Annotated in this window: 63 protein-coding genes (1 of these 63 cut by a window edge); 27 read left to right on the top strand and 36 right to left on the bottom strand. The window is 47.9% G+C overall.

What is annotated here, in order from left to right; translation table 11 throughout:
• Together XMA152_RS08520 and rlmB are read left to right on the top strand one after the other, a co-directional pair.
• Positions 1 to 321, top strand: partial view of a SurA N-terminal domain-containing protein gene (locus XMA152_RS08520; protein WP_173483342.1) — the 3' portion only. 1536 nt of this gene lie to the left of the window's left edge; only the last 321 of its 1857 coding nucleotides appear in the window; its start codon lies off the left edge, out of view; it ends in the stop codon at positions 319 to 321.
• A gap of 85 nt (positions 322 to 406) precedes the next feature.
• Positions 407 to 1144, top strand: coding sequence for a 23S rRNA (guanosine(2251)-2'-O)-methyltransferase RlmB (gene rlmB / locus XMA152_RS08515; RefSeq protein WP_173483341.1), 738 nt, complete (start codon positions 407 to 409; stop codon positions 1142 to 1144).
• Here the strand turns inward: rlmB and XMA152_RS08510 are convergent.
• The 13 genes from XMA152_RS08510 to accB form a co-directional block, all read right to left on the bottom strand.
• A complete protein-coding gene (locus tag XMA152_RS08510; protein ID WP_173483340.1) occupies positions 1136 to 2284 on the bottom strand; it encodes an acetate/propionate family kinase in 1149 nt (382 codons plus the stop codon). The genes rlmB and XMA152_RS08510 overlap by 9 nt on opposite strands.
• Positions 2285 to 2286: 2 nt before the next feature.
• Positions 2287 to 3225, bottom strand: a complete 939-nt coding sequence (locus tag XMA152_RS08505; protein ID WP_173483339.1) for a bifunctional enoyl-CoA hydratase/phosphate acetyltransferase — start codon at positions 3223 to 3225, stop codon at positions 2287 to 2289.
• A gap of 8 nt (positions 3226 to 3233) precedes the next feature.
• On the bottom strand, positions 3234 to 3599 hold the full coding sequence (locus XMA152_RS08500) for a histidine triad nucleotide-binding protein (protein WP_173483338.1): 366 nt from the start codon (positions 3597 to 3599) through the stop codon (positions 3234 to 3236).
• Positions 3600 to 3612: 13 nt separating this feature from the next.
• Positions 3613 to 4227, bottom strand: a complete 615-nt coding sequence (locus XMA152_RS08495) for a LysE family transporter (protein ID WP_173483337.1) — start codon at positions 4225 to 4227, stop codon at positions 3613 to 3615.
• A 30-nt stretch (positions 4228 to 4257) separates the two neighbouring features.
• The gene (locus tag XMA152_RS08490) at positions 4258 to 5301 is read right to left on the bottom strand and encodes a YeeE/YedE family protein (protein ID WP_173483336.1); all 1044 of its coding nucleotides are present in this window, start codon (positions 5299 to 5301) and stop codon (positions 4258 to 4260) included.
• A gap of 149 nt (positions 5302 to 5450) precedes the next feature.
• Positions 5451 to 6734, bottom strand: coding sequence for a phosphoribosylamine--glycine ligase (purD, locus tag XMA152_RS08485; RefSeq protein ID WP_173483335.1), 1284 nt, complete (start codon positions 6732 to 6734; stop codon positions 5451 to 5453).
• Positions 6735 to 6755: 21 nt separating this feature from the next.
• Positions 6756 to 8333, bottom strand: coding sequence for a bifunctional phosphoribosylaminoimidazolecarboxamide formyltransferase/IMP cyclohydrolase (purH, locus tag XMA152_RS08480; RefSeq protein WP_173483334.1), 1578 nt, complete (start codon positions 8331 to 8333; stop codon positions 6756 to 6758).
• A gap of 23 nt (positions 8334 to 8356) precedes the next feature.
• Complete coding sequence (gene fis / locus XMA152_RS08475; protein ID WP_173480755.1) at positions 8357 to 8626, bottom strand: DNA-binding transcriptional regulator Fis; 270 nt, start codon at positions 8624 to 8626, stop codon at positions 8357 to 8359.
• Between the two features lie 37 nt (positions 8627 to 8663).
• On the bottom strand, positions 8664 to 9638 hold the full coding sequence (gene dusB / locus XMA152_RS08470; protein WP_173480482.1) for a tRNA dihydrouridine synthase DusB: 975 nt from the start codon (positions 9636 to 9638) through the stop codon (positions 8664 to 8666).
• Positions 9639 to 10053: 415 nt separating this feature from the next.
• A complete protein-coding gene (locus tag XMA152_RS08465) occupies positions 10054 to 10788 on the bottom strand; it encodes a DUF3426 domain-containing protein (RefSeq protein ID WP_173483333.1) in 735 nt (244 codons plus the stop codon).
• A gap of 16 nt (positions 10789 to 10804) precedes the next feature.
• Positions 10805 to 11695, bottom strand: a complete 891-nt coding sequence (gene prmA, locus XMA152_RS08460; protein ID WP_173483332.1) for a 50S ribosomal protein L11 methyltransferase — start codon at positions 11693 to 11695, stop codon at positions 10805 to 10807.
• A 71-nt stretch (positions 11696 to 11766) separates the two neighbouring features.
• Positions 11767 to 13110 carry an acetyl-CoA carboxylase biotin carboxylase subunit gene (accC, locus tag XMA152_RS08455; protein ID WP_173483331.1) on the bottom strand — a complete coding sequence of 448 codons (1344 nt, stop codon included), beginning with the start codon at positions 13108 to 13110 and terminating at the stop codon, positions 11767 to 11769.
• Positions 13111 to 13138: 28 nt separating this feature from the next.
• A complete protein-coding gene (gene accB, locus XMA152_RS08450) occupies positions 13139 to 13618 on the bottom strand; it encodes an acetyl-CoA carboxylase biotin carboxyl carrier protein (RefSeq protein WP_173483330.1) in 480 nt (159 codons plus the stop codon).
• A 336-nt stretch (positions 13619 to 13954) separates the two neighbouring features.
• Between accB and XMA152_RS08445 the strand changes: the two genes are divergently transcribed.
• Both XMA152_RS08445 and XMA152_RS08440 read left to right on the top strand, forming a co-directional pair.
• Complete coding sequence (locus tag XMA152_RS08445) at positions 13955 to 14998, top strand: DUF2333 family protein (RefSeq protein WP_173483329.1); 1044 nt, start codon at positions 13955 to 13957, stop codon at positions 14996 to 14998.
• A 3-nt stretch (positions 14999 to 15001) separates the two neighbouring features.
• Complete coding sequence (locus XMA152_RS08440) at positions 15002 to 15769, top strand: ParA family protein (protein ID WP_173480487.1); 768 nt, start codon at positions 15002 to 15004, stop codon at positions 15767 to 15769.
• 4 nt (positions 15770 to 15773) lie between these two features.
• Here the strand turns inward: XMA152_RS08440 and XMA152_RS08435 are convergent, their stop codons facing one another.
• From XMA152_RS08435 to XMA152_RS08425, 3 genes are all read right to left on the bottom strand, one after another.
• The gene (locus XMA152_RS08435) at positions 15774 to 16334 is read right to left on the bottom strand and encodes a hypoxanthine-guanine phosphoribosyltransferase (protein ID WP_173480488.1); all 561 of its coding nucleotides are present in this window, start codon (positions 16332 to 16334) and stop codon (positions 15774 to 15776) included.
• A gap of 102 nt (positions 16335 to 16436) precedes the next feature.
• Positions 16437 to 16970 carry an inorganic diphosphatase gene (gene ppa, locus XMA152_RS08430; protein ID WP_173480489.1) on the bottom strand — a complete coding sequence of 178 codons (534 nt, stop codon included), beginning with the start codon at positions 16968 to 16970 and terminating at the stop codon, positions 16437 to 16439.
• A gap of 80 nt (positions 16971 to 17050) precedes the next feature.
• Positions 17051 to 18031, bottom strand: coding sequence for a class 1 fructose-bisphosphatase (locus XMA152_RS08425; RefSeq protein ID WP_173480490.1), 981 nt, complete (start codon positions 18029 to 18031; stop codon positions 17051 to 17053).
• Positions 18032 to 18160: 129 nt separating this feature from the next.
• Here XMA152_RS08425 and mpl point away from each other — a divergent pair, with 129 nt between their 5' ends.
• Genes mpl through XMA152_RS08400 form a run of 5 tightly spaced genes read left to right on the top strand, consistent with a single transcriptional unit; the run spans position 18161 to position 22442 of the window.
• Positions 18161 to 19528: a UDP-N-acetylmuramate:L-alanyl-gamma-D-glutamyl-meso-diaminopimelate ligase gene (mpl, locus tag XMA152_RS08420; protein WP_173483328.1), complete on the top strand. Its 1368-nt coding sequence runs from the start codon at positions 18161 to 18163 to the stop codon at positions 19526 to 19528.
• Between the two features lie 8 nt (positions 19529 to 19536).
• The gene (locus XMA152_RS08415; protein WP_173480492.1) at positions 19537 to 20157 is read left to right on the top strand and encodes a flavin prenyltransferase UbiX; all 621 of its coding nucleotides are present in this window, start codon (positions 19537 to 19539) and stop codon (positions 20155 to 20157) included.
• Positions 20158 to 20167: 10 nt separating this feature from the next.
• Positions 20168 to 20857: a tRNA (adenosine(37)-N6)-threonylcarbamoyltransferase complex dimerization subunit type 1 TsaB gene (gene tsaB / locus XMA152_RS08410; protein WP_173480493.1), complete on the top strand. Its 690-nt coding sequence runs from the start codon at positions 20168 to 20170 to the stop codon at positions 20855 to 20857.
• Positions 20854 to 21666 carry an undecaprenyl-diphosphate phosphatase gene (locus XMA152_RS08405; protein WP_173480494.1) on the top strand — a complete coding sequence of 271 codons (813 nt, stop codon included), beginning with the start codon at positions 20854 to 20856 and terminating at the stop codon, positions 21664 to 21666. The genes tsaB and XMA152_RS08405 overlap by 4 nt, the downstream gene beginning before the upstream one ends.
• Complete coding sequence (locus XMA152_RS08400; protein ID WP_173480495.1) at positions 21666 to 22442, top strand: class I SAM-dependent methyltransferase; 777 nt, start codon at positions 21666 to 21668, stop codon at positions 22440 to 22442. The genes XMA152_RS08405 and XMA152_RS08400 overlap by 1 nt, the downstream gene beginning before the upstream one ends.
• A gap of 24 nt (positions 22443 to 22466) precedes the next feature.
• Here XMA152_RS08400 and XMA152_RS08395 read toward each other — a convergent pair whose 3' ends face one another.
• Positions 22467 to 22676 carry a SlyX family protein gene (locus XMA152_RS08395; protein ID WP_173480496.1) on the bottom strand — a complete coding sequence of 70 codons (210 nt, stop codon included), beginning with the start codon at positions 22674 to 22676 and terminating at the stop codon, positions 22467 to 22469.
• A 176-nt stretch (positions 22677 to 22852) separates the two neighbouring features.
• Between XMA152_RS08395 and XMA152_RS12765 the strand changes: the two genes are divergently transcribed.
• Both XMA152_RS12765 and XMA152_RS08385 read left to right on the top strand, forming a co-directional pair.
• Complete coding sequence (locus XMA152_RS12765) at positions 22853 to 23275, top strand: cold-shock protein (RefSeq protein WP_371731415.1); 423 nt, start codon at positions 22853 to 22855, stop codon at positions 23273 to 23275.
• 149 nt (positions 23276 to 23424) lie between these two features.
• Complete coding sequence (locus tag XMA152_RS08385; protein ID WP_371744229.1) at positions 23425 to 24168, top strand: DUF3108 domain-containing protein; 744 nt, start codon at positions 23425 to 23427, stop codon at positions 24166 to 24168.
• Here XMA152_RS08385 and XMA152_RS08380 read toward each other — a convergent pair.
• Genes XMA152_RS08380 through gatC form a run of 5 tightly spaced genes read right to left on the bottom strand, consistent with a single transcriptional unit; the run spans position 24137 to position 28919 of the window.
• Positions 24137 to 24316, bottom strand: a complete 180-nt coding sequence (locus tag XMA152_RS08380; protein ID WP_173480498.1) for an oxidoreductase-like domain-containing protein — start codon at positions 24314 to 24316, stop codon at positions 24137 to 24139. The two genes, XMA152_RS08385 and XMA152_RS08380, sit on opposite strands and share 32 nt — an antisense overlap.
• The gene (locus XMA152_RS08375) at positions 24316 to 25686 is read right to left on the bottom strand and encodes an FAD-binding oxidoreductase (RefSeq protein ID WP_173480499.1); all 1371 of its coding nucleotides are present in this window, start codon (positions 25684 to 25686) and stop codon (positions 24316 to 24318) included. The genes XMA152_RS08380 and XMA152_RS08375 overlap by 1 nt, the downstream gene beginning before the upstream one ends.
• Before the next feature lie 12 nt (positions 25687 to 25698).
• Positions 25699 to 27150, bottom strand: a complete 1452-nt coding sequence (gatB, locus tag XMA152_RS08370) for an Asp-tRNA(Asn)/Glu-tRNA(Gln) amidotransferase subunit GatB (RefSeq protein ID WP_173483327.1) — start codon at positions 27148 to 27150, stop codon at positions 25699 to 25701.
• 10 nt (positions 27151 to 27160) lie between these two features.
• Positions 27161 to 28612, bottom strand: a complete 1452-nt coding sequence (gene gatA / locus XMA152_RS08365) for an Asp-tRNA(Asn)/Glu-tRNA(Gln) amidotransferase subunit GatA (protein ID WP_173480501.1) — start codon at positions 28610 to 28612, stop codon at positions 27161 to 27163.
• A gap of 19 nt (positions 28613 to 28631) precedes the next feature.
• A complete protein-coding gene (gene gatC / locus XMA152_RS08360) occupies positions 28632 to 28919 on the bottom strand; it encodes an Asp-tRNA(Asn)/Glu-tRNA(Gln) amidotransferase subunit GatC (RefSeq protein WP_173480502.1) in 288 nt (95 codons plus the stop codon).
• Between the two features lie 195 nt (positions 28920 to 29114).
• Between gatC and XMA152_RS08355 the strand changes: the two genes are divergently transcribed.
• From XMA152_RS08355 to XMA152_RS08330, 6 genes are read left to right on the top strand one after another with little or no spacing between them, the layout of a single operon-like run.
• Positions 29115 to 30152, top strand: a complete 1038-nt coding sequence (locus XMA152_RS08355) for a rod shape-determining protein (protein WP_173480503.1) — start codon at positions 29115 to 29117, stop codon at positions 30150 to 30152.
• Positions 30153 to 30186: 34 nt separating this feature from the next.
• Entirely contained in the window at positions 30187 to 31023 is an 837-nt protein-coding gene (gene mreC / locus XMA152_RS08350) for a rod shape-determining protein MreC (protein ID WP_173480504.1), read from the top strand.
• A complete protein-coding gene (gene mreD / locus XMA152_RS08345) occupies positions 31016 to 31507 on the top strand; it encodes a rod shape-determining protein MreD (RefSeq protein WP_173483326.1) in 492 nt (163 codons plus the stop codon). Before mreC ends, mreD begins: the two co-directional genes overlap by 8 nt.
• On the top strand, positions 31507 to 32091 hold the full coding sequence (locus tag XMA152_RS08340) for a nucleoside triphosphate pyrophosphatase (protein ID WP_173483325.1): 585 nt from the start codon (positions 31507 to 31509) through the stop codon (positions 32089 to 32091). The genes mreD and XMA152_RS08340 overlap by 1 nt, the downstream gene beginning before the upstream one ends.
• A gap of 11 nt (positions 32092 to 32102) precedes the next feature.
• Entirely contained in the window at positions 32103 to 33581 is a 1479-nt protein-coding gene (gene rng / locus XMA152_RS08335; RefSeq protein ID WP_173483324.1) for a ribonuclease G, read from the top strand.
• 49 nt (positions 33582 to 33630) lie between these two features.
• Complete coding sequence (locus XMA152_RS08330; RefSeq protein WP_173483323.1) at positions 33631 to 37344, top strand: YhdP family protein; 3714 nt, start codon at positions 33631 to 33633, stop codon at positions 37342 to 37344.
• A gap of 2 nt (positions 37345 to 37346) precedes the next feature.
• On the opposite strand, the gene yjgA is transcribed toward XMA152_RS08330, so the two are convergent.
• Genes yjgA through XMA152_RS08270 form a run of 12 tightly spaced genes read right to left on the bottom strand, consistent with a single transcriptional unit; the run spans position 37347 to position 46062 of the window.
• Positions 37347 to 37868 carry a ribosome biogenesis factor YjgA gene (gene yjgA / locus XMA152_RS08325; protein WP_173483322.1) on the bottom strand — a complete coding sequence of 174 codons (522 nt, stop codon included), beginning with the start codon at positions 37866 to 37868 and terminating at the stop codon, positions 37347 to 37349.
• 2 nt (positions 37869 to 37870) lie between these two features.
• Positions 37871 to 39226 carry a magnesium transporter gene (mgtE, locus tag XMA152_RS08320; protein ID WP_173483321.1) on the bottom strand — a complete coding sequence of 452 codons (1356 nt, stop codon included), beginning with the start codon at positions 39224 to 39226 and terminating at the stop codon, positions 37871 to 37873.
• 29 nt (positions 39227 to 39255) lie between these two features.
• Positions 39256 to 39525, bottom strand: coding sequence for an HPr family phosphocarrier protein (locus XMA152_RS08315; protein WP_173483320.1), 270 nt, complete (start codon positions 39523 to 39525; stop codon positions 39256 to 39258).
• Positions 39526 to 39533: 8 nt separating this feature from the next.
• On the bottom strand, positions 39534 to 40394 hold the full coding sequence (gene rapZ, locus XMA152_RS08310) for an RNase adapter RapZ (protein ID WP_173480512.1): 861 nt from the start codon (positions 40392 to 40394) through the stop codon (positions 39534 to 39536).
• Positions 40395 to 40396: 2 nt separating this feature from the next.
• Positions 40397 to 40855 carry a PTS sugar transporter subunit IIA gene (locus tag XMA152_RS08305; RefSeq protein ID WP_173480513.1) on the bottom strand — a complete coding sequence of 153 codons (459 nt, stop codon included), beginning with the start codon at positions 40853 to 40855 and terminating at the stop codon, positions 40397 to 40399.
• 12 nt (positions 40856 to 40867) lie between these two features.
• A complete protein-coding gene (gene hpf, locus XMA152_RS08300) occupies positions 40868 to 41158 on the bottom strand; it encodes a ribosome hibernation-promoting factor, HPF/YfiA family (RefSeq protein ID WP_173480514.1) in 291 nt (96 codons plus the stop codon).
• A 52-nt stretch (positions 41159 to 41210) separates the two neighbouring features.
• A complete protein-coding gene (locus XMA152_RS08295; protein WP_173483319.1) occupies positions 41211 to 42710 on the bottom strand; it encodes an RNA polymerase factor sigma-54 in 1500 nt (499 codons plus the stop codon).
• A 30-nt stretch (positions 42711 to 42740) separates the two neighbouring features.
• Complete coding sequence (lptB, locus tag XMA152_RS08290; RefSeq protein WP_173480516.1) at positions 42741 to 43466, bottom strand: LPS export ABC transporter ATP-binding protein; 726 nt, start codon at positions 43464 to 43466, stop codon at positions 42741 to 42743.
• A 2-nt stretch (positions 43467 to 43468) separates the two neighbouring features.
• Complete coding sequence (gene lptA / locus XMA152_RS08285; RefSeq protein WP_173483318.1) at positions 43469 to 43978, bottom strand: lipopolysaccharide transport periplasmic protein LptA; 510 nt, start codon at positions 43976 to 43978, stop codon at positions 43469 to 43471.
• Positions 43953 to 44543, bottom strand: a complete 591-nt coding sequence (gene lptC / locus XMA152_RS08280) for an LPS export ABC transporter periplasmic protein LptC (RefSeq protein WP_173480518.1) — start codon at positions 44541 to 44543, stop codon at positions 43953 to 43955. Before lptC ends, lptA begins: the two co-directional genes overlap by 26 nt.
• Entirely contained in the window at positions 44540 to 45076 is a 537-nt protein-coding gene (locus XMA152_RS08275) for an HAD family hydrolase (RefSeq protein WP_173483317.1), read from the bottom strand. Before XMA152_RS08275 ends, lptC begins: the two co-directional genes overlap by 4 nt.
• On the bottom strand, positions 45076 to 46062 hold the full coding sequence (locus tag XMA152_RS08270; protein WP_173480520.1) for a KpsF/GutQ family sugar-phosphate isomerase: 987 nt from the start codon (positions 46060 to 46062) through the stop codon (positions 45076 to 45078). The genes XMA152_RS08275 and XMA152_RS08270 overlap by 1 nt, the downstream gene beginning before the upstream one ends.
• A 181-nt stretch (positions 46063 to 46243) precedes the next feature.
• On the opposite strand from XMA152_RS08270, the gene XMA152_RS08265 reads away from it, so the two are divergent.
• The 9 genes from XMA152_RS08265 (at position 46244) to hisD (ending at position 52761) form a co-directional block, all read left to right on the top strand.
• Positions 46244 to 47056, top strand: coding sequence for an ATP-binding cassette domain-containing protein (locus tag XMA152_RS08265; RefSeq protein ID WP_173483316.1), 813 nt, complete (start codon positions 46244 to 46246; stop codon positions 47054 to 47056).
• On the top strand, positions 47053 to 47835 hold the full coding sequence (gene mlaE, locus XMA152_RS08260; protein WP_173483315.1) for a lipid asymmetry maintenance ABC transporter permease subunit MlaE: 783 nt from the start codon (positions 47053 to 47055) through the stop codon (positions 47833 to 47835). Before XMA152_RS08265 ends, mlaE begins: the two co-directional genes overlap by 4 nt.
• On the top strand, positions 47835 to 48293 hold the full coding sequence (mlaD, locus tag XMA152_RS08255; protein WP_173483314.1) for an outer membrane lipid asymmetry maintenance protein MlaD: 459 nt from the start codon (positions 47835 to 47837) through the stop codon (positions 48291 to 48293). Before mlaE ends, mlaD begins: the two co-directional genes overlap by 1 nt.
• Before the next feature lies 1 nt (position 48294).
• Positions 48295 to 48915, top strand: coding sequence for a phospholipid-binding protein MlaC (locus XMA152_RS08250; RefSeq protein ID WP_173483313.1), 621 nt, complete (start codon positions 48295 to 48297; stop codon positions 48913 to 48915).
• Positions 48915 to 49160 (top strand): lipid asymmetry maintenance protein MlaB, encoded by a 246-nt coding sequence (locus XMA152_RS08245; RefSeq protein WP_173483312.1) that lies wholly within the window; start codon positions 48915 to 48917, stop codon positions 49158 to 49160. Before XMA152_RS08250 ends, XMA152_RS08245 begins: the two co-directional genes overlap by 1 nt.
• 106 nt (positions 49161 to 49266) lie before the next feature.
• Positions 49267 to 49506 carry a BolA family protein gene (locus XMA152_RS08240; protein WP_173480526.1) on the top strand — a complete coding sequence of 80 codons (240 nt, stop codon included), beginning with the start codon at positions 49267 to 49269 and terminating at the stop codon, positions 49504 to 49506.
• Between the two features lie 21 nt (positions 49507 to 49527).
• Positions 49528 to 50790, top strand: coding sequence for a UDP-N-acetylglucosamine 1-carboxyvinyltransferase (murA, locus tag XMA152_RS08235; protein WP_173483311.1), 1263 nt, complete (start codon positions 49528 to 49530; stop codon positions 50788 to 50790).
• Between the two features lie 14 nt (positions 50791 to 50804).
• Positions 50805 to 51449, top strand: coding sequence for an ATP phosphoribosyltransferase (hisG, locus tag XMA152_RS08230; RefSeq protein WP_173480528.1), 645 nt, complete (start codon positions 50805 to 50807; stop codon positions 51447 to 51449).
• A 1-nt stretch (position 51450) separates the two neighbouring features.
• On the top strand, positions 51451 to 52761 hold the full coding sequence (gene hisD, locus XMA152_RS08225; protein ID WP_173483310.1) for a histidinol dehydrogenase: 1311 nt from the start codon (positions 51451 to 51453) through the stop codon (positions 52759 to 52761).
• Positions 52762 to 52781: 20 nt separating this feature from the next.
• Here the strand turns inward: hisD and XMA152_RS08220 are convergent, their stop codons facing one another.
• On the bottom strand, positions 52782 to 53870 hold the full coding sequence (locus XMA152_RS08220; protein ID WP_173483309.1) for a S1C family serine protease: 1089 nt from the start codon (positions 53868 to 53870) through the stop codon (positions 52782 to 52784).
• 95 nt (positions 53871 to 53965) lie between these two features.
• Here XMA152_RS08220 and XMA152_RS08215 point away from each other — a divergent pair, with 95 nt between their 5' ends.
• Positions 53966 to 54727 carry a Nif3-like dinuclear metal center hexameric protein gene (locus XMA152_RS08215; protein ID WP_173483308.1) on the top strand — a complete coding sequence of 254 codons (762 nt, stop codon included), beginning with the start codon at positions 53966 to 53968 and terminating at the stop codon, positions 54725 to 54727.
• A 34-nt stretch (positions 54728 to 54761) separates the two neighbouring features.
• Here XMA152_RS08215 and XMA152_RS08210 read toward each other — a convergent pair whose 3' ends face one another.
• A complete protein-coding gene (locus XMA152_RS08210) occupies positions 54762 to 55262 on the bottom strand; it encodes a ZapG family protein (RefSeq protein WP_173480532.1) in 501 nt (166 codons plus the stop codon).
• Positions 55263 to 55267: the final 5 nt, after the last annotated feature.

Below are 55267 nucleotides of genomic sequence, written 5' to 3'. Positions count from 1 at the left end.
GCACAAGAGGGAAAAGTTGACCTGGAGTGGACTGCAGTGAAATCGATTGCACGCGGTGCAGCCGTTGATCTTGAACCTCAGATTGTAGAAGCAGCTTTTGCTATGGCACGTCCAGAGGGTAGTGCAGACTATAAGGTTGTTCGGCTCTCTGATGGCACAGCGGCATTGATCACTGTCGATGCTGTTGGAACCTCGCAAGAGCAGATTGCTGAAGAGCTTCAGACACAAATTTCAACCATGTTGGCTGCCGGTGAGGGTAGTCAGGCATTTAGAACGCAATTTGAAACACTAAAATCAAACGCTGAAATCGTCATTAATTAAGTCGACTTCAGTGAGATAGCCGCTCTTTAGCGGCTATTTTTTTCAGTTGCACGTCGGTGCGCCTTTAACGTTAAGGTAAAAGAGAATGAAATTGGATCAGGTATTTGGCATTCATGCTGTCACAACGCTGTTAAACCGTGACCCTGAGAGGGTAAAGCGCCTCTTTATTGTTCAGGGACGCGTTGATCCGAAAGTAGAGAAGATTCTAGCCCTAGCTGCCCAGGCCGGTGTTCATGTTGAGACTATCAGCAAACATCGTTTGGATGAGCGTGTCGATGGTGTTCATCAAGGGGTGTTGGCCGAAGCTAAACCTCTACCCATTCTGGGTGATAAAGAGTTGTTTAAGCTGATGGATGAGGTTGACCAAACACCTCTTTTGCTAGTGCTTGATGGTGTTACTGACCCTCACAACCTAGGTGCATGTCTGCGTACCGCTGATGCGGCCGGTGTCGCAGCTGTCATCGCCCCTCGTGATAAATCAGCGCCATTAAATGCGACAGTGATTAAAGTTGCCTGTGGCGCAGCGGATGCAGTGCCCTATTTTCAGGTAACCAATCTAGCGAGAACGCTTAATCAGCTTCAGGAGCGTGGAGTGTGGATCGTCGGAACGGCGGGTGAAGCGAAAGGTTCCATTTACCAAACAGATCTAACCGGTCCATTAGCGCTTGTGATGGGGGCTGAAGGCAAGGGGATGCGCCGCTTGACACGAGAGCAGTGTGATCTGTTGATTAAAATCCCAATGGCGGGGGAAGTCTCCAGTTTGAATGTTTCGGTAGCAACCGGCGTTACCCTGTTTGAGATCGTCAGACAGCGCTCAAACTAACTGCGTCGCGTATTTGGCTAGCATCCACTCCTCATCCGTAGGGACGACCTGCACTCGGACTTTGGATGAATCAGTGGCAATCTCAATTTGGTTGCTCTGATTTAGCTTGTTATCGATCTCTAGGCCTAGCCAAGCCAGTTGAATGCACACCTTTTCTCGAATGAGTGGGGCATGTTCGCCAACGCCAGCAGTGAAAATCACTCGATCTAAACCACCTAATATCGCCGCTAACCGACCAATCTCCTGGGTAATGTGATAGCAGTAGTAATCGACGGTGAACTTCGCTTCCTCTAGATCTGATTCGAGCAGTGTTCGCATATCACTGCATAGACCTGAAAGACCTAGCCAGCCGCTCTGTTTGTAGAGAAGTGTTTCGAGCTGATTTGCATCCATCCCTTCACGCATCAAATGAATCATTACGCCTGGATCTAAGTTTCCGGTACGTGACCCCATGGGTAAGCCGTCGACTGCTGAGAAGCCCATGCTGGAGGCTTTCGACTTGCCGCCCATCATTGCGCAGGCTGAAGAGCCTGCACCCAAGTGCAGCACGATGGTTCTTTCATCCGGATACATGGCTAGCTGCTGTGACTCAGATATATAGGCATATGATAGACCATGAAAACCGTAGCGACGAACACCCATATCGCGAATCGATTTAGGTAGGGCATAGCTGGTTTCAAGCGCTGTTTGGCCTGCGTGAAACATCGTATCGAATGAGACAATATTGAGTGACTCGGGGTGAGCCTCAAGAACCTGTTCAATCAAACGAATATTGAATGGTTGATGCAGCGGAGCGAGGGAGTTGAAACTCTTTAATTGCTCAAGAATTGCATCATCAACCACTTCGGATTTAGAGAATATACCGCCACCATGCACTACGCGGTGTGAAACGACTAATGAGTCATCCTGCAGTTTAAATCGGTTAAAAAGTAGTTCTACAACCTGCGCATGAATCTTTGCGGAGTCTGTGAGATCAACCTTCGAAATATCGATGCTCTCTCCATCTACCTGAAGTGATAGATGTGGAGAGCCAACTCCCGTCAATGATGCACTGGCAAGTTTGCTTAACACGCCATCCTGCGAGTTATAGAGCGCAGCTTTCAAGCTGGATGAGCCTGCGTTGAGGGTGAGGATATTCATGATTAGATCTTACGGCGGTGATGCACCATGTATGATGCCAATGCACAGCTTGCTAAGCGAGCTACTACACCATCGGCACGGCTCGTTAGAATAATGGGAACACGAGCACCTACTGCAATTCCTGCAGACTTAGCACCAGCAAGATAGATGAGCTGTTTAGCGATCATGTTGCCGGCTTCAAGATCAGGTGCTACGAGAATATCTGCCTCCCCGGATACCGGAGAGTTGATATGTTTATCAATGGCCGCTTGGCGAGAAATGGCGTTGTCGAAAGCAAGCGGGCCATCGATAATTCCGCCGGTGATCTGTCCGCGATCTGCCATTTTACAAAGTGCAGCAGCATCCAGCGTGCTCTGCATGTTGGCTTTAACTTTCTCTACTGCAGCAAGCACGGCAACTTTAGGGTTCTCATTACCTAGAGCATGCGCAAAGTCGATTGCGTTTTGTACTATGTCTCGCTTCGTCATTAGATCGGGAGCGATATTAATTGCAGCGTCGGTGATGATCAGTGGCTTGTGATAGCTAGGGACATCAAAAACAAAAATGTGACTTAAACGGCGCTCTGTTCTAAGACCGCTGCGTTTATCGAGGACTGCTGAAAGTAGTTCAGAGCTCCCAAGAGAGCCTTTCATCAAACTATCGCCTTCACACTGCTGTATCAACTGACATGCGACTTCAGCCGCTTCATGACTGTGTTCTGTATCGATAAGGCGAAAAGCCTTGATATCAGCATTGAGCTCCTCAGCGGCAGCTTCAATTTTTGCTTTAGGGCCAACCAGCGTTGGCTCTATCAGACCTTGCTCTGCGGCCTCTAAAGCACCGCCGAGACCATTGCCATCAACCGGATGCACAACCACCGTTCTAATAGGCTTTGCGTGGCGCGCCTGTTCGATAAAGAACTCTAGCTGATTGTTTTGTGGCAGGTCTTTAATCACAGTCATTTTAGATCCTATAGTGGCGTCTTAAGAGTGTCAGTGTATGGTGGCCATCCCATCGCTTTACCACCTAGAAGGTGGAGGTGAATGTGGTACACCGTCTGACCACCATGATCGCGACAATTGATGACAGTTCGATAACCATCTGCAGAAAATCCTTCCTGACGTGCGATTTTTGCAGCCGCAATATTCAGATGGCCAAGAACTTCTGCGTCTTCATCGGTTGCATCATCGAGAGTCGAGATATGTTTGCGTGGAATAACTAGACCATGAAATGGGGCCTGTGGGTTGATATCCATAAACGCGATGACGTGTTCATCTTCGTAAACGCGCTTGGCTGGAATTTCACCAGCGACAATCTTACAAAACAGACAATCCATGCCTAACTCCTTATTAAAGTGTTGCAGTAGACAATACCAGACCGGCCAGTATCAGTGCACTCCCAGATGCCCGATTTAACCAGGCTCTACCTTTTGGATCTTGAACAAACCTGCGCAGACGGGCTGCGATACCCGAGTAACCAGTCATCACTATCCAATCAACTAATACTAGTGTCAGGCCAATAATCCAAAGCTGAGGTGCCTGGGGTTCTGCTGGATTCAGAAATTGTGGCACTAGTGCTAGTAGAAACACCATGCCCTTAGGGTTGGTGATATTAACTAAATAGGCGCGAATAAAGCGCTCTCGCTTCTTAAGAGGCTCAGCGTTATGAAGCTCGAGCTCAGCCTGCGAACGGATAATCTGAAAGCCCAGCCAGATAAGGTAGGCGGCGCCTATGTATTTAATGACTGTGAATAGAATAGGTGAGGTTGCAATGAGTGCCCCTAAGCCAAGTGATACCACCAGCATCTGGGTGCCATAGCCACAAATAAGGCCAAACACAGCTGGTGCTGCACCTCGTAAACCATTTGAGAGCCCAAAACTCACAGCGGTAGCAAAGCCTGCGCCAGGGGATAGCGAGATCATGATGGCTGCGCCTAACAGGGCAAGCCAGAGTTCAAGGGACATAGAATTTGCTCAGTCGTTAGAGCTGATAATTTAGGCTGTCTCGCGACGGTAGTCGAGTACCCTGTCAGTGATCCCAGCACTTAGCCACATAAAGAACAGTGCGACCCAAGCGGTGAGGGCCATTACTGCACCACCAGTAACACCAGCACCAACTGCACACCCGCCCGCAAGCATGCCGCCAAAGCCCATAAGACCGGCTCCAACCAAATAGCGTGAAAGGCCAGTCTCTTCGGTAAAGGTTTGAATTTTGAACTCTTTTGTTATCCAAGAAGCCAAGAATGAGCCCGCAAATACGCCGACAACAATGCCGATATCGAACGACAGAGGCACCTCTGGCTCGTTGATCAGTGCCATTAAAGTATCGGCTGATGGTCCAGTAAAACTGACGCTCTTCACCGCGATAATGTCAAAGGAGTTGCTGGCATGCCAAGAGGTTAGTGCCCAGCCCAGAGCAACACTTAATCCGACCATGACGGCACCAAACTGCCAGTAGATTCTGGGTGAGGTTCTTTTTGCCAAATAGAAAGCGGCGACAAATAGAATAATACCGAATCCTAATGCCCCAAATTCTGGGAGCCAAAGTGACAGATCACGTGATGATCCATCGATTAGCCACCAAGATGAGATCTCATTTCTAGCGGGAGATAGAATACCTCTTAGCGCAGCTTGAGAGACAACGGTGACCACCAGTCCTGCAATGAGTGCTCGTAGATTACCGGTCGCAGATAGAACTAGAAGGCGGCTCGCGCAGCCTCTAGCCATGACCATGCCAATACCAAACATGGATCCACCAATAATGGCTCCAGACATAGAGCCTGTCGTTACCAGCTGCCGAATGCTGCTTTTCTCGAGATTGCCGTTCAGCATCAATAACTGCGTCAAAATAAGCGCTGTCGAGAAGGTAAAGAGCCAAATGGCGAATTTAGGACCAGGCTTGTTGCGCCAGAACTCAATGCAGGCCGCGCGTAGACAGAACCGACTCTGCTGAGCAAAGACACCAAACACCAATCCGGTGATCAAACCTAAAAGAACGGCAACCTCTCCGCTGGAGTAGGCATCTAAAAACTCAGGCATAGTCGTCTCTTATAAAAGGGTAATATCATTATTTTGCCTTGATCAATACTGAAGTGCGAGTAGTTTGGTTGGATCTGTTGACGGACATCAATGCTGATTTTAGGCAATAAAAAAGACCCCGAAGGGTCTTTGATAGGTTAAGTAGAAAATCAACCGTTTTCGCGGGCGATCGCTCGGTAAGCGATGTCAGTGCGGAAATAGGCATCTTTCCAGCTCACTTGCTTTAAAAGTTCGTAAGCACGAGCCTGTGCGTCAGTTACTGTGTCGCCAAGTGCAGTGACACAAAGTACACGACCGCCAGCTGTCACCACATCATCACCATTTAGGGCTGTGCCAGCATGAAATATTTTGCTGTCAGCTGGAAGTGACTCAGGAAGTGAAATCACATCCCCTTTGTTGTAGTCACCAGGGTAGCCGCCTGCAGCCATAACCACACCAATGGATGGGCGTGGATCCCATTTAGCGGTTGTTTTGTCTAGCTCGCCACGAAGGGCTGCTTCGCAGAGTTCAACAATGCTCGACTGAAGACGCATCATGATCGGTTGCGTCTCTGGGTCACCAAAGCGGCAGTTGTACTCAATCACTTTAGGTGTGCCATCGGCAGCAATCATGAGGCCTGCATATAGGAAGCCAGTGTATCGGTTACCTTCTGCAGCCATACCGCGAACGGTTGGGTAGATCACTTCGTCCATGATGCGCTGGTCGATCTCTGGAGTGACCACTGGAGCAGGGGAGTAAGCACCCATACCGCCGGTGTTAAGGCCAGTATCGCCATCACCCACCCGTTTGTGGTCTTGGCTAGTGGCCATTGGCAGAACGTTTTCGCCATCGACCATGACGATAAAAGAGGCTTCCTCGCCATCTAGGAACTCTTCGATAACAACACGGCTACCGGCATCGCCAAAGGCATTTCCGGCAAGCATATCTTTGACAGCGTCTTCAGCCTCTTCATGTGTCATCGCAACGATAACACCTTTGCCAGCTGCCAAACCGTCGGCTTTAACAACGATTGGTGCGCCTTTCTCACGAAGGTATGCCAGTGCTGGCTCGATCTCTGTGAAGTTTTGGTACTCTGCCGTTGGAATCTGCTGGCGTGCTAGGAAGTCTTTAGTAAACGCTTTCGAGCCCTCAAGCTGTGCAGCGCCTGCTGATGGGCCGAAAATTGCTAGACCTTCTGACTGGAAGTAATCCACTACACCATCGACTAGCGGTGCTTCTGGACCTACGATGGTCAAAGCAACGCCGTTATCTTTAGCGAAGTTGGCCAGTGCAACTTTGTCCATGACATCGATCGCAACATTTTCAATACCAGCTTCTATCGCTGTACCTGCATTACCTGGAGCAACAAAGACAGTATTTACACGTGCATCTTTAGCAGCGCTCCAAGCTAGAGCGTGTTCACGGCCACCTGAGCCAATTACTAGAACATTCATATCAATCAATCCTTCTAACGCTTAGTGGCGGAAGTGGCGCATGCCTGTGAATACCATCGCCATGCCGTGCTCATCGGCTGCATCGATCACTTCCTGATCGCGCATCGATCCACCTGGCTGGATAACCGCTTTGATACCCGCTTCTGCTGCAGAGTCAATGCCATCACGGAATGGGAAGAAAGCATCAGATGCCATCACCGAACCAGCAACTTGTAGGCCTTCATCCGCCGCTTTGATACCCGCAATTTTAGCTGAGTAGACACGACTCATCTGGCCTGCACCGATACCGATAGTCTGGCCATCACGAGCGTAGACAATGGCATTCGATTTAACGAATTTAGCCACTTCCCAGCAGAACAGTAGATCGCGGATCTCCTGTTCAGATGGTTGACGCTTAGTGACAATTTGAAGCTCAGATGCGTTCACCATGCCTAGATCACAATCTTGCACCAGTAGGCCACCGTTGACACGTTTGTAATCGAAAGCTGCACCAGGCTGTGCCGCAAATTCACCACACTCAAGTAGACGAACATTGGGTTTAGCGGCAACGATTTCGGATGCCTGAGCGCTCACTTTTGGAGCAATGATCACCTCGACAAATTGACGATCAACGATCGCTTTTGCTGTTTCTGCATCAAGTTCGCGGTTGAATGCGATGATTCCGCCAAATGCTGAGGTTGGGTCTGTCTGGAATGCGCGGTTGTATGCTTCCAGAATGTTGCCGCCAATGGCGACACCACAAGGGTTAGCATGTTTAACGATGACACAGGCAGGCTCTTTGAAAGGCTTAACGCACTCAAGTGCCGCATCAGTATCGGCTACGTTGTTAAACGAGAGCTCTTTACCCTGAAGTTGACGAGCGGTTGAAACGCTGGCTTCAGTTGCGTTCTCTTCAACGTAGAAGGCTGCACGTTGGTGTGGGTTTTCACCGTAGCGCATATCCTGAACTTTAACGAACTGTGTGTTGAAGGTGCGTGGGAAGGTCTCTGGCTCTTCAACGCCAACACGAGCGCCAAGGTAGTTTGCGATCATGCCGTCGTATGCAGCAGTATGTTCAAACGCTTTAACAGCCAGGTCAAAACGGGTGTTGTAGTTAAGACCCTTATTGGTTTTCAGGTCAGCGATGATTGAATCGTAGTCAGAAGCGTTAACGACAATTGCGACATCTTTATGGTTTTTGGCAGCAGATCGAACCATGGTTGGGCCACCGATATCGATGTTTTCAATTGCCATCGGAAGATCACAATCTGGACGTGCGACGGTCTCTGCAAAGGGGTAGAGGTTGACAACCACCATGTCGATTGGGTTGATGCCATGCTCAGTCATTACCGCATCATCAGTACCGCGACGACCCAAGATTCCGCCGTGCACTTTAGGGTGAAGGGTTTTAACGCGGCCTGCCATCATCTCTGGAAAACCCGTGTAGTCTGAGACTTCAACGGCTGCGATGCCTTCATCACAAAGCAATTTGTAAGTGCCGCCAGTTGATAGTATTTCAACGCCTTGAGAAGTCAGTTCACGGGCAAAATCTACGATGCCAGTTTTGTCTGACACGCTGATCAGAGCGCGACGAATAGGAGTGTATGAGTCGTTAGACATGAGGCTTTCCATTTTTCAGAGATTTAAAGAAGATCGTACTGCTTCAACTTTTTGCGAAGCGTGCCGCGGTTCAGGCCAAGAAGCTCTGAAGCACGGGTTTGGTTATCTTTGGTGTAGCGCATAACAGCTTCAAACAGCGGTGCTTCTACTTCAGTCAACACCATTTGATAAACATCACTTGCGGGCTGTCCATCTAACGTCTTGAAGTAGGTCTCAAGTGAAGATTGAACACTCTCACGCAGTGTTGGTGTCTGGGTTTCTGTTGTTATTTCAGAGATATCGAGATGTTGCATTGTATCGTTACTACTCACTACTACGGTTACCTAAAAATTAAGCAGCTTGGGCACGATCAAAGTATTGATCGAGGGCGTTAAGCTGCTCTTCAGCTGTTTCCAACTGATTAAATTCTTTTCTAAAGCCAGTCACATCGCTAACTGATTGCAGATACCAATTAAGGTGTTTTCGGGCGATACGAACGCCCATTAACTCTCCATAAAACTCGTGCAGAGCTTTCAGGTGGCGATTAAAAATAGAGTGTATTTCTGAAAGAGTGGGTGGCGCTATTTTTTCACCATGACGCAGATAATGATCAATCTCTCGCAAAATCCACGGGGTGCCTTGCGCTGCACGACCGATCATGACTGCATCAGCACCGGTGTAATCCAAAACAAAACGCGCTTTTTCTGGGGTGGTGATATCGCCATTAGCAATGACAGGGATGCTGATGTTCTCTTTAACGGATTTAATGGTCTCGTACTCAGCGTCACCAAGGTACTTATCTGACCGGGTTCTTCCATGAACGGTCAGCGCGGCTATACCAGCTTGTTCAGCCATTTTGGCGATGGTGAGTGCGTTGCGATTGTCTGGAGACCAACCAGTCCGAATTTTTAGGGTCACTGGTATATCGACTGCATTGACCACGGCTTCCAATATAGATTCGACCAGAGGTTCATCTTTCAGCAGTGCTGAGCCAGCTGCTTTATTACAGACTTTTTTAGCCGGGCAGCCCATATTGATGTCGATGATTTGTGCGCCACGCTCTGCATTTAACTGAGCAGCTAATGCCATCATCTCTGGATCGCCACCCGCAATCTGTACGGAGCGAGGCTCAGCTTCGCCTTGATGGTTTAGGCGAAATGATGACTTGCGTGTGTGCCACAGATTTGGATCTGACGTCACCATCTCTGACACAACAAGGCCTGCACCCAGTTCGCGACAGAGTTGTCGAAACGGGCGATCTGTCACACCAGCCATTGGGGCTAGAGCAACTTGAGTGTCAAGGCTGTATGGACCAATCTGTAACATCAAAAACCTGCCACAACGAGGGTACCGCTCCAATGAATTGGAGCGGTACCCTCGTTGGTTATGAAGGGCGCATATAATACTCTTCACGGACCGAGGGTCCAAGACGTTTTTGAATAAAAAATGATCAATTTTGGGGTTGACAGGCTAACTAGGGAACCTGCGAACAAGTCCATAATTTCTCAGCGTGATCTGAAACATTCAGATACAAGGCGGATTGTGCAACTAATGGCCATCGCCTTTAGTCAGCGATCCAACGCTGTAGATGGATGTTTCAGGTCGCGCCCTACGGGGCTTACAGTCAAATCCATCCTCTGCGTTCTGTTTTCTCGACTTAGCCCGCTAGGCCTTCAAAAACACGCCTGGATGACAAATTTGACTGTAAGCCTGAGATGTCATGGACTTATTCGTAGGTTCCCTAGCGTTGGTTGAAACGGGCTTCTGAAAGGTTGGCTTCAAAAGAGGCGATCGCTTCATCCGGTTTGGTTAAGGTCAGTTGAATTTGAATGGGGAGTTTTGGGCTTAAGCGCTCAGCGTTGATGCCAAGTTCTAAATACTCATTTGGATCAAATGTGCGGCGGCTGATCAGTTTGCCTTGTAGATCTTTTAGAGAGAGTTCAACCGCCGGATAGGGTTGGTAGAGTGTGGATTGGTTGTTGATTCTCAGTGTCACTTCAAGTGCATTGGAGTAACGAGGATGCTCCCTCACTAGGGTCTGTTCAATCGTCAGTAGAGTCAGCCCCTCTTTAGCGCTTAAATCACAATTTATCTGACTGCACGCAATAATATAGAAGGGTCGTAAGCTGGGGTGTGCATTTAGCCTAGCTCGCTCAAACCAGAGATACTGTAGGGCGCCGAGTACTGCGCATAACAGAAGAATTAGAATCATTAATGCCGTTTTGAAAGGCGACTCGGGTTGAGAATTAAATCGCTCAAGTACGATAGGCTCAGCGTCTAGCTGCGCGAATTGTGCTCCAGTGGATGTCTGTTGAGGCTGTTCAGTTGCTGTAGTGGGTGTTCGATCAGTACGTCCATTTTCGGCATCAAAAATAGAGAGGCAGTTGCCGCAGCGAACGCGACCATTAGCCAGGCGCAGTTGACCATCAGTCACTCTAAACTTGGCTTGGCACTCTGGACACTCTGTTACAAACATCTATCCCTTCTCAACCTTAACGTTTGCGACCCGTTAAACGAACCCACTCCTCTTTGGTTGATGGGGGTTCCATATCAAACCACTCGGAGTAGGTACTAATCAATTCATCCGCTTGTTCTATCAGAAGCCCCGATAGAATTAACTGACCACCTGATTTAACCAATTCGGCTAGTGTAGGAGCAAGCTCTTTCAGTGGTCCGGCGAGTATGTTGGCAATGACTAGATCGACCGGTTCTGAATCAAAGCTCTCTGGGAAGAATACCGGTAAACGTTCTTTATCTAGACCGTTTCTAACAAGATTGTCTTGAGTGGCGGTTAATGCTTGCGGATCAATATCGACGCCTGACACTGCGCTTGCACCCAAAAGAATGGCAGCAATGCCCAAAATGCCACTACCGCAGCCATAATCGATAACCGATCTGTTCTGTAGTGGCTCACTGGCGAGCCACTCTAGGCAGAGTGCAGTGGTTGGATGAGTTCCTGTGCCAAAGGCTAGTCCAGGATCGAGCATCAGATTGACTGCGTTCGCATCAGGTACTTCAATCCAGCTTGGGCAGACCCAAAAATGGCTACCGAACTGCATCGGGTGATAGTGAGTCATCCACTCTCGTTCCCAATCTTTGTCCTCAAGAATTTCTGCCTTGAACTCTATTGTATCGCCACCCTCAACGGAGAGTTTTTGCTCGTTTAGAAAGGCAAGTGTCGACTCTAAATCATGCTCTGCTGCAAACAGACCGGTGATTACGGTTGTACCCCAGAGCGGAGTAGTCCCTAATTCAGGCTCGAAAATAGGTTGATCTTTTGCGTCCTCAAAGGTCACGGCAGCACAGCCCGCTTCAAGAAGTAGATCTTCATAAAACTCTGCAATATCAGGATTTGTAACAACTTTTATCTGTAGCCAAGGCATTCTTTTTAGCTCGTAATTTAAAGACAACAAAGCCCGCAACAGTGCGGGCTTTGATTAGGACGTAAGTTAACTTACAGGCCTAATTTCTTTTCTAAGTAGTGAATGTTAACACCACCCACTTCGAAATGGGTATCACGCATGATTTCATGGTGAAGTGGAATGTTGGTACGAATACCATCAATGACCATCTCATCCAGAGCATTGCGCATGCGCTGCATTGCCACTTCACGATCTTCACCATAAGAGATCAATTTAGCGATCAATGAGTCGTAGTGAGGTGGTACTGTGTAGCCCGCATAGAGGTGCGAATCAACACGGATGCCGTTACCACCTGGCGCATGGAAACCATTAACTTTACCCGGTGAAGGCATAAAGGTTTTTGGATCCTCTGCGTTGATACGGCATTCGAAAGAGTGGCCACGTAACACGACATCTTCCTGTTTGATCGATAGTTTTTCACCAGAAGCGATACGCAGCTGCTCTTTTACAATGTCGACACCGGTAACCATCTCTGTCACAGGGTGTTCAACCTGAACACGAGTGTTCATTTCGATGAAGTAGAAGCCACCATCTTCGTACAGAAATTCAAAGGTGCCTGCACCGCGATAGCCGATCTCAATACAAGCATCGACACATGACTGCAGTACTTTTGCGCGTGATTCTGGGTCTAGGTGAGGTGCTGGTGCCTCCTCAACAACCTTCTGATGGCGGCGCTGTAATGAACAGTCGCGATCGTAAAGGTGAATCGCATTCCCTTGCCCGTCGGCTAATACTTGGATCTCTACGTGGCGTGGGTTCTCAAGGAACTTCTCCATGTAGACAGTATCATCACCAAAGGCCGCCTTTGCTTCAGACTTGGTCACTTGCACGGCGTTAACTAGGTGAGCTTCAGTATGAACAACACGCATACCACGACCACCACCACCGGCAGCGGCTTTGATGATTACAGGGTAGCCAATACGTTTTGCAATTTTATAAAGCGTATCGTTGTCGTTCTCTGGCAGTGGTCCGTCTGAACCAGGTACTGTTGGAACACCCGCTTTCTTCATCGCTTCAATGGCTGACACCTTGTCACCCATTAATCGTATGGTTTCAGCTTTAGGGCCGATAAATGTAAAACCTGACTGCTCTACCTGCTCAGCAAAGCCTGCGTTTTCAGCGAGGAAGCCATAGCCAGGGTGGATAGCCACTGAATCAGTGACTTCTGCCGCTGCAATTAGGGAAGGGATGTTTAGGTAACTTTGAGCAGATTGAGCTGGGCCGATACAGACCGCTTCATCAGCAAGACGGACGTGCATCAAATCACGATCAGCCTGTGAATGAACAGCGACGGTTTTAATGCCTAACTCTTTACAAGCTCGCATGATACGTAGCGCAATTTCGCCACGGTTTGCGATCAGAACTTTATCCAACATGATGGAATATTCCTCTGTTGATTAGAGTTTAGGCAATGACAACGAGTGGTTGATCAAATTCAACCGGCTGACCATCTTCAACAAGGATGGCTTCAATCACGCCGCTCTTGTCTGCTTCGATCTGGTTCATCATCTTCATCGCTTCAACGATACAGATGACGTCACCCGCTTTAACCGTTTTGCCCACTTCGATGAATGCTGGAGCACTAGGCGCTGGTGAACGGTAGAAAGTACCCACCATTGGTGAGTTAACTGTATGACCCGCTGGCGCAGCTGGTGCAGCTTCTGCTGCAGCAGGTGCAGCTTCTGCTGCAGCAGGTGCAGCTACTGGAGCAGCAGCGGAAGCAGGTGCTGCAGCAACGACAGGTGCAGGTGCTGCTACTGGAGCCGCAACGATAGATCCACCACGGCTAATGCGAACAGACTCCTCGCCCTCTTTGATCTCGATTTCATTGATGTTTGACTCTTCGAGAAGTTCGATCAGTTTTTTAACTTTACGAATATCCATGATGTGCTCCTGTAGCGCAGTTTAGTAATAAATTGTTGGGATATGGCTGTTAATTGCATCGAATAGGCAGATATCTATTAACAGAACCCTATAAGGTTAAGTTTGCATGAGACTAAAGGGGGTTGTCCAGCTGAAAGTTGCGAAAATGGTTTGAATTTCGGCAAATTTAACGCTATCTACACGTTAATTGTCTATTATTTGTGCAAAATAGCTTTTGATATTAAAACGAGGTTGTTTTAAGCAACTTATCGATGGATTGACCCAAGGGGCTGTACAGGTCATAGTGCAGTGCAGCATTTGTATTTTTGTGATGCTTATTTACGCAAAAGGTAGTGTATGAAAGGTCTATTTAGAACTCTGTTGGATCTCCTTGATCGTCTTCGGGAACGGCTCGGAGTGAAGCGCTTTTATCTGTTGCTGGCGCCTCTGGCAGCCTACTCATTGGTGGTGGTTGTATTGGGCTTTCTCTGGAGCTGGACTCCAGCTGAATTTGATGTGAAGCAGTTGACTGAAGCTAGCGCTGCCGAGCGAAATGAAACGGTGGTGGTCGGCAGTTACACAACCGCTACACTGATCGAACTGACAGAGTCGCTTCTTAACAAGCCAGGTGGCTACCTCTCCAATGATCGTTTTCCGCCGGGTGTTCTTATGGATAACCTGCCTAATTGGGAATTTGGTGTGCTTGTGCAGATTCGTGACCTGAGTCGAGCAATGCGCAAAACCTTCAGTCGTTCTCAGTCGCAGTCGACTGAACAGAAGGATCTAGCCTCTGCGGAACCCAAATTACACTTTGATAATAACTCTTGGTTGATACCCTCAAGTGAAAGTGAGTATCGAGATGCGTTGGTTTCATTAAGAGCCTATCAAGGCAAACTCTCTAGTCAGGATGAATCACAGGCGCAGTTCTATGCTCGTGCCGATAACCTTCAAGATTGGTTGGGCGACGTTTCAACTCGCCTGGGTAGTATTTCACAGCGCTTAAGTGCCAGCGTTGGGCAGCGCCGTATTAATACCGATCTCGCCGGCAGTCAGGGGGGCGCCCAAGCAACGGCTCAGCCCTCAGAGTTAGAGATACAAACGCCTTGGAGTGAGATTGATGACGTCTTCTATGAAGCGCGTGGAACTGCCTGGGCTCTGATTCATATTTTACGTGCTATCGAGTTGGATTTTGCACAGAGTCTTGAGAAGAAGAGTGCGGTCACCTCGTTGAAGCAGATTGTTCGTGAACTAGAGGCCACACAGGGCACCATCTGGAGTCCCATTATTCTTAACGGCACCGAATTTGGATTTTTAGCCAACCACTCTTTGGTGATGGCTTCATACATTTCCCGTGCTAATGCAGCCATTATTGATTTGAGAGATCTTCTCTCCCAGGGGTAATTTATGCGTCGAGTTATTTTCAACCAGAAAGGTGGCGTTGGTAAGTCGAGTATCGCGGTCAATTTGGCGGCTATCAGTGCAGCTCGCGGACTTAAAACGCTAGTGATCGATTTGGATCCGCAATGTAACTCAACACACTACCTGTTGGGTGATGACTCCGATGCGCCAGAGCTCGATGTACAGAGTTTCTTTGAGTCGGTATTGAGCTTTCAGCTGAACAAAGTGGCCGAACAAGATTACTGTTTTGCGACCCCATTCGATCATCTCGATATTATTCCCTGTAACCCGAATTTAGGTGATTTGCAGTCGAAGTTAGAGTCGAAACATAAGATCTATAAGCTTAGAGATCTGTGTGACGCTCTGGATGACCATTACGATGCGATCTACATTGATACGCCGCCAGCGTTTAACTTCTTTTCGCTCTCCGCACTTTGCGCCGCTGAGCGTTGTTTGATCCCCTTTGATTGTGATGAGTTTGCACGCCAAGCTCTTTACAGCCTACTGCATAACATCAACGAAACGCGTGAAGATCATAATGAGCAGTTGGTGTTGGAAGGGATTGTGGTGAATCAGTTTCAGCCACGAGCGTCGCTGCCTAGGCAGATCATTGAATCGCTCGTGGAGCAAGATCTGCCGGTGCTAAACGCCAAGCTACCTGCGTCAGTGAAAATGAAAGAGAGTCATATGCTGGCTAAACCACTGGTTCACATGGCAGCCAAACATAAATTGACTGAGGCATTTAACCTACTGTTTGATGAGATCAATCAGTAGGTTACTAAAGACCTTTGACTGCAAAGATACCGGGTGCGTTGCGCCAGTAGCCTTTGTAATCAAGTCCAAAGCCAAAAATGTAGCGATCCGGTATGGTTAGACCGGTGAAGTCTGCTTTCATCCCAGGCACGGCTTTGCGATCGTGTATTTTGTCGATCAGTACGACCGATGCCACGCTTTTAGCTCCACCCTCTTTGAGGTGATTCATCACTTCGTGAAGTGTGTGTCCCTCATCTAGGATGTCGTCGACCACTAACACATCGCGTCCCTGATAATCGATCATCGGTGGAACCTTCCACTCTAGTTCGTGGCCAGAGGTCGTGTTGCGGTAGCGAGTCGCATGTAGGTAGCCCGCTTCGAGAGGGAACTCTAAGCGAGTCAGTAGCTGACCGCAGATAACAAGACCGCCGTTCATTATCGTGAAGATGACAGGATCGCGATCAGCATATTCGCCGGTGATCTCATCAGCAATCTTGTCGATCGCTTGGTTGACTTCAGAGTTTGAAAAGAGCAAGTCTGATTCAATGTAAACTTGCTTGATTTCGTTAATATCGGGGCGGCTCATGTTAGCTCCAGAGCGGTTAAACTTGACTGAATCGACAAGTTTAACCTGTTACATACAAAAAAGCCCGACCCGCAGAGCGGATCGGGCTTTTTAATTATCTAATTACTTAGCTGCTTCGTAAGCTTCAGCTGATTTGATGATCGCGTCGCGAGCTGCAGCAGCGTCAGACCAACCTTCAACTTTAACCCACTTGCCTTTTTCAAGCTTCTTGTAGTTCTCGAAGAAGTGAGAGATTTGATCTTTCAAAAGTGGCGACAGGTCATCAACGTCATGGATGTCGTTGTAAGCCTGGCTTAGTTTCTCGTGAGGAACAGCAACCAGTTTCGCATCTTCACCCGCTTCGTCGGTCATGTTTAGAATGCCGACTGGACGACAGCGAATAACAGAACCTGTCATGACTGGATGTGGAGTCAGTACAAGTACATCTAGAGGGTCACCATCGTCAGCTAGTGTGTTGTTTACGTAGCCGTAGTTCGCTGGGTAGAACATTGGCGCAGCCATGAAGCGGTCAACAAAGATAGAGTCAGAGTCTTTATCGATCTCGTATTTTACAGGCGAGCTCTCAGCTGGGATCTCGATGATAACGTAGATGTCGTTTGGCAGGTCTTTACCCGCTGGTACTTTTTCAAAGCTCATGTTGTTTCCCTATGAACGTTTCATTAATTTCTGCGGCGCATTATAGGCACCTTGGTAATATAACTAAATGCTACTAAGCGCTATTTTTCACTTTTCTTACGGTGGTAGGCTTTCAACATCTCTACCTCCTGTTTTGAACCTAGCGCGACGGATACACGTTGGTGAATGTGCTCTGGGCTAAGATCCATAATCTCTTCGTAACAGGTCGAAGCGACGCCACCAGCCTGCTCGATAAGGAAACTCATTGGGTTGCCTTCGTACATCAGGCGTAGTTTGCCCGGTTTGCCCGGATCGCGTGAGTCCCATGGGTAGGTGAAGATGCCCCCACGGGTCAGTAGGCGATGCACTTCGGCCACCATAGAGGCCACCCAGCGCATGTTGTAGTTCTTCTCGCGAGGACCCTCTTCGCCAAGCAGTAGATCGTCGATGTACTCTTGCATCTGAGGTTCCCAGTGACGCTTATTCGACATGTTGATCGAAAATTCGCTGGTCTCTTCAGGAATTTTGACCGACTCCTCTGTCAGGATAAAGTCACCGGTATGAGCCAGCGTGAACATGTTAACGCCGCTACCAGTGGTTAGGGCTAATACTGCAGAAGGCCCATAAAGCACGTATCCTGCCGCCACTTGCTTACGTCCTGGCTGGAGGAACTCATTGGTGTCCTGTTTAGCCCAAGGTTTTGGGGCTTCGATGATTGAGAAGATCGTGCCAACCGAGACGTTGATGTCGATGTTTGATGAGCCATCCAGCGGGTCAAAAGTCACAAGGTAGCGACCATCACGAGATCCCCAAACTGGCTCCTCTTCCTCTTCTGAGGCAACGCCACGAACAAGTCGATTATCCAGAAGGACTTTTTTAATGATGTCGTTAGAAACGATATCGAGTTTCTTTTGGGTCTCGCCCTGTACGTTAGTCAGAGTGCTGGTGCCCAAAACGCCGGCCAGAGCGCCTTCGCGAAGCTGCAATGCAACCTCTTTACAGGCGATCATTAAGACTTCGATCACCTCTACAAGGTCTGCATCGGTTTTGTTGTGCTTTAGGAAGGAGCTCAGTAACTGCATTAGAGAATCTCTTAGTCGTGTGAAATATGATGAAAATTATAGGCAAGTTGGTACGCTATTGCATGTGCGAAATGGGTTTTTCGGTTAATTAAAGCCCATCTTTATAATTTTTTGTGGGATACCGCCGGTTTGCATCTTCATTTTCTTGGTATTTGTGGCACCTTTATGGGCTCTTTAGCGATTTTGGCCAAAGAGCTAGGTTATCGTGTCAGCGGTTCGGATCAGAACGTCTATCCGCCAATGAGTACGCAACTTGAAACCTTAGGCATTGAGATTATTCAAGGCTACGATCCCACTCAATTGGACTCCAATCCCGATCTAGTGATAGTCGGTAACGCGATGTCGCGCGGCAATCCTTGTGTTGAGGCGGTGCTTGAGAGAGGGATTCACCACACATCGGGACCACAGTGGTTACATGATCACTTGCTCAAGGATCGTTGGGTATTGGCTGTTTCAGGTACTCACGGTAAAACCACCACAGCGACCATGTTGGCATGGATTCTGGAGTACGCTGGGTTGAAGCCTGGTTTTGTGATTGGTGGCGTTCCGCTCGATTTTGACTGCTCAGCTCGTTTGGGAGAGACCGACTTTTTTGTTATCGAGGCAGATGAGTACGATACCGCTTTTTTTGATAAGCGATCTAAATTTGTCCACTACAACCCAAGAACACTGGTGATTAATAACTTAGAGTTTGATCATGCAGATATCTTTGATGATCTTGCAGCGATTCAGAGGCAGTTTCATCACCTCATGCGTTTGGTGCCTGCTACTGGGCGAGTGATCTACCCCTCGGATATTCCGGCAGTCGAGCAGGTGATAGAGCAGGGGTGTTGGAGTGAGTTAGAGTCAACTTCAATGAATCCTGGTCACTCTGGTGCTGCAATCGGTGAGCAAGAGTCTGGTGGTCAGCGTTTTCAAATTTGCGTCAAAGAGACGGCCCCTGTCTGGGTTGATTGGGAATTGACCGGTGAGCACAATCAACGCAATGCACTGCATGCTTTGTTGGCAGCAAGACACGTTGGCATTACCCCCGAAGTGAGTGCGGAGGCATTAAGCCAATTCAAAAGCGTGAAGCGCCGCATGGAGCTGTTAGGTCAGTTCTCAGGGGTCTCTCTGTATGATGATTTTGCTCACCATCCGACGGCTATTGCGACGACCTTGCAAGGTATGAGAGCGAAAGTGCACGATGAGAAGTTGATTGCCATCATCGAGCCAAGGTCTAATACCATGAAACAAGGCGTATTTAAGAGCCAGTTAGCTGAATCCGCCGCGCAAGCTGATACTGTTTTTTGGTATCAACCGGATTCTCAGGGGTGGTCTTTAGAGAATCAGATTGCTGGCTTTGACGGGCAGGCTGTATTTAATAGCATTGATCTTCTGCTTGAGTCTCTCGAATCAGAGCTACAACACAACAGTCATATCGTAGTGATGTCGAACGGTGGATTCGAAGGCATTCACGAGCGAATTAAACAACTCCTTATTTCGACGACACATTGAGGTGAACCGTGGCAGATTTTGACTCAAGAGTAACCCTAGCCATTACCGGAGCTTCGGGGGTTCAGTACGCACTGCGTTTGATGCACTGCTTGGTTCAGCAGAACGTTCAACTCTTTGTGATGGTCTCCAAAGCGGCTCAAGTTGTTGTCGCGGCTGAAACAGAGCACAGCTTGCCAGGGACTCCTGATGCTCAGCAGCAGTTTTTTACTGATTTCACGGGTGCTAAAGCGGAGCAGATTAAAGTCTTTGGTAAAGAGCAGTGGTTTGCTCCTGTCGCTTCAGGCTCAGGCGCTCCCAGTCAGATGGTGGTCTGTCCCTGTTCAACAGGAACACTGTCAGCCATTGCGACTGGGGCCAGTAATAATCTGATTGAGCGTGCTGCGGATGTTGCCCTAAAAGAGCGTCGATCACTTATTTTGGTGCCGCGAGAGGCTCCCTATTCTGAGATACATCTTGAGAATATGTTGAAGTTGACCCGCATGGGGGCGGTCATACTGCCGGCGTCACCAGGTTTCTATCATAAACCCACCACGGTCGAAGATATGATCGATTTTGTGGTCGCAAGGGTGTTGAGTCAGCTCGGTTATGATCAATCGATCATGCCATCCTGGGGCTCAGATTTAATTTAAGAGTAATATTATGACGAAGGTTCTAGCACTAGATACTTCAACTGATGCCTGTTCAGTCGCCTTACTAAACGGCGAACAGCGCATTTGTCGGTTTGAAGTGGTACCCAGAGGGCATACCCAACTGCTGTTGCCGATGGTTGAAAGTGTTCTTGAAGAGGCCAAGCTATCGGTAAAAGAGCTTGATGCGATCGCTTTTGGGCGCGGGCCAGGGTCATTTGCCGGCATTCGTATAGCAACAGGAGCAACACAGGGGCTAGCAGTCGCCTTTGATACTCCTGTGATCCCTCTATCGACCCTTGAGACCTTGGCTTATCAGGCGCTTGCATTATGCCCAGAGGCTGGCTTTATTCTATCGACTTTGGATGCCCGAATGGATGAGGTCTATTGGGCAGTCTATAAGGTGGAAAATGGCACAATCTTTGCTTTGACTGAGGAGCAGGTGACGGCACCCTCAGCCGTTGTTCTGCCTGAAAAGGTTTCTCAATGCGTAGCAATTGGCCCAGGCCTTAACTACTTGGATCAGTTGAATTCATTAGTTCAAAACGGTTTGGGTAGGGTGTTGTCTGATCAGTACCCTCAGGCTGAGAGTATGCTCAATATGGCAGTGTCAGCTCTAGAAAGGGGTGATCAAGTGCCGCCTGAAGAGGCTTTACCCGTTTATGTTCGAGAGGGCACTTGGAAAAAAAGGAGTGAGCAGTGACGCTCAGTGATTGGATACATACTCTGATATTGGCCCTGATACAGGGGTTAACTGAATTCCTACCGATCTCAAGTTCTGCACATTTGATTCTACCCTCCCAGCTGTTTGGTTGGAGTGATCAGGGATTAGCATTTGATGTTGGTGTTCATGTTGGCACGCTGACGGCTGTCATCATCTATTTTCGGCGCGAAGTGGTGTCGATTGTGGCAGCGTCAACATTAACTCTGGCTGGTAGAACCTCGGATGATGGGAAACTTGGTTGGTTTGTAGCATTTGCGACGATCCCAGCTGTCATAGCAGGCCTGCTGTTGGGCGACTGGATTGATACCTATGGTCGATCCATTTTGGTTATTGCTGGCACCACCATTCTATTTGGCCTTGCACTCGGTTGGGCAGACGCTACCAATAAGGCGACGCGTATTATGAAAGAGCTCGGCTTTAAGGATGCTATTGTGATTGGTGTAGCTCAGGCCATCGCTCTCATTCCTGGAACCTCTCGATCGGGTATCACCATTACAGCAGCGCTTATGTTGGGATTTGATCGTCAAAGTGCCGCCCGTTTCTCATTCTTGCTCTCAATCCCAGTTATTCTGGGGGCAGGGTTATTGAAGGGTAAAGAGCTTATCGATATCGGCGCAGACGCGCATTGGCAGATGATTGGTGTTGGTGCACTCGTAGCGGCCCTCAGCGCTTGGGCGTGTATTCATCTGTTTCTGAAGCTGCTTGATCAAATCGGCATGCGTCCTTTTGTAATCTATCGTTTGATTCTAGGTGTTACTTTGATCGCAGTTTGGGCTTTGACTCGCTGATGATTGGTCTTTCCGTTGAGTCTCATGAACTGCTTCCGGAAGCCGAAAAGCTTAGCAATGGCTTAAATCTTCCCTTGGTAAAAAGTGGTCAATCAGGTTCTGAGTTCGACTATCTACTTCAGGTGGGATTTGATGGTCTGTCGCTGGTCCAGCTTGGCCCTAAAGCGCCCGGTCCTATTCGAGTAGACTTTGAATCGGGTGCGGTGGCTCATCGTCGTCGTTTTGGTGGCGGTAAAGGGCAACAGATTGCTAAGGCTTGTGGCGTATCCTCTGCATTTACCCCTTACATAGCCGATCTGACCGCTGGGCTGGGTCGTGATAGTTTTGTGCTGGCGACCTTAGGTTGTCGTGTGGATATGGTGGAGCGGGTGCCAGTAGTTCATGCGTTGTTGAGAGATGGGTTGCACAGAGCTCAGTTCTCATCCGATCCAGAGTTGCAGGAGATTCTGGCCAGACTCTCATTAAGTCACCTCCAAGCGGTTGAGTTCCTTCAAACGACCTCTAATCAGTACGACGTGATCTATCTCGATCCGATGTTCCCTCACACGGATAAGTCGGCTCAGGTGAAAAAAGAGATGCTAGCCTTTCGCTCGCTTGTGGGTGCCGATCAGGACAGTGCAGAGTTGCTAGACGCCGCTTTGCAACATGACCCAGCAAGGGTTGTTGTGAAGCGACCAAGAAAGGCGCCTATTATTGAAGGACCGAAGCCTAGCTATGCATTAGAGGGTAAGTCTGGGCGTTTTGATATCTATGCGAGACGCAAGTTAGGCAGTTAGTTTGTTAACCGCTAAATGAGTCGATTAATAGTGTGGTGGTGGCACATCCGCCGCTGGTGAAAAGCCACTATTATCAGCGTTCTTAACACGGTCGTTCAGAATCATAATCATGCGTCGCAGTTCATCCAGCTCTTTCGCTTGGCGAATGGTGATTTCACTCAGTTGATCGATCGCTTCCTCTTGAAACGCTATTCGACTCTCCAGATCATCTAAACGACTGTTCGATTCACTCATAATTTCGTGTTCTTCTTACTCTTTGGGTTAATTTATCCGCCGTAAACCCCTAAGTTGTTGAAAAAATATAACTAATACGTTATATCTCACTTTCTGTGCGGGTTTTTTAATGTCGTACAGAGTAATTTGTTTGTTCCAAAAAATACAAAGAAATATTTCCAATGGGTGGTTAATCAGTGATTAAAAATATCATTATCAGCGTAATTGCAGCCTGTGTTATCGCAGCTGCTGGTCACTTCTTTAAAGCGGAATCGCACTACTTACCAGTGCTTGCCGTTTCGTTTGTGGCTGTTTTCATCAGTACTCTTGTGGCTAGCTCTGGCTCCGCATCAGCATCTCAATCTTCACGTCGTGTAAACGGTGCGGATGAAGAGGATGACATCGATGATGGTCGTGAAGTCGGTACTGTTAAGTGGTTCAATGTTTCTAAAGGTTTCGGTTTTATTACTCGTGCCAATGGAGATGATGTTTTCGTTCATTTCCGTAACATTCGTGGCCGTGGACACCGTTCATTAAACGAAGGCCAACGTGTTCGTTTTAATGTGCACGACAGCGATAAAGGTCTTCAAGCTGAGGATGTTTCAATCATCCGTGAGTGATGAATAAGACGTCTAACACAAGGGTAGCTCAAGCTACCCTTTTTTATGTCCAGGACGGACGGTATACAGCGATTCCATGGATGGAAATGAGCTGTGAATGTCCAGGACGGACGGTATGCAGCGATTCCACGGATGGAAAGGAGCTGTGAATGCCCAGAATGGTATGCGTATTCATTTTCTACTCAGTTAAGTGGGTTAGAATAAATTTTATGAAAATCTATCCTCTACTTTTTTTGTTCCTCAGCTCTTTGGCGTCGGCAGACACTCAATGTATGCAGAATTATTTTGCATCCAGAGTCGGCGAGACTCTTGAGTATCGTGTTGAAATTGATGGTATTCGGGCGAAAGGGGCTCGAGCGATCTCTCAATCAGATTCAGGTCAGTTCACATTGCTTCAGTCTGTCTCTGTTCTACTGGCTTCGCTAGAGGAGGAGAGCCATTTTATTGTTGATGAGCAAGGCATCGTTCCGATTAATTACCTCTTTGAACAGCAAGGGCTTGGGGCGCGTAAAACGACCATTCAGTTCAATGGCGCAACGGCTGAAGTGAATAGAAAAGGTAAGACGTCTCAGTTGGAGCTTCCGCAGGGTTTTCAGGATCCTTTGACCTTCATCCTTCAGCTTCAAGCAGCGACTAGTTGCGGTGAATCTATTGAAACGCTGAAGATACCTCTTGTGAAGTCGAAAGGGGTTTCGGAGGTTGTTTTTGTTAAAGGTGAGGACTCTTTAATTAAGAGCCGTGATAAGGATTTGGTTCTGGAAACTTGGCAAAGGGTCGATGGTGATAAAATTGAAAAGGTCGGCTTAATTCCTGAATTAAATAACCTTCTGTACTCATTTGAGCAACGAGAAGGAGAGAAGATCAATCGCCTTCAGTTGATTGATCTTCCTTAGTCTCTGCTGATTTTTGTGCTGCCTGCTGCTTTTGCCATGCGGCTCTATCTGCATAGTAGATATCCCAAACGCAGGGTTCACAACCACTTTCGCAGCAGTCGTAATCCCCTGGTGGAATCGGTTCCTGAAGAGAGTCTATCGAGCTCATCAGCCAATAATCTTCCCAGGGTTTAGAATCCCTTTAGGATCCAGAGCGGCTTTAATACTGCGCATGACGGCGAGTTCAGCTTCACTTCGGCTTAGCTGGATATAGGGCTTTTTACTCAGTCCAATGCCGTGTTCTGCCGAAACAGAGCCTTTGTATTTCTCTAGGATCTTATAGACTACCGTGTCGATCGCTTTTTTATCGCTGACCGGACCTACACAGAAGTGAATGTTGCCATCGCCAAGGTGCCCAAAGGTCAGGCAGGTCGATTCAGGGAACTGTTCTGACAGTGCCTCTTTGACTTCGTTTGTGTAGGCTTCCATATGACGCAACGGTAGGCTGATATCGTAAGGAATCAGAGGACTGAAGGCTTGAACCATCGCCTCAATGTCATCTCGAACTGCCCAGAGTGCCGCTGACTGCTGCTGACTTTCGGCAATCACAGCATCGACAATGACCTCTTGTTCTAGAAGTTCGCCAAGCACCTCAATGAACTGCTCTTTTCCGCGAGTGTCATCGACACACTCTGACTCTACTAGGATGTAGTAGGGTAGGGAGTCATCAATAAACTTTTGATGATTACCGGTTTCGTTAACCATAAAGCTATAGAAACTGTTCCACATCGCTTCAAATGCCGAGAGCTTACCTTCGAGTTTCTGTTTCAGCGTGTTAAGCAGTAAGAGTGCGTTATCAAAACTCTCGACGCCGACCAGTGCGGTTTGACGTGCTGGCGCTGAAGGCCAAAGTCTCAAAACGGCGCGTGTGATAATACCTAGAGTTCCTTCTGAGCCGACAAACAGCTGTTTTAGGTCGTATCCGGTATTATCTTTCAGTGTCTCTTTAAGATTGGTTAGGACGGTGCCATCGGCTAGCACCACCTCTAGACCGAGAACTTGATCACGTGCCATACCGTAGCGAATAACCTTATTGCCACCGGCGTTGGCTGCAAGCATTCCTGCAACCTGTGCTGAACCCCGAGCACCCCAATCTACTGCAAAAAGGAGGTCGTGCTCGGCTGCTGCATTTTGAAGATCCTCAACAACCACACCGGCTTGAACGAGCACAGTGGCACCTTGGGTATCTAACTGCTCAATGGAACGCATGCGCTCAAGGCTTAGAACAAAATCCCCTTCAGTCGCTTTGGTCGCGTCCGCTAAGCCGGTCATGCCGGCTTGTGGAATGATGGTCTGATTTGCCTCGTGACACAGGGCGAGCACTTTTGAGACCTCTTCCGTCGACGCGGGTCGAATCACCGCTTTCGCCGGACAGCTGCCTTTACTCCAACTCTCATTAGGTCGTTGAGCAACACGCTCGTCGGTGATGAGACCTTTATCACCTACAATGGCGTGGATTGCATTCAGTAGTTCAGACATAGTGTTTACCTGTTAGTCGCAAAGAGCATCCAGTTTAGATTTAAGTATGCCGGTGACCGCACCTGGGTTGGCTTTGCCGCCGGATGCTTTCATGACCTGGCCCATAAAGAAACCAAGCATTTTGCCCCGTTTCTCTGGTTCAGCAGCTTTATACTGTTCAACCTGTGCTGTTGCATTGGCAATGACCTCGTCGATCATGGTCTCTATTGCACCGGTGTCGGTGACTTGCTTCAACCCTTTGGCTTCAATCACTTCGTCAGCTGTACCGCCTTCGTTCCATTGGATTTCAAAGACTTTCTTAGCAATGTTGCCAGAGATGGTGTTGTCCTTGATGCGAACTAGAAGACCGCCTAACTGCTCTGCGCTAACGGGGCTGTTATCAATGCTCAGATCGGCTGCGTTTAAGTTTTTGGCCAACTCTCCCATCACCCAGTTGGCAGCCAGTTTGGCATCACCACAACACTCAACCACTGACTCAAAGTAGTCCGCTTGGTTGCGATAAGCTGACAGAACACCAGCGTCGTATTCAGATAGAGCCAGTTCACTGATGAAACGCTCTTTTCGTGCGTCCGGCAGTTCTGGAAGCGTTAGACGAATGGCTTCTACATAGGCATCATCGACCACGACAGGAAGTAGATCTGGGCAAGGGAAGTAACGGTAGTCGTTAGCATCCTCTTTCGAGCGCATGCTTCGAGTCTCGTTTTTGTCTGGATCGTAAAGACGAGTCTCTTGTACTACTGTGCCGCCATCTTCTATTAGGTCGATTTGACGCTCTACCTCGGTGTCGATTGCACGCTCAATGAAGCGGAACGAGTTGATGTTCTTCAGCTCGGTGCGAGTACCTAGGGTGTCACTGCCTTTAGGGCGAATGGAGACGTTACAGTCACAACGCATTGAGCCCTCGGCCATGTTACCGTCACAGATGCCCAGATTAGTTACTATCGCATGGATCTTTCGAGCGTAAGCAGCGGCCTCTTTAGAGGTGCGCATATCGGGTTCAGAGACAATTTCGACTAGAGGTGTACCGGCTCGGTTAAGGTCGATACCGGATTGGCCGTGAAAATCTTCGTGTAAGGATTTTCCGGCATCTTCCTCTAGGTGAGCGTGATGAATACGAACACGACGTTCGCCATCTTCCGTTTCAATATCGACGTAACCTTCGCCAACAATAGGTGCTTCTAGTTGGGTTGTCTGGTAACCCTTGGGAAGATCTGGATAGAAGTAATTTTTGCGCTCAAAAACGGCACGTTTACCGATTTCGGCATTAATCGCTAAGCCAAACATGATGGCCATTTTCTGTGCGCCATCGTTGAATACCGGCAGTGTGCCCGGCAATGCCAGATCAACGGCGCACGCTTGTGTATTGGGTTCGGCACCGAAGGCAGTGCTAGCACCTGAAAATATTTTCGTATTGGTCGCGAGCTGAACGTGGATCTCTAGACCGATAACTGTTTCCCATTCCATATCGATCTCCTTATGCCGTAACCGGTGACAGGGTGTGCCACTCTGTATTTTGTTGGTATTGGTGAGCTACGTTCAATAGGCGAGCTTCGTCAAAGTAGTTCCCTATCAACTGAAGGCCAACAGGCAAGCCGTTTACCTGTCCACAAGGTACGGACATACCGGGAAGACCAGCCAGGTTTAACGACAGTGTGAAGATGTCCTCCATGTACATTGCGACAGGGTCATTCACTTTTTCACCAATGGTAAACGCAGGGCTTGGTGTTGTCGGCCCAACAATGACATCGACCTCTTCAAAGATGCGCATGAAATCTTGTTGGATTAAACGGCGAATCTGTTGAGCTTTGTTGTAGTAGGCGTCGTAGTAGCCGGCACAGAGGGCGTAGGTTCCAACCATGATGCGGCGTTTAACTTCAGAGCCAAAGCCTTCGCCACGAGTCCGTTTATAGAGGTCTTCCAAATCTTGTGGGTTCTCGCAACGGTAGCCATAACGTACGCCATCAAAACGTGACAAGTTTGACGATGCCTCCGCCGGAGCAATGATGTAGTAAGCCGGAATCGACATGCGTGTATTCGGAAGGCTAACCTCTTTGATTGTGGCGCCCAGCGATTCAAGCTGTTTGATCGCTGTCTCAATCTGAGCCGCCATTGCACTGTCTAAATCGGCACTCATAAACTCTTTCGGAACTCCGATTTTTAGGCCTTGAAGCGAGTTGTTGAGCGACGCAGTGTAATCCTCAGTCGGTTGTGCCGATGAGGTTGAGTCCATTGAGTCCTGTCCCGCCATGACGTTCAGCATAAGAGCACAATCCTCAGCACTGCGAGCCATTGGACCGCCCTGATCAAGCGAAGAGGCGTAGGCAACCATGCCGTAACGAGAGACGCGTCCATAAGTTGGCTTGATGCCGGTAATGCCACAGAACGCTGCCGGTTGGCGAATCGAACCACCTGTATCTGAACCTGTTGCTGCAGGTGTTAGTCGTGCTGCGATTGCAGCAGCAGAACCACCTGAAGAGCCTCCTGGTACACGGCTTGTATCCCAAGGATTTTTACAAGCACCATAGAAAGAGCTCTCGTTGGTTGATCCCATCGCAAACTCATCCATATTGGTTTTACCCAACATAACGGCGCCCGCTGACTTAAACTTTGCTACTACGGTAGCGTCATAGGGGGACTCAAAGTTATCCAACATTTTGGAGCCACAACTGGTTTTGACCCCCTCGGTGCAAAACAGATCTTTGTGCGCGATCGGAAGTCCTGTGAAGGTGCCCGCTGTGCCCGCTGCAATACTCTCATCAGCTGCTTTTGCTTGCTGCAGAGCCAGTTCAGGGGTGGTGGTGATGAACGAGTTGTACTCGCTGTCACAACGGTTGATGCGATCGATAAACGCTTGGGTAAGCTCAACACTGCTCACAGTGCCATTGCGAAGGTCTTGAGCCAGTTCGCTCAGTGTTTTTTCAAACATATCTCTAATCCGAATCCTGTTACTCAATGACTTTAGGGACAAGGAAAAGCCCCTCTTCAACAGCTGGTGCAACCGCTTGAAGTTTATCTCGTTGATTCAGCTCGGTAACTTCATCAGCACGCAAGCGTTGGACTGCATCCAGTGGGTGTGCCAATGGCTCCACACCGTCTGTATTAATCTGCTGCATCTCATCAATAAGATTTAAAATGCTGCTTAGGTTTTCGGTGTAGGCCGGAATATCCTGCTCGTTCAACTCTAAACGGGCAAGATGGGCAATACGTTCAACATCGGAGCGATCGATGGACATGCTTAACCTTCTTTCTTTAAATGGTGTGATTGAAACTATTTTGCGGCTGTAAGAAGTGGAAAATAGTTTCGTAAAAACATTGTGATGGCGCGTAATCTATCACATTTGCGCCTTGCCCAAAATCCCCGTCGTTGCTAACATTCTTTGATTAATGAATTGGCTTCTAAAGTCATCGCTTATAAGGTTTTAAATCCAATGTTTAAAAAGATTCGTGGTCTCTTTTCTAGCGACCTTTCCATCGACCTGGGAACTGCCAATACGCTGATTTATCTTCGAGATAGTGAGATCGTGCTAGATGAGCCATCTGTAGTGGCTATCCGCCAGCAAGGCAACCAGAAGACCGTAGCGGCTGTCGGTACCGATGCAAAAAGAATGTTGGGTAGAACGCCAGGCAATATTACCGCTATTCGTCCATTGAAAGATGGTGTCATTGCTGATTTCCACGTGACTGAAAAGATGCTTCAGTACTTCATCAGTAAAGTTCACAACAACAGTTTCCTTCGTCCATCGCCTCGCGTTCTGATTTGTGTACCTTGTAAGTCAACTCAGGTTGAGCGTCGAGCAATCAAAGAGTCTGCAGTAGGTGCAGGTGCTCGAGAGGTCTACCTAATCGAAGAGCCAATGGCGGCTGCGATCGGTGCTGGTCTCCCAGTTGATGAGGCAACTGGTTCGATGGTTGTCGATATCGGTGGCGGTACCACTGAGATTGCGGTGATCTCGTTGAGCGGTATCGTCTACTCTGAATCTGTTCGTGTCGGCGGTGACCGATTTGACGAGGCGATTGTTACTTACGTTCGTCGGAATTATGGAAGCTTGATTGGTGAAGCGACAGCCGAGCGAATCAAACAAGAGATAGGTACAGCCTACCCAGCACCTGAAGTGCTAGAGATTGATGTGCGTGGTCGTAACCTTGCTGAAGGTATCCCACGTATGTTCACGCTTAACTCGAACGAGATTCTTGAAGCCCTTCAAGAGCCTCTCCAGTCGATTGTTCAAGCCGTTAAAGGTGCACTAGAACAGTGTCCACCTGAATTGGCAGCGGACGTTGCTGAGCACGGTATTGTTTTGACAGGCGGTGGTGCACTGCTAAGAAATCTTGATCGCCTTCTGACGGAAGAGACCGGCCTTCCAGTGATTGTGGCAGAAGATCCATTGACCTGTGTGGCTCGTGGTGGCGGTAAAGCACTTGAGATACTGGATAAACAGGGTTTTGAGTTACTGTCACGTGACTGATCTTTAATAACGGCAACGCGAAGGGTTTAAAGTCATGATCTTTAAAAGTGGTCCGTCGCGTTTGCTGTTTACTCTTCTCATAATCGTAGCGCTCTCTATCGTTGCGCTCGATCTTACCTCCAATAAATTTCGTGAAGGCAAAGCCTATCTAAACCTTGTTGCTACCCCCTTGCAGTGGTTGGTGGATTTGCCAGTCAAAATGGCAGGTGGCGTTTCAGATGTGGTGGTCAGTCGAGCCACACTGATTGCAGAGAATGATGAGTTGCGAACAGAAGCCATTCTGCTAGAACAAAAAGTGCTACAAAACGCGACTCTTGCCAGTGAAAATCGCCGTTTAAGAACTTTGCTGAATGCTCGCCAAAAGGTGGAGGAAGAGGTTCAGATGGCAGAGTTGATAGGCGTTAGCTCTGACCCTTTTCAGCATGAAATATTGATTAACCGCGGTGAACAGGATGGAGTTGTTATTGGGCAACCTGCACTGGACTCCGGCGGTATCATGGGTCTTGTCGTTGATCTTGCGCCCGTCACCAGTCGAGTCATGTTGGTGACTGACTCTAGATCCTCTGTGCCTGTTCAACTCTTACGTACGGGTTTCCGTACCCTTGCGCTCGGTAGTGGATCCACTACTGAGCTCAAACTGGACCACATCCCCAATACTGAAGATATTCGTATTGGTGACCTACTTGTTACCTCTGGGTTGGGCGGCGTCTTTCCAATGGGTTACCCCGTCGCTGAGATAACCGAATTTAGACAGGAGCCTGGTCGCTCCTTTGCAGTGGTCAGAGCAAGGCCAACGGCAACGCTTGATAAGAGCCGCTATCTGCTTTTGGTTCAGCAGGTGAATGGATTAAAGAGGTTGGAGAGTGAGTGATCAAGCCTCTGGTGGTGGCTTTTTTGTCACACTGGCTACTTTTCTGCTAGCAATAACGCTGAGTCAATTTCCTTTGGACAGCTCTCTGCAGTGGTTCCGGCCAGACTTCGTTCTGTTGGTTCTTTTCTTTTGGCTTATTTGGGCCCCCAATCGTGTTGGCTTAGTCTATGCGTTTTTTATTGGGCTATTACTGGATTTAATGCGAGGCTCAGTGCTCGGTTTAGGTGCTCTATCTCTGACTCTGATTGCCTTCATTACACAGTTACTGCACAGTCGGTTAAGAGTGTTTCCAATGCTTCAGCAGTCCTTTGTGTTGCTGCTGTTGGTGGGGCTGAATCAATTGATCTACTATTGGATGCAAGGTCTGGTTGGAAATTCTGCTGATACACTGCTGTTTCTTTTGCCGGCTTTGACCAGTGCGCTTCTCTGGCCATTCGTGTTTATGACTTTGCGTCGCTTGGCACGATCCTTGGATTTGAACTAATGAACGTGGTTTTGGCCTCTCAGTCACCTAGACGACTGGAGTTATTAAAACAGATAGGGATCTCTCCAGAAGTGCATCCGGCTCATATCGATGAGACACCGTTGAGCGAGGAAACACCTGAGGATTATGTAAACCGCCTGGCACGTAATAAAGCCGAAGCCGTTGCACAACACTACCCAGGGGCTCTGGTAATAGGGTCCGATACCAGTGTAGTGATCGATAATCAGATATTAGGGAAGCCTGAAAGTCCTGATCACTTCTTTACTATGTTTAAACGCCTGTCGGGTGCCCAACATCAGGTTATGACCGCAGTGGCTATTTCTGATGGTCAACAGACTCGCAGCGAAGTGGTGATTACTCAGGTCAGCTTCTATCCTGTAAATAAGAGAGAGATGGAGCGCTATTGGCTCAGCGGAGAACCTCAGGATAAAGCGGGTGGCTATGGCATTCAGGGCATGGGTGCACTGTTTGTCAAAGAGATTAAGGGAAGTTACAGCGCAGTCGTGGGTTTGCCGATCGCTGAAACTGGAAAGATTTTAGAAAAATTTGGATTCTCAGCGTGGACCCAAGGGTCTGTTGAGTAAGGAGTAAGGTTTTGGGTGAAGAGATACTGATTAACTTCACACCGATGGAGACTCGAGTCGCAGTCATTGAAAATGGCATGCCGCAAGAGATCTATGTTGAGCGTGCAAAACGTCGCGGGATTTTAGGCAATATCTATTTAGGACGAGTGGTACGAGTACTTCCAGGCATGCAGGCTGCATTTGTCGATGTGGGACTTGAGCGAGCTGCTTTCATACACGTTGATGAAGTCGTTGATCAATCTCTGACACCGGATGAGCGTGCTGCTCTCTCCATTGCTCAGGTGTTGCGTGAAGGCGAATCGTTGCTAGTACAAGTCACTAAAGACCCTATTGGCAGTAAAGGGGCCCGATTGACGACTCATATATCTCTGCCATCACGCTATCTGGTCTTAATGCCCGATGCCTCTCATATTGGGGTCTCTCAACGAATTGAGGATGAAGAGGAACGAGATCGCTTAAAGCAGATTCTCAGATCTGAGTTGATCCACCCTGACGATGATACAGCTGAGCCTGAGTATGGTTACATTCTGAGAACTGTGGCTGAAGGCGTGACAGAATTGGAATTAAAAGCCGATATCAGTTTCTTACATCGCTTGTGGGAGAGTATTCAGAACCGAGTCAAAGGGGCGAAAGCGCCGGCAACCGTCTATGAGGACCTGCCGCTAAATATGCGAGCACTCAGAGACATGACTCACTCTGAGATTGAACGTATCAGAATTGATTCTAAAGAGACCTTTCAGCGTGCACAAAGTTTCGCTCGAACACTAGTCCCTGAAATTGAATCAAAGCTGGAATACTACCCAGGCGAACGTCCCATTTTTGACCTCTTTAACGTTGAAGAGGAGATGGAGAAGGCACTGGGTCGCAAAGTTGAGCTTAAGTCGGGCGGCTACCTGATCTTTGACCAAACCGAAGCGATGACTACGATTGATATCAATACCGGTGCTTTTGTCGGCCATCGCAATTTGGAAGAGACGATATTTAAAACCAATTTGGAGGCTGCGACGGCGATTGGTCGCCAACTGAGGCTTCGTAATTTGGGTGGCATTATTATTATCGATTTTATCGATATGGAAGACCCAGAACACCAACGGCAAGTTTTACGCACTCTGCAGCGACAGCTAGATAAAGATCACGCTAAATGCAAAGTGACCGGCGTATCCGAGTTGGGGCTGGTTGAGATGACGCGTAAGCGTACTCGAGAGAGTTTAGAACAGGTTCTGTGTGAAACCTGTGAGACCTGTTCAGGTCGAGGCATGATTCGTACGCCTGAGACGGTGTGCTATCAAATCTTTCGAGAGATCTTGCGTCAACATAGGGCCTACGATACCGACTCCTATTTGGTCATTGCGGCTAAAGCCGTGGTTGATTATTTGCTGGATGATGCATCAGACCATGTCGCTGAACTGGAGTCGTTTATTGGGAAAACGATTCGATTCCAGAGTGACACTCACTACAACCCAGAACACTTTGATGTGGTTCTGAGGTAGCGGGGAATTCATGGTTCGGCATACGCTTTGGGTCAGTTGGTGGGTTTTGATGGTAGCAGCACTGTTAGCCATCTTGCTAACGGCTGTGCGCTTAGCCTTCCCTTTGCTGGGCGATTACCGAACCGATATTGCGGCTCAGCTTAGTCAATATCTTGGCGTTGAAGTCTCGATAGGTGAGCTTGAGACTGGCTGGCGCGGCCCCTATCCAACTTTTGAGTTTAAAGAGATCCATTCGGATATCGACTACCTCAAACCAAAGCAGATCGAGTTTCACCTCCAAAACATCTCGTTTGAATTGGATCCATGGCGTTCATTGATTGATGCTGCACCTATTTTTCAACGGGTCACGGCAAAGGGGTTGAACGTAAAATGGCGTCAGTCTGAAGGGCGGTGGTTAGCTGACTCGAATCAATCAAAGACGGATAATCGCGCAATCGATACGTTGATTGCTATTCTATTTGAACAGCCTTCCATCGAATTTTCTGAATCACAACTTCATCTGATTCCAGAATCAGGTCGCTCTCGTTTCATCAATCTGGACAATATGTCTCTTGAAAGCAGTGAAACAGAGCATCAATTGAGCGGTAGTTTTTGGATGCCAGTGTTGGGTCAAGATAGTCGCATGCGTTTTGCGATTCAGCACCAAGGTCAATCCACAAACGGTCAGCTACTATTACCTTTCTATGTTGAACTCGATAACATTGGCTCAGAGTTGGCCGATCTTGCAGGGGTCGAACAGCGCTTCTCTATTAGTGCGAATGCGCGGCTATGGGGGCAGTTGCGTGGCGCCAGTCTGGATTATCTTGTCGGTAATTTATCAGCCAATAGCTTGCAACTTGTACTGCCCGATGAGCTTGGTGAGCTGGCACTAGAGCAGCTTTCAACAAATTTCTCTGTTCAGTCGGTTGATCGTGATTATCAGCTGCAACTTCAAGACTTTTCAACCCTCTATCAAGGCAGTGAATTCTCACTGCCACCGACTGCGATCGATTTAAGTACTGGCGTCAATGGTTGGATGGCTAATCGAATTCAACTGGCTGAGCTTAATCTATCAGACCTGTCGGCTCTTGCGCTTAACCAGCCTTTGGGTGATCAAAGCAGAGAGGTGATTAAATCGCTCTCTCCCGGTGGTTTAGTCAAAGGGTTAACCGTTGATCTTAGCCAGGGATTTGAAAACCTCTCTGTGGTCGGTGAGTTGTCAGATGTGTCGGTCAAATCCTGGAAAGGTTCACCTGCTGCATCACAGTTGAATGGTTCGTTTTATGTTTCAAGTGACCGCGGCTGGGTAGATATTGACAGTCAGCAGCTTGTCATGGAATTCCCAACGGTCTACGACTGGGCATTGCCGTTTAATTTTGCGCAAGGACGTGTTAACTGGCAGCTCCACAGTGATTATGTGGCCGTTGGATCTGATCTATTAGAGCTGGGGTTGAATAACATCCGAACACGAGGCCAGTTCTCGATTGATCTACCCTATGATAAAGAGCAACAAGCGCTACTTAATCTATCGATGGGGCTTAAGGGCGCAATAGCCCGAGAGGCTCTACTGCTAACTCCGCCTAAGGTTGTCGGTGAAGGGCTTTATAGCTGGTTAAACAGAGCGCTGATTCAAGGTGATGTCAAAGAGGCCGGTTTAGTTCTGGTGACTCCGACTAGGCTTGTGGCTGATAGACCTAAGCCATTGAGCGAGCTCTACGTAGCGGTAGAGAATACAACACTAGATTATCAATCACCCTGGCCCGTGTTGAACCGGGCCGAAGCCATCATTCATGCTCGAGATGGGGCAGCTCGTGTTCAGTTAGAGCAGGGCAGTGCTGCAGGTACTGAGATCGGTTTTGCAGATCTTTGGATGGAGAGTGGCTCTGGGGAACTCAAGACCTTGTTAGCGATTGAGGGTTCTGCTTTTGATTTGAACAGCCTATTTCACAGTGAGGCGTTGGCCAACAGTGTTGGCAATAAGCTAGGAGATTGGCAGATCTCTGGTAGTCATAAATCATTAGTGGATTTACAAGTTCCTCTCAAAGGAGGTTCCCCTAAACTGCAGGTTCAATCTGAGCTGAATCGTGGTGTTTTCATCTCCGAAACCCAACGGGTTGCCGTAACGGATATAGACGGTACTATTGATTTTGATTTAGAGAGCGGACTGTCGGCTGAGGGTTTGAAAGCAAGCTTCTTAGGTCGAACTTTTGATGTGGATATCTCAAGTGATTTAACCGCTACTGATATTCAGATTGCTGGTCGAATTGATTCTCAAAGTTTGATGCAATGGGCTGGTATTCCTTTGTCAGGTGTCATCTCGGGTGAAATTCCACTCAACTCGACATTAAAGCTCTGTACTAAACAGTGTCAATCGACTCTAAAAGTGGAGTCTCAATTAACCGGTACCCGAGTAGATGCTCCAGACTATTTGGCACATCAATCTTCCGATATTAGCCGTTTGAGCCTTTTGATGACCTTGCAGTCATCACCAACATTACAGCTTAATTATGCGGATCGTTTAAAGGCTCACCTAAATTTAGATTCACCCTTAACCGGTAATATTCGTCTGGGTGGCAATCAGGCGAGCTATAAAATATCTGATCGCCTTCACATTGATGGATCCCTTCCTTCAATTGAAGTTGAGGAGCTACTTGGCTTTATTGATGCTCTATCAGGGCCTCAATCTGGAACTAAAGAAAGGCTTTCCGTTACGACAGCCATCGAGATCGGACAGCTGAATATTGGATCTCTAAAATTTGAGTCAATCCTTGCTGAAGCTAGTAATTCTAATGATTTGTGGTCTATTGCACTGGATGGTCGTGATATTCAGGGTGTTATAGATTACAAGCTTGCAGATTCCAGCTTGGACTTAAATCTTCGCCACCTTCACCTGCGCACACCAGAGAGCGATCCATCGATAATAGAACCAGAAGTTCCATTGCCTGATCCGACACCCATCGAGGTGATTAGCAAAGTACCTTCAACCAACCTTCTGATTGAAAATCTTGTGTGGAATGATGATCAATGGGGTCGTTGGACAACCCATCTACTTCCATCTGGCAACAGTCTCTTGATCGATCAATTGGAGGCCGATGTCGCAGGTATCAGCTTAACTGGACAGGGTATCTGGTCAGTCGGTAAGGGCGAGCAGAGTCGCATTGCCCTGAGCGCAAAAGGGAGTAACCTTGCAGACTATCTTGAGTCGATGGGTGATCCAAGGGCGATAGAGACGAAAAGTCTCGCCGCTGAGTTTGCACTGAGCTGGCCTGGTGCACCTTGGTCATTCAGTCGTTATCGCCTAGGAGGTGATCTGCAATTTGACCTTCGTGATGGACAGATTACTGAAGCTAAAGGTAACTCAGCACTTCTTCGATTGTTTGGAATACTCGATTTTAACAATCTATTTAAACGACTCCGCCTCGATTTTAGTGACCTTTATAAATCCGGTATCACCTTTGATAAGCTGGTCGGTAAGTACCATTTAGAGGATGGGGTTGCAAAGACTCAAGAGCCACTCATTATGAGAGGCGCTTCGGCCGATTTGACTGCAGAAGGCTCTTTAAATCTTATCAATAGAACAGTGGATAAACGGGTCGATGTGATTTTGCCACTGACAGGTAATTCACCACTGGCCGCAGTCCTACTTGGGGCCCCTCAGGTGGCAGGAGCCCTGTTTCTTATCGACAAGTTGATTGGTGATAAGATCAATGAAGCGACTAAACTGAGCTATTCAATGACAGGCCCTTGGCGAGAACCTGTGCTTGAAATCATTAATAAGAAATAACGTTAAGAATCGTCATCTAAGTCACGAAGGTACTGAAATATCTTTCTGAAGTTGGCCGGTGGCTTGTTCTCTTTGCGCTCTTTTTGAGCATTTCGAATCAAAGCTCGTAGATGCTGCATATCACAGTGTTCAAACTTCTCCATCACTTCAGAAAGCGCTGACTTGTCTCCGGCTATCAATCGTTCACGCAACTGCTCAAGTGCATGAAATTTTTGGTTATGAGCAGCGCTAGCTGAGTCGAATTGGTCAATGGCGACACGAATCGCATCGGCATCCTCTGTACGCATCAATTTGCCGATGTACTGAAGTTGACGTTTTTTCGCACCATGAGAGGTGATTCTTGTCATCTCTGCACAGGCCTCTGCTAGGCGTTCAGACATGGGGACTTTCGCTTGTTGATCAAGTCGTAACTCAGTGATGCGACCACCCAGTTTTTGAAGCTCTTCAGCTTCTCGTTTAACCTGGCTGCGGCTGACGAGTTCGATCTCTTGATCACTCTCTTTTGAAAAATCTTTACTGCTCATAATTAACCGTAGAAAAAGGTGGCTAGTCCGAGGAAGGCAAAAAAACCTACCACGTCTGTAATGGTGGTGAGTAATACACCCCCGGCTAGTGCTGGATCGATTCCCGCTTGCTTAAGGGTCAGTGGCAGAAGGCTGCCTGCCATAGCGCCCGCGACTAGATTGATCACGATGGCCATTGCGATCACTATACCGATGGTCATATCTTGGAACCAGAGGACAGCAATGGCGGCCACTACAACAGCCCAGAGTGACCCGTTGATGATGCTAACGATTAACTCACGGTTAAACAGCCAGCCAATATTGTGTCTTTCAATGTGTCCAAGTGCTTGGCCACGAATGACAAGAGTGAGGGTTTGACTGCCGGCGATACCACCCATTGAGGCGACGATTGGCATCAGTACTGCCAAGGCTACAACCTGATCGATGGTGGCTTCGAATAGGCCAATGACGGCCGAGGCCAAAAAAGCAGTAATAAGGTTAATTCCCAGCCAGACTGCACGACGGCGACTGGTTTTTAGTACCGGAGCAAAGGTGTCTTCATCCTCGTCCAGACCGGCCATGCTCATCAGTGAGTGATCGGCGTCTTCTCGAATGACGTCGACTACGTCATCGATGGTGATACGACCTAGAAGCTGTCGATCCTCATTGATAACAGGGGCCGAGATCAAGTCGCGCTGTTCGAAGATTCGAGCTACCTCTCGTTCAGGAAGATCGGCAGGGATTGCATGGTCATTCTCGGTCTTCATGATTTCACGAACCAGCATCTGTGGGTCTGAAATAAGAAGTCGAGTAATAGGAAGTACACCGATTAGTGCGTTGCGTTTGCGACTCACCACGAAAATACTGTCGGTACTGTCAGGTATCTCACTGTGTCGACGTAGATAACGAAGCGCCGTCTCAACCGTGATATCAGGTCGAATGGTTACCGTATCGGTATTCATCAGACCGCCGGCCGTATCATCGGGGTAGGAGAGTACCGCTTCAACCCGTTGGCGATTCTGCAAATCCATGTTTTGCAGCATCTCTTGCATGACCGTGTTAGGAAGTTGCTGAAGAATATCGGCTAAGTCATCGACATCGAGTGACTCTGTCATCGCCAAAATTTCTGCCGCGTCTAAATCGCTGACAATTTCAGCCTGAATATCTTCACCGAGGTGTTGTAGAACCTCACCCTCTATCTCTGGGTTGAGCAGGTTCCATACAATGCGACGTTCGCGAGGAGGGGTTTTCTCTAGAAGGTGAGCAACTTCCACAGGCCGCATGCCCTTGTTGAGCATGTAGCGAATCTGTTTGAGATTATCTGATTGAAGGGCTTCGCTTAACGTATCTAGAGCGATCGGTGCTTCGTCCGTACTCATGCAGCCCTCCTTTACGAGTAGGTTAGTCTCTACTCATCTTCGTCAAAACGGTTATTTATGATCTCAATCACGGCATCCATCGCGGCGGATTCATCAGCGCCATCCGTTTGTATGATTAGATCTGTTCCTTGGGATGCAGCCAACATCATAATGGCCATAATGCTTTTAGCATCGACTGTTTTGCCATCTTTTGTGATTTTGATGTCACAACCAAACTTACCTGTTACGCCAATAAGTTTAGCCGCTGCACGCGCGTGTAGTCCCAATTTGTTGATTATAGTAACGTTTTTTTCAATCATTGCGAAACTTATTCTGATAATTCTCGATGGCGTACTTGGATGTTATCCATTCTGTCAGCAAAGCGAGATGCAAGGCTCTCCGCAATGTATACAGAGCGATGTTGGCCGCCCGTGCAACCAATGCCAACAGTAACATAGCTTCGATTATTTGTTTTGAAATGGGGAATCCACTTCACAATGAACTGCTCTATGTCATTAATCATTTCATTCACTTCATCGGAAGCGTTGAGAAATTTTTTAACCGGTTCATCTTTCCCAGAGAGAGGGCGCAACTCTACAAACCAGTAGGGGTTAGGAAGCACCCTGACGTCAAAGCTGAAATCAACATCTAATGGAACGCCGTGCTTGAAGCCAAAGGATTCAAACTGCAAAGAGAGCGCTTGCTCTTTACGCTGTGCTACCCTCAATTTAATGGTGTCACGCAGTTCATAGAGTGAAAGCCGAGTGGTATCAACTCTCATGTCTGCAGAACTTGCGATGGGTTCAAGCAGATCTCGTTCTAAGGCTATTGCCTCTTCCAGTCCAATATCTTGGTTGCTCAGCGGGTGTTTTCTTCGAGTGGCGCTGTACCGTTTCAATAGGGTCGCTTCTGATGCGTCAAGATAAGTGATCTCGATGCCTATATCTTCTCTAGCCCTCAAGGATTCCATGATCTCTGGGAAGGCTTTTAGGTCGGTATGCTGGTTGCGGGCATCAATGCTCACAGCAATCAGGGGTGCGGTATTCTGGTCGTTAAGCATCTGCTCGACCAACGCTGGCAATAGCGTCGCTGGTAGGTTGTCTATGCAATAGAACCCAACATCTTCAAGTGCTTGCAAGGCGGTACTCTTCCCTGAACCACTGCGACCCGAGATAACAACGACTCTCATGATTAGACCTTTGATAGCTCAGTTGCTTTATTGAGTAGGGCCTCAGAATTCGTGCAGTCTCTAAGTGAATTAAGGGCTTCGGGCTTGCTGAACAGCTCGGCTAAACCAGCCAGTGTCTTAAGGTGCTCATCATTTCCATCATCGGGCACGATCAGTGCGCAGACAAGATCGACCGGCGCTGAATCGATTGAATCAAAATCGACACCGTCATCAAGTGTGATTAAGCAGGCGGATGCTGTTGAGCAACCTGGGATCCGACAGTGTGGTATACCCACGCCAGAACCTATTCCTGTACTGCCTAACCGTTCACGATTGAGAAGGCCTGTAAAAATTTCATCTTCTGTCACGCCATCAACTGAAGAGGCCAGCTTTTCGCTGGCCACTTGTAGAAGGCGTTTTTTACTGGCGACTGACTCCCGGCAGGCGGTTGTTTCAGTCGTCAGTAGGTCACCTAGTTGCATGTTGTCGTTCGTTTATTTGTGAGATTTCATTTTTTCTTTATGCTTGATGATTTGGCGATCAAGCTTATCCACTAAGCCATCAATCGCTGCATACATGTCATCATGCTCATCAGAAGCTACCACTTGGCCACCGGCTAAGTGAACATCAGCCTCGGCTTTTTTACCCTGCTTTTCGACACTGAGAGTAACTTGTACATTCTGAATGTTGTCGAAGTGACGTTCTAGCTTATCGAACTTGTTACGTACGTATTCACTTAGAGCTTCAGTCAGGTCCACGTGATGACCAGTAATATTTATCTGCATATGACTTCTCCTCGTCTTAGGCGGAGTGAAAAAATGAGGCCGCCCACCTCAATTAAACCAAACGCTTTCTCTCATTTGAAGGTGGAATGTTGAGAACTTCGCGATATTTAGCAATGGTTCGTCTTGCAACATTCACCCCCTCTTTATCTAGTAGTGTAGCAAGCTTACTGTCACTTAGTGGCTTGCGAGGGTCTTCTTCTGAAATTAATTTTTTAATGATTGCTCGAATCGCAGTTGATGATGCACCACTGCCGTCACTGGTAGCCACCTGACTCGAAAAGAAATATTTCAATTCAAAGACACCGCGCGGGGTGTGCATGTATTTTCGAGTTGTAACACGGGAGATGGTGGATTCATGTAGATCAACGGCTTCAGCAATGTCGTGAAGAATAAGAGGCTTCATCGCCTGTTCACCCTGTTCAAGAAAACCGATCTGTCTGGAAACGATCTCCGTTGAGACCTTTAAGAGGGTCTCGTTGCGGCTTTGTAAACTCTTTATGAACCAGCGTGCATCCTGGAGATGGTCTTTTAAAAATTGGTTCTCCGCGGAGTTGTCTGCACGTTTAATCATGCCTGAGTAGACATCATTGATACGTAACTCAGGAACTACGTCGTTATTTAAAGTGAGTGTCCACTCCCCAGCGCGTTTACGCACGATCACGTCCGGTACGATGTAATCAGTATCACCCAGATCTAAAGAGTCTCCTGGTGTTGGGTTAAGTGATTGAATCAACCTAACCACCTCTGACAGTTGCTCCTCTTTGAGCCTCATACGGCGCATCAAAGATTTAAAATCTCGACTGCCCAACAGGTTTAAATAGTCGGTCGCTAGGCGCAGTGACTCTGCGCGCCAAGGTGTCTCTATGGGTAGCTGTCTTAACTGGATTTTCAAACACTCTGCAAGATCACGGGCACCGACACCGGGTGGGTCAAACTGTTGAATGCGGTGAAGTACTGTCTCCACCTCATCCATTTCCACTTCAAAAAAGAGTTCAGGTAGTTCCTCTTGGCAGTTAAGAAGAATGTCCTGCAGATCGGTGATCAGATAGCCACGATCATCGATAGAGTCGATAATCATCTCAGCAATGTATCGATCAACATCGCTGAAATTAACCAGATTCAGTTGCCAGTTAAGGTGGTCTTGGATGGTTTCAACCGCAGCGTCATTATCACCTGGCATCCAATCATCATCACGATTGGAATTTGAAGAGCTTTGGTAAGTATCGTCCCATTGACTGTCGGTTGAAAGCTGTTCAGGGATGTCATCAGTAGACCAGCTATCTTCCGGCTGAGACGATTCGAACGTCTCTTCGATCTCTGAATTAGATTGGGTCTCATCTAAGGTTGATGACTCTTTTTGCTCAATGCTTTGAGAGTTCTCTTCACTCTGATCTTCTTCATCGGCTACCTCCAGTAGTGGGTTACTATCGAGTGCCTCTTGAATCTCTGTCTGTAGCTCTAAGGAGGAGAGTTGCAGCAATTTGATCGCTTGCTGCAATTGTGGGGTCATGGACAGGTTCTGTCCGACTTTGAGCTGTAAAGAGTGCTTCATTAAAATGATAATTACTTAAAAGTGTGAGAGTTACAAGCGAAAATCATTGCCCAGATAAGCCTCTTTAACGGCTTGATTCATCATGATCTGCTCAGGCTCACCCTCTGCAAGAATGTTACCCTCACTAACGATGTAAGCCCGTTCGCAAATGTCGAGAGTCTCTCTGACATTGTGATCGGTTATCAGGACGCCAATACCTCGATCTTTAAGGTGCCTGATGGTCTGTTTGATGTCGCTGACAGAGATGGGGTCTACACCAGCAAAAGGCTCGTCCAGTAGGATGAAGTCAGGGTCGTTTGCTAGGGCTCTTGCAATCTCAACTCGGCGTCTCTCACCCCCAGATAGGACCATCCCTTTGGACTCTTTGATGTGAGTGATATGGAACTCTTCTAGTAGAGATTGAGCTTTCTCGTGTTGTTGATCTTTGGTCAGGTCTTTTCTCTGCTCCAGTATGGCCATCAGGTTATCGTAGACACTCAGCTTTCTGAATACAGAGGCCTCTTGCGGAAGATAGCCTAAGCCGCGTTTTGCGCGCTCATGAATAGGCATTCTAGTGACGTCGTCGCCATTGAGACGAATGTTGCCTCGATCCGCTCTGACCAGACCTACAATCATATAGAAGCAGGTTGTCTTACCCGCACCGTTGGGCCCAAGCAATCCGATAATCTCACCAGGCTCAACAGTGACGGACACATCTTGAATAACAGAGCGTCCTTTGTAGCTTTTGGCTAGGTGAAGGGCTTCGAGTGAACTCATGGTTAATTATCTTTTTTAGGCTGAAGAACCATTTTGACACGCTGGCTTCCGCTCTCACTGCTAAAGGCTTTTACTTTAGAGTTCGCCATGTCGTAATTAATTTTGGCGCCAGTGAACTCGTCACCACCCTGAGTCACTCTGGCGTTCCCCGTAATTAACAGCAGTTGAGAGCTTACTGTGTAATCTAGAGTTGAGCCCGTTGCATAGGTAATCTCTTGGTCCAGTTGAGGGCGTTGTTCGAAGTAGGCTGGAGCACCTTTTGAGATAATCTGATTGATGGTGTCATCATTACCACGTAACAGATCGACGGTTTCACCTTTAAGCACCATTGATCCCTGGGTGATGATGACGTTGCCTGTGTATCGAGTGACTCCTTTGGCCTCATCAATATTAGCTGAGTCTGCCTCTACGTAGATGGGTTCGTCTCGATCGGTTGGCAGCGCTAAAGCTGATCCACTAAGAACAACTGTAAAGGCTAGAAATAGGTTACTGGTCAGTGCTCGAAGCGACATAGGCCCCCCTCACGGTTGAATGAAGATCTAAGGTGTTTAATTCCGTATTCAGTGTCATGCCAACCCCTTTGGTTGAACCCTGGTTGTTCAGAAATTCGACGGCTACATCACTGGTCGCCAGATTCTGTTCTGGAAAGTAGCTCAACTGCTCTGTGAAGAGTGCAGTGTCTTTCTCAGAATCTGGATTATGGTGAAGCTCTACACTGCCTTCAAGGTCTAGTTGACTGTTGTCGTCAGCAAAAAAGCCCAGATCAGCATTGATGGTGTGTTCAGTCGTGCCATCTTGGCGATAGCCTACTGAGAAAGGTGTTGTTAACTTCATCTGTTCTGAGTTAACTAAATGCTCTGCTCGCGGAGTGTGGGTGACAGAGCTTAGATTGCCCGCTTCAGACCAACGAGTAAGAGTGGCGTCTATTACAAAAAAATCAATTCTGTTCGGGTTCTCTTTTAGGAGTACGCCCTCTTCAATATCGCCTTGATTCAATAACAGTGTGAAGATCAAAAAAAGAGCAATCAACGTCGACGCAATGGCTAATCGAATTTTCGCTCTGAGATTAGTGATCACTTAAACCGCTCCAACGCGCCGTCTAAGGTTCCTTGGCAAGCCATAATCAATTCACACAACTCACGTGCAGCTCCGCGACCGCCTGATTGAGTCGTAATATGATCGGCGTTCTCTTTAACGAGCCAGTGACCATTCGGAACGGTGACGCCAAAGCGAACCGCTTTTATGGCCGATAAGTCAGGCAAGTCATCGCCGATGTAGGCCGTGTTTGAAGCGTTAAATCCGGTGTTTTTCCAAAGCTCTTGAAGTGCGGTTAATTTATCTTCTCGGCCTTGCTGTATGTAATTAATACCCAGTGACTCAGCGCGTTGGATGACTTGATTAGATTGTCTACCGGTAATGATGGCGGTTTTTACGCCGGATTCCGTTAACAGCTTTATGCCAAGGCCGTCCAGTATATTGAAGCTCTTAATCTCACTGCCATCGGCTAGGAAGCTAAGATTGCCCTCGGTCAGTATGCCATCAACATCCATCACCAGTAGTTTAATGGGTTTGATTAGTGCTATCTGTTCTTCTGTTGGATTGGGACGCATTAGATGACCCCTGCTTTTAACATATCATGCATGTTCAATGCCCCAGCAACTCTCCCTGTCTCATCTAAAGCAATGAGTGCATTAATTTTTTTATCTTGCATGATCTGTAAAGCTTCGGCGGCTAACATCTCAGGCGTCACCGTTGTGAAACTCTTTGTCATGACAGAGTCGATTGAGGCTTGATTCAGATTAACGCCCTGGTCAATGGCACGGCGGAGGTCCCCGTCGGTAAAAATGCCAAGAGGTTGGAGTTCTTCATCCACAACGGTTGTCATTCCCAGGCGTTTTTGGGTGATCTCCAAAAGCGCTTCTTGAATGGGAGTGCCTGGTGCAACTGAGGGAACTTCGTCTCCAGAGTGCATTAAATCACTCACTTTCAACAGCAGTCGACGACCCAGCGCACCGCCGGGGTGTGAAAAGGCAAAATCTTCTGCACTAAATCCTCTCGCCTCTAAAAGAGCCGTTGCGATCGCATCGCCAAGCACCAGTTGTGCGGTTGTACTGGAGGTGGGGGCAAGATTAAGTGGGCAAGCTTCGCGTTCGATAGGGGTCACAAGGCTGATATCAGCACTGGTTGCCAACGCTGAATGGGGTTTAGAGGTGATTGAAATGAGCGTAATCCCTTTGCGTTTAAGCAGAGGTAAAATAGTAACGACTTCGTTGGATTCACCTGAGTTGGATAGGGCAATGACAACATCTTCTTTCGTGAACATGCCCAGATCGCCATGACTCGCCTCGCCTGGGTGCACAAAAAACGCGGGTGTTCCGGTGCTTGCTAGAGTTGCTGCTATTTTGGTGCCAATGTGCCCTGATTTGCCCATGCCAGTCACGATGACACGTCCTTTGCAGTTCAAAAGAGAGTGACAAGCTTGGTTGAACGCCTCTCCAAGAGAGTCATTTAGGGCTTGTATAGCCTCTTGCTCAATCGAGATGGTCTGTTTGCCTGCGCTCACGTAATCGAATCGAGTGGTATTGGAGTCGGACAAGGGTCGAGATCCTTAAGTTCGCGTTAATACTGTTTAATTTACAGTATATTACTGTTTTTATAAGTGACTGTCCGGTAAAGAGTCTCGATATTTTTCTCTTAATCTAAAGGTCTGCTTGATAAGCTATGTTTTTAGACTAGAATTCTACCAATATTTTCTATTTATTCATCGATAGGCACTGATGGCTCAATTAAATGACACACATATCGAAGTGAGTAATCTCAGCTTTTGGCGTGGTGAACGAAAGATCTTTGATGATCTATCGTTAACCATTCCTCGCGGCAAGATCACAGCGATCATGGGGCCCTCAGGAACGGGAAAAACGACCCTTCTTAAATTGATTGGGGGACAGCTTAGGCCTGATCAGGGCTCAATTAAAGTCGACGGTGACAATGTTCACTCACTTTCACGTCGCCGTCTCTTCGAGTTACGGGCAAAAATGGGGATGCTGTTTCAAAGCGGTGCTCTATTTACGGATATGACAGTAGCTGAAAATGTCGCCTTTCCTTTGAGAGTTCATACAGATTTGCCTGAAAGCGTTATTCGAGATCTGGTTTTGATGAAGTTGAACGCTGTCGGCTTGCGAGGTGCCGGTGAACTAAAGCCAGCTGAGTTATCAGGCGGTATGGCAAGGCGAGCCGCATTGGCTAGGGCAATAGCCCTTGATCCGGATTTCTTGATGTATGACGAGCCCTTTGCAGGACAGGACCCTATTGCCATGGGCGTTCTAATTAATTTGATTTCTCGTTTGAACAGGGCGCTTGGTCATACATCCGTCATAGTTTCGCACGATATCCAAGAGACCTTGAGCATTGCAGACTACGTCTATCTTATCTCTGATGGTAAGGTGCTGGCTCAAGGTGCACCTGATCAACTCAATGGTTCTCAAGATCCGCGCGTTGAACAGTTCATGAAAGGTCGACCAGATGGCCCCGTTCCTTTCCATTACCCGGCGCCCTCTTTTGAAGGTCAGTTGTTTGGTGGCTCACAATGATTCAGTTCCTGCAACAATTGGGTGCTAAAACCCTTAATCGCGTGGCTGCAGTGGGTCGTGCAGGGCAGCTATTGAGTCAATCTCTGATTGCCAAGCCGGCTCCTATGATGATGTTGCCGCTGTTGGTTCGCCAGCTCTATTTTATTGGTGTGCTATCGCTGGTTATTATCATCGTTTCGGGTCTATTTATCGGAATGGTACTCGGTTTGCAGGGCTACACTATTCTGGTTGATTATGGTTCAGAACAGGCTGTTGGTCAGATGGTGGCGCTGTCACTGGTTCGTGAGTTGGCCCCTGTGGTTACAGCACTGCTATTTGCTGGACGAGCAGGTTCCGCAGTCACAGCTGAAATTGGTTTGATGAAGGCGACCGAGCAGTTAGCCAGTTACGAGATGATCGGTGTCGATCCTATGCGACGCATTATTGCTCCGCGTCTTTGGGCAGGATTTATCAGTATGCCATTACTGTCTATGATCTTTGCAATCGTGGGTATCTGGGGTGGATCTTTAGTCGCTGTTGACTGGCTAGGTATTTTTTCTGGGAGTTTCTGGGCCAATATGCAGGCTTCAGTCAGCTTCTCTGAAGATGTTTTAAATGGTGTAATCAAATCGTTGGTATTTGGTTTTGTAGTGATCTGGATAGCTGTTTTTCAGGGTAATGATTGTGTGCCAACGTCAGAAGGCATTTCGCAGGCGACCACCCGAACAGTTGTCTACTCTTCGCTGGCTATATTAGGGTTGGACTTTCTTCTAACCGCAATGATGTTTGGAGATTTTTAATGCGTATTCGTGCCCTCGAAATCAGTGTTGGCGCACTTATCCTCGCCGGTATGTTGGCTCTTGTCGCTCTGGCAATTAATGTCAGCGGTTTAAACCTCTCTCAGAAGGGGGGTGGCTACACCGTCTATGCTCGCTTTGACAATATTGGTGGTCTAACTGAGCGTGCAAAAGTCTCCATGAGTGGTGTTCAAATTGGTCAGGTTTCAGCTATTCGCATTGATCCTAAGCGTCTGATGGCCGAAGTGGAGTTGCAGATCTTTGATGATGTTGACTACCTCAGCATTGATAGCTCAGCGCAAATTCTAACGGCAGGTCTTTTAGGGGAGAAGTACATCGGTATTACCCCTGGATTTGAAGATGATCTGTTGGAACATGGTATGACTATTGAGGATACGCAGTCAGCATTAGTGCTTGAAGAGATTGTAGGTAAGTTTCTGTTTAATAAGGTGAGTGAGTAACATGTTAGGTCGTTTTATTTTTCTGACCGCGCTTTGGTTGGGGGTGTTATCTCCTGCACAGGCTAATTGGGACTCTGCCAGTCAGGTCATGGAGACAGCGACTGCGGATATGCTCGCCTTGGTTAATGATGAGCGCCTTCGACAGCCAGAGAATATTGATGAGTTGATGAGCGAGATCGATAAGCTGGTCGGTGAGTCGGTTGATTTTGAGTACATTGCGAAATCGATCATGGGTAAATATTACCGCCGCGCCAGTGACAGAGAGGTCGCTGATTTTTCGGTCGTTGTGAAAAGCACTCTGCTTAGGACTTATGCCAAAGCAGTCGTTGGTTTCAACTTCAAAGGGTTTGAAATCATTCCTCCAGTTGAGCAGAGCCCAGATCCCGATAAACAGATTGTTAATGTGAATGTCTCTGCGGAAGATGGAACTGTTTACTCGCTTCTTTACTACATGGTTTACAAAGATGACCGTTGGTTATTGGTCAATGTGGTTGTCGATGGAATTAATCTGAGAATCACCTTCCGTAACCAATTTGCTGGCTTGATGGAGCAGCATGGAAAAATTGCTAAAGTGATCGAGCAGTGGTCCGAAGCGATGTCTGATAAAGTGTCAGGTGCCTAATGGATCCGGTGTTTAAGATTCAAGGTGAGTTGACTCGTAACACCTACAACCAAGTTGTTGAACAGGTTTGCTCTGCTATTGCTGAAGGAGCAAGCGCGATCGATCTATCTAATGTAACGAAAGTCGATAGTTGTGCGGTTGCGTTGTGGGTAGAGATCAAACGAAATAACGCCAATATTCAGTGGGCTAATCTTCCAACTCAGATGGAGACCATTGCGGATCTAGTGGGCGTGGATATTCAATAATCTCTTGAGTTCGTTTCTAATGCATTTACAGGGTCTTGATAGATGATATCAAGGCCCTTTTTCGTTATCATACGCGGCTAAATTTAAGGATTATCTGGAGATTACTATGCACGCCGATGAAGTGAAGCAACTGGTTGAGAGTCAGCTTGAGGGTTGTACGGTCCATACGGCGGGCGAAGGCTGTGATTTCCAGGTAACGGTTGTTGGTGAAATGTTCTCCGGAATGAGTCCGGTTAAGAAGCAGCAAGCGGTATACGCTTGTTTGACTGATCAAATTGCATCAGGTGCTATCCATGCTGTTTCCATTAAAACGTTTACTCCAGATCAGTGGGAGTCACAGCAGTAATTAATCTGCTTAGGTAATCAGATGGATAAATTAATCATTGAAGGTGGCGCTCGTTTAGACGGCGAAGTGTGGATCTCTGGTGCAAAGAACTCTGCGCTACCGATTCTTGCTGCAACCTTAGTCGCCAGTGAGCCGGTCACTATATGCAATCTGCCGCATTTGCATGACATCACCACCATGCTTGAGCTGCTGCGTCGTATGGGCGTTGAGCTTACCGTGGGTGAGAAGATGAGTGTTGAGCTTGATCCCACTACGATCACCGAATTCACAGCACCTTATGAGTTGGTGAAAACTATGCGTGCTTCAATTCTCGTATTGGGCCCTCTGTTAGCGCGACATGGTCGTGCACAGGTTTCCCTGCCTGGTGGTTGTGCCATTGGTAGTCGTCCGGTCGATCTTCACCTGCGTGGATTGGAAGCGATGGGGGCTCAGATTGAAGTCATGGATGGCTACATTGATGCTCGTGTTGATGGCCGCTTAAAAGGGGCTACGGTCTTTTTTGATACTGTGACGGTAACCGGTACTGAAAACATCCTATCAGCTGCAGTTTTAGCTGAAGGTGAAACGATCATTGAAAACGCGGCACGTGAACCCGAAGTGGTCGATCTAGCCAACTGCCTTATCGCTATGGGCGCTAAAATTTCAGGTGCTGGTACAGATACGATTCGTGTTCAGGGTGTAGAGACTCTTAAAGGGTGTACTCACTCAGTTATGCCGGATCGCATTGAGACCGGTACTTACCTAGTCGCTGGCGCTATCACTTCTGGTCGAGTGCGTACCCGTAATACTCGCGGTGATATTCTTGAAGCGGTTTTGAAAAAGCTTGAAGAGGCTGGTGCCAAGATTACACAAGGTGATGACTGGATCGAGCTGGATATGGAGGGCCGCCGTCCGAAAGCGGTCAGTGTTACTACAGCTCCATACCCGGCGTTTCCGACCGATATGCAAGCTCAATTTGCAGCGCTTAACAGCATTGCTGATGGTGTGGGTCGCATCAAAGAGACTGTCTTTGAAAACCGCTTTATGCACATTCAAGAGATGATTCGTCTTGGAATGAAAGTAGTTATTGATGGTAATACCGCCACGATTGAAGGGGTCGAAAAACTTAAAGCGGCACCGGTTATGGCGACAGATCTACGAGCATCAGCAAGTCTTGTACTTACAGGGTTAGTTGCAGAAGGCGAGACTCCAGTGGAGCGCATCTACCACATTGACCGTGGATACGAGTGTATCGAAGAGAAGATGCAGTCCTTAGGCGCTAAAATTCGCCGTGTTCCTGCTTAATAATTGGATTAGTGATGAAAGAGCAATTAACCATAGCGTTGTCTAAAGGTCGAATTCTTGAAGAGACCCTACCGCTTTTTGCTGCAGCGGGCATAGAGCCGACTGAAGATATTTTTAAAAGCCGAAAGCTCATCTTTGATACTAATCACGAGAACATCAAGCTAGTGGTGATTCGTGCGACCGATGTTCCAACCTACGTTGAGTACGGTGGTGCTGACATGGGTGTTGCCGGGAAAGATGTTTTAATGGAGCACGGCGGGGCCGGACTCTACGAACCTTTAGATTTAGAGATCTCAACCTGCCAACTACGCGTAGCAGGAATGAAAGATGCTGAAGCGGTTGAAGGTCGCATGCGTGTCGCTACCAAGTTTGTCAACGTGACTCGTGAATACTTTGCCCGTCAAGGACGTCAGGTTGACATTATTAAGTTATACGGCGCGATGGAGTTGGCTCCTATCATGGGTTTGGCCGATCGTATTGTAGACATCGTCGATACCGGTAACACATTACGTGCCAATGGCTTAGAAGCGATGGATCACATAGCGGACATCAGCTCTCGTCTCGTAGTAGGGCAGCCCTCTATGAAGATGAAGTACGATCTGATTCAACCAATTCTTGATCAACTAACACAAGCGGTTATTGATAAACGTGGAAAGTAATATGACTTCTCAAGTTAAACGTCTAAAAAGTTCACAAGCCGATTTCGATCAGCAACTTGATGCGATGTTGGCTTGGGAGAGTGTCTCAGATAAAGCCGTCAATGAGCGTGTTGATGACATCATTGCGCAGGTTCGAGCTAGGGGTGATGAGGCGGTAGTTGAGTTAACCAATCGTTTTGATCGCACGTCTGTATCTGAGATCTCTCAGTTAGAGATGTCAAAAGCTCGTTTGCAGCAGGCACTTGAGGCTATTTCGCCAGAACAGCGTAATGCACTTGAAGTGGCTGCTGATCGTGTGCGTTCATACCACGAACGACAGCTCTCTCACTCTTGGCAGTACGAAGAGGCTGACGGCACGTTGTTAGGCCAGAAAGTAACCCCTATGGATCGCGTAGGTATCTACGTTCCTGGTGGTAAGGCGGCATACCCCTCTTCAGTTTTGATGAACGCAATGCCTGCGAAAGTAGCCGGTGTTGAAGAGATTATCATGGTTGTGCCGACACCGGATGGTGTTATCAATGAGATGGTTTTAGCCGCCGCAGCGATTGCTGGCGTCGATCGTGTCTTTACAATCGGTGGCGCACAAGCCGTTGCTGCTCTCGCTTATGGAACACAGACAGTGCCTCGAGTCGATAAAATAGTTGGTCCAGGTAACATCTATGTTGCTACAGCTAAGCGTGCGGTCTTTGGTGCTGTTGGTATCGATATGATTGCAGGACCTTCGGAAATTCTTGTGATTTGCGATGGCAAAACGGACCCAGATTGGGTTGCGATGGATCTCTTCTCTCAAGCGGAGCATGATGAAGACGCTCAGCCTATTTTGATCGCAACCGATGCCGCTTACATTGATCGTGTTGAACAGAGTATTGCCAAATTACTGCCTACTCTTGAGCGTGAGCAGATTATTTCAGCATCTTTAGCAGATCGTGCTCTATTGATTGAAGTTGCTGATTTGGATGAAGCGGCTGCACTCTCTAATAGAATTGCGCCAGAGCACCTTGAACTCTCTGTTGAAGACCCTGTCGCCTTGACTGAGAAGATTAAGCACGCTGGTGCCATCTTTATGGGTCGCTATACGGCAGAGGCTCTAGGTGATTATTGTGCGGGTCCGAACCACGTTCTGCCTACTTCAGGTACTGCGCGATTCAGTTCACCATTGGGAGTCTACGATTTCCAGAAACGCTCTTCACTGATCATGTTCTCTGCTGAGGGTGCATCAGAGATGGGCAAGGTTGCTTCTGTTCTAGCGCGAGGAGAGGGGCTAACAGCTCACGCTCGCTCTGCTGAGTACCGAATTAAGGACAACACTTAACTTAGTCTCCAAGCTGATGGTTATCGGCTTGGAGGTCTCTCACTGGTTGTCACCTCAAGTACCAACTCTTTGTTGTCCCTAAAGATCTTCATCTCTGTTACATCACCCGGTTTAACGCGAGCAATCTGATTCATTGATGCGACTCCGGAACCTTTAACGGGTTCACCGTTGATCGCTAATAAAACGTCACCCGGTTGTAGGCCTGCCAGCTCCGCAGGACTATTGCGATAGATGCCGGTTAACAACAAACCTTTGATGTCTCGTCTCAGACCAGAGGCCTCCGCCTCATTTGGAAGCATCGGACGAGCTTCCACGCCTACCCAGCCGCGAATGACTCGGCCATAACGGACTAGATTGGATAGAACATCTATGACTTGTTCAGTTGGAATGGCAAAGCCAATGCCCTGTGAGCCACCTGACTTTGAAAAAATGGCAGTATTGATGCCAACCAGATCGCCGGTGGCCGTGATCAGTGCACCACCGGAGTTGCCTGGATTAATAGCAGCATCGGTCTGAATAAAGTCCTCGTAGGTATTCAGCCCTAAACTGTGTCTGTCCATGCCAGAGATAATTCCTTGGGTAACGGTTTGCCCAACACCGAAAGGGTTCCCTATGGCCAGCACAACATCACCGATCGCTACACTGCTGGTTGGAAGCAGTGTTATGCCGGGTAGATTCTCCAGGTTTACTTTTAACAGTGCCAAATCTGATTCTGGATCGGTGCCGACAATGGAAGCCACTGCCTCACGTCCATCAATTAACGAAACGATGATCTGTTCAGCAGCAGCTACAACGTGGTTATTGGTCATGACGAAACCATCTTTGCTGATAATAACGCCAGAACCTAAACTTTGAGGGAGTGAAATCTGGTTGTTCTCATTTGTTTCTAAAGAGCGACCATAGATACTGACAACTGATGGCGCTGCCTTCTTCACGGCTTCAGAGTAGCTTGTAATCAATTGCGGCCCAGCTTGATCTGCGGGTGTGTTGATCAGCTTAATTTCGGTACTGTTAGAACCGCTGAGCTGTGGGAAGAATTGAACGATCAATACTGCCGCTAGAATGCCAGCCAGTGTTGGCCAAACCAAGGTGTTCAGATACTTGCCCATGTTAAATTGCTCTTACCAGCTTGTAATGATTACTGATTATAAGGCGATAGCGGGGTAAGATGTAACTTGAACACTATTTTTCTAAGAGGTATTCGGTGTCTGTCGCGTTGAAAGATCTTGTCAGTTACTGCAACGACTATTTATCCGTTGATCGGTTTAAAGACTACTGCCCCAATGGATTGCAAGTTGAGGGTAAGAGAAATGTCTCGAAAATTGTCAGTGGTGTTACAGCAAGCCAAGCGTTGATTGATGCGGCAATTGAAGCCGGTGCTGATCTTCTGTTGGTTCACCATGGTTACTTTTGGAAAGGGGAGTCCGAGCCATTAACCGGTATCAAAGGCAATCGCATTCGTAACCTGATGAAAAACGATATCAGCCTATTGGCTTATCATCTGCCTCTGGATGCGCATCCTGTAGTGGGAAACAATGCTCAGTTGGCTGAGATCATCGGCATGCAGATAGAAGATGGCATGGATCAGGGTAACCCGTTCAGCGTGGGAAATGTCGGGTCAATATCACAACCGATGAGTGCTCAAGCGTTTTCAGATTTAGTCTCCACAAAGCTGAGCCGTCAGGCTGAATTGGTGCTGGGTGACGATCGTTCTGTGCAACGCATTGCCTGGTGCACCGGATCGGCAGAACGCATGATAGAGCGTGCTGATCAGCTTGGGGCTGACCTTTTCATTAGTGGTGAGATCTCTGAGCCAGTGGTTCATTATGCCAGAGAAGCGGGTATTCACTACCTGTCAGCTGGACATCACGCGACGGAGCGTTACGGTGCAAAAGCGCTGGGAGAGCATTTGTCGAATGCTTTTGGTATCGAACATCAATTTATCGATATCGATAACCCCGCCTGATTTTGACTGGCTAATTAGCAATAAAAAAGAGCGCTTAGGCGCTCTTTTCGTCTCGGTTGTAAACCTTGGCGGGGTCCGCTGGGTTCTCAACAATTTCAGAGTGAAGTCCAAAGCTATCTGACAGTGTGCCAGGTTCATCTTCTCTCTTCGGAGCATAGTCTAGTGGCATTGATAGAGTCGGTGGCTCTGCTTGAGTGCTAGAAGCTGTAGACTTGTCTTCCAGTTGGCTGCCTGCACTGCTTTTTAGACTAGCAACCAGTTTTTCATCACGAACCAGTGTTTCAGCACTTTCGGCTAAATGCTGGTGCACTTTTTGGTATTGGTTGGTTAAGCCGTTCACAAGTTCAGCCGTCTTGCTGAAATGTTGGTTAACTTCATCACGGTAGCGCTCTAAATCAAGCTGAGCCTTCTCAAGATCGTTCGCAAGTTGTACTTCGCGTGAACCGTTACTGCCACTGCGGCCAAACAAGAAACCCAATAAAGTACCGATAATAAGCGCAGCGATTGCAATAACCCAAACAGTATTCTGATCCACGTTAA

This window comes from Marinobacterium sp. xm-a-152, from assembly GCF_013282965.1.
Taxonomy (GTDB): Bacteria; Pseudomonadota; Gammaproteobacteria; order Pseudomonadales; family Balneatricaceae; genus Marinobacterium_E.
Note: the sequence above shows the minus strand (reverse complement) of the source record. Positions and strands in the feature narration are given on the sequence as shown.

What these genes read in the sequence shown, in the direction of transcription:
- XMA152_RS08250 (WP_173483313.1), top strand. Translation starts at nt 48,295, where the DNA reads ATGTTAGGTCGTTTTATTTTTCTGACCGCGCTTTGGTTGGGGGTGTTA.
- XMA152_RS08315 (WP_173483320.1), bottom strand. Translation starts at nt 39,525, where the DNA reads ATGATTGAAAAAAACGTTACTATAATCAACAAATTGGGACTACACGCG.
- XMA152_RS08490 (WP_173483336.1), bottom strand. Translation starts at nt 5,301, where the DNA reads ATGCCTGAGTTTTTAGATGCCTACTCCAGCGGAGAGGTTGCCGTTCTT.
- XMA152_RS08400 (WP_173480495.1), top strand. Translation starts at nt 21,666, where the DNA reads ATGATTGGTCTTTCCGTTGAGTCTCATGAACTGCTTCCGGAAGCCGAA.
- accC (WP_173483331.1), bottom strand. Translation starts at nt 13,110, where the DNA reads ATGTTGGATAAAGTTCTGATCGCAAACCGTGGCGAAATTGCGCTACGT.
- XMA152_RS08295 (WP_173483319.1), bottom strand. Translation starts at nt 42,710, where the DNA reads ATGAAGCACTCTTTACAGCTCAAAGTCGGACAGAACCTGTCCATGACC.
- XMA152_RS08330 (WP_173483323.1), top strand. Translation starts at nt 33,631, where the DNA reads ATGGTAGCAGCACTGTTAGCCATCTTGCTAACGGCTGTGCGCTTAGCC.
- gatB (WP_173483327.1), bottom strand. Translation starts at nt 27,150, where the DNA reads ATGGAATGGGAAACAGTTATCGGTCTAGAGATCCACGTTCAGCTCGCG.
- prmA (WP_173483332.1), bottom strand. Translation starts at nt 11,695, where the DNA reads ATGCCTTGGCTACAGATAAAAGTTGTTACAAATCCTGATATTGCAGAG.
- purD (WP_173483335.1), bottom strand. Translation starts at nt 6,734, where the DNA reads ATGAATGTTCTAGTAATTGGCTCAGGTGGCCGTGAACACGCTCTAGCT.
- XMA152_RS08340 (WP_173483325.1), top strand. Translation starts at nt 31,507, where the DNA reads ATGAACGTGGTTTTGGCCTCTCAGTCACCTAGACGACTGGAGTTATTA.
- rlmB (WP_173483341.1), top strand. Translation starts at nt 407, where the DNA reads ATGAAATTGGATCAGGTATTTGGCATTCATGCTGTCACAACGCTGTTA.
- lptA (WP_173483318.1), bottom strand. Translation starts at nt 43,978, where the DNA reads ATGTCGCTTCGAGCACTGACCAGTAACCTATTTCTAGCCTTTACAGTT.
- XMA152_RS08510 (WP_173483340.1), bottom strand. Translation starts at nt 2,284, where the DNA reads ATGAATATCCTCACCCTCAACGCAGGCTCATCCAGCTTGAAAGCTGCG.
- purH (WP_173483334.1), bottom strand. Translation starts at nt 8,333, where the DNA reads ATGTCTAACGACTCATACACTCCTATTCGTCGCGCTCTGATCAGCGTG.
- fis (WP_173480755.1), bottom strand. Translation starts at nt 8,626, where the DNA reads ATGCAACATCTCGATATCTCTGAAATAACAACAGAAACCCAGACACCA.
- ppa (WP_173480489.1), bottom strand. Translation starts at nt 16,970, where the DNA reads ATGAGCTTTGAAAAAGTACCAGCGGGTAAAGACCTGCCAAACGACATC.
- hpf (WP_173480514.1), bottom strand. Translation starts at nt 41,158, where the DNA reads ATGCAGATAAATATTACTGGTCATCACGTGGACCTGACTGAAGCTCTA.
- lptB (WP_173480516.1), bottom strand. Translation starts at nt 43,466, where the DNA reads ATGAGTTCACTCGAAGCCCTTCACCTAGCCAAAAGCTACAAAGGACGC.
- accB (WP_173483330.1), bottom strand. Translation starts at nt 13,618, where the DNA reads ATGGATATTCGTAAAGTTAAAAAACTGATCGAACTTCTCGAAGAGTCA.
- mlaD (WP_173483314.1), top strand. Translation starts at nt 47,835, where the DNA reads ATGCGTATTCGTGCCCTCGAAATCAGTGTTGGCGCACTTATCCTCGCC.
- XMA152_RS08355 (WP_173480503.1), top strand. Translation starts at nt 29,115, where the DNA reads ATGTTTAAAAAGATTCGTGGTCTCTTTTCTAGCGACCTTTCCATCGAC.
- murA (WP_173483311.1), top strand. Translation starts at nt 49,528, where the DNA reads ATGGATAAATTAATCATTGAAGGTGGCGCTCGTTTAGACGGCGAAGTG.
- XMA152_RS08375 (WP_173480499.1), bottom strand. Translation starts at nt 25,686, where the DNA reads ATGTCTGAACTACTGAATGCAATCCACGCCATTGTAGGTGATAAAGGT.
- XMA152_RS08505 (WP_173483339.1), bottom strand. Translation starts at nt 3,225, where the DNA reads ATGACTGTGATTAAAGACCTGCCACAAAACAATCAGCTAGAGTTCTTT.
- XMA152_RS08500 (WP_173483338.1), bottom strand. Translation starts at nt 3,599, where the DNA reads ATGGATTGTCTGTTTTGTAAGATTGTCGCTGGTGAAATTCCAGCCAAG.
- XMA152_RS08435 (WP_173480488.1), bottom strand. Translation starts at nt 16,334, where the DNA reads ATGAGCCGCCCCGATATTAACGAAATCAAGCAAGTTTACATTGAATCA.
- XMA152_RS08395 (WP_173480496.1), bottom strand. Translation starts at nt 22,676, where the DNA reads ATGAGTGAATCGAACAGTCGTTTAGATGATCTGGAGAGTCGAATAGCG.
- gatC (WP_173480502.1), bottom strand. Translation starts at nt 28,919, where the DNA reads ATGTCCATCGATCGCTCCGATGTTGAACGTATTGCCCATCTTGCCCGT.
- XMA152_RS08425 (WP_173480490.1), bottom strand. Translation starts at nt 18,031, where the DNA reads ATGCAGTTACTGAGCTCCTTCCTAAAGCACAACAAAACCGATGCAGAC.
- hisG (WP_173480528.1), top strand. Translation starts at nt 50,805, where the DNA reads ATGAAAGAGCAATTAACCATAGCGTTGTCTAAAGGTCGAATTCTTGAA.
- XMA152_RS08305 (WP_173480513.1), bottom strand. Translation starts at nt 40,855, where the DNA reads ATGCAACTAGGTGACCTACTGACGACTGAAACAACCGCCTGCCGGGAG.
- mgtE (WP_173483321.1), bottom strand. Translation starts at nt 39,226, where the DNA reads ATGAGTACGGACGAAGCACCGATCGCTCTAGATACGTTAAGCGAAGCC.
- yjgA (WP_173483322.1), bottom strand. Translation starts at nt 37,868, where the DNA reads ATGAGCAGTAAAGATTTTTCAAAAGAGAGTGATCAAGAGATCGAACTC.
- gatA (WP_173480501.1), bottom strand. Translation starts at nt 28,612, where the DNA reads ATGTTTGAAAAAACACTGAGCGAACTGGCTCAAGACCTTCGCAATGGC.
- XMA152_RS08445 (WP_173483329.1), top strand. Translation starts at nt 13,955, where the DNA reads ATGAAAGGTCTATTTAGAACTCTGTTGGATCTCCTTGATCGTCTTCGG.
- XMA152_RS08275 (WP_173483317.1), bottom strand. Translation starts at nt 45,076, where the DNA reads ATGCGTCCCAATCCAACAGAAGAACAGATAGCACTAATCAAACCCATT.
- XMA152_RS08380 (WP_173480498.1), bottom strand. Translation starts at nt 24,316, where the DNA reads ATGAGCTCGATAGACTCTCTTCAGGAACCGATTCCACCAGGGGATTAC.
- mreC (WP_173480504.1), top strand. Translation starts at nt 30,187, where the DNA reads ATGATCTTTAAAAGTGGTCCGTCGCGTTTGCTGTTTACTCTTCTCATA.
- XMA152_RS08240 (WP_173480526.1), top strand. Translation starts at nt 49,267, where the DNA reads ATGCACGCCGATGAAGTGAAGCAACTGGTTGAGAGTCAGCTTGAGGGT.
- dusB (WP_173480482.1), bottom strand. Translation starts at nt 9,638, where the DNA reads ATGTTACAGATTGGTCCATACAGCCTTGACACTCAAGTTGCTCTAGCC.
- rapZ (WP_173480512.1), bottom strand. Translation starts at nt 40,394, where the DNA reads ATGAGAGTCGTTGTTATCTCGGGTCGCAGTGGTTCAGGGAAGAGTACC.
- XMA152_RS08265 (WP_173483316.1), top strand. Translation starts at nt 46,244, where the DNA reads ATGGCTCAATTAAATGACACACATATCGAAGTGAGTAATCTCAGCTTT.
- XMA152_RS08495 (WP_173483337.1), bottom strand. Translation starts at nt 4,227, where the DNA reads ATGTCCCTTGAACTCTGGCTTGCCCTGTTAGGCGCAGCCATCATGATC.
- XMA152_RS08465 (WP_173483333.1), bottom strand. Translation starts at nt 10,788, where the DNA reads ATGTTTGTAACAGAGTGTCCAGAGTGCCAAGCCAAGTTTAGAGTGACT.
- mlaE (WP_173483315.1), top strand. Translation starts at nt 47,053, where the DNA reads ATGATTCAGTTCCTGCAACAATTGGGTGCTAAAACCCTTAATCGCGTG.
- XMA152_RS08440 (WP_173480487.1), top strand. Translation starts at nt 15,002, where the DNA reads ATGCGTCGAGTTATTTTCAACCAGAAAGGTGGCGTTGGTAAGTCGAGT.
- XMA152_RS08245 (WP_173483312.1), top strand. Translation starts at nt 48,915, where the DNA reads ATGGATCCGGTGTTTAAGATTCAAGGTGAGTTGACTCGTAACACCTAC.
- tsaB (WP_173480493.1), top strand. Translation starts at nt 20,168, where the DNA reads ATGACGAAGGTTCTAGCACTAGATACTTCAACTGATGCCTGTTCAGTC.
- XMA152_RS08220 (WP_173483309.1), bottom strand. Translation starts at nt 53,870, where the DNA reads ATGGGCAAGTATCTGAACACCTTGGTTTGGCCAACACTGGCTGGCATT.
- hisD (WP_173483310.1), top strand. Translation starts at nt 51,451, where the DNA reads ATGACTTCTCAAGTTAAACGTCTAAAAAGTTCACAAGCCGATTTCGAT.
- XMA152_RS08385 (WP_371744229.1), top strand. Translation starts at nt 23,425, where the DNA reads ATGCCCAGAATGGTATGCGTATTCATTTTCTACTCAGTTAAGTGGGTT.